General features: G+C 45.4%; 54 protein-coding genes, 4 tRNA genes and 1 rRNA gene (2 of these 59 only partly in view). 35 read left to right on the top strand and 24 right to left on the bottom strand.

The window, feature by feature from the left end; translation table 11 throughout:
- The 3 genes from ACRRSW_RS19460 to ACRRSW_RS19450 all read left to right on the top strand — a co-directional run.
- Positions 1-36 carry the 3' portion of a FecCD family ABC transporter permease gene (locus ACRRSW_RS19460; protein WP_432460206.1) on the top strand. 930 nt of this gene lie to the left of the window's left edge, so 36 of the gene's 966 nt are visible here — the last part of the coding sequence; its start codon lies off the left edge, out of view; the stop codon is at positions 34-36.
- A complete protein-coding gene (locus ACRRSW_RS19455; RefSeq protein ID WP_432460205.1) occupies positions 33-1097 on the top strand; it encodes a FecCD family ABC transporter permease in 1065 nt (354 codons plus the stop codon). Before ACRRSW_RS19460 ends, ACRRSW_RS19455 begins: the two co-directional genes overlap by 4 nt.
- A gap of 111 nt (positions 1098-1208) precedes the next feature.
- A complete protein-coding gene (locus tag ACRRSW_RS19450) occupies positions 1209-2009 on the top strand; it encodes an ABC transporter ATP-binding protein (RefSeq protein ID WP_432460204.1) in 801 nt (266 codons plus the stop codon).
- Positions 2010-2085: 76 nt separating this feature from the next.
- On the opposite strand, the gene ACRRSW_RS19445 is transcribed toward ACRRSW_RS19450, so the two are convergent.
- Positions 2086-2373 (bottom strand): hypothetical protein, encoded by a 288-nt coding sequence (locus tag ACRRSW_RS19445; RefSeq protein ID WP_432460203.1) that lies wholly within the window; start codon positions 2371-2373, stop codon positions 2086-2088.
- Between the two features lie 379 nt (positions 2374-2752).
- On the opposite strand from ACRRSW_RS19445, the gene ACRRSW_RS19440 reads away from it, so the two are divergent.
- Both ACRRSW_RS19440 and ACRRSW_RS19435 read left to right on the top strand, forming a co-directional pair.
- Positions 2753-3244, top strand: coding sequence for a molybdopterin-binding oxidoreductase (locus tag ACRRSW_RS19440; protein ID WP_432455914.1), 492 nt, complete (start codon positions 2753-2755; stop codon positions 3242-3244).
- A gap of 11 nt (positions 3245-3255) precedes the next feature.
- Positions 3256-5160 (top strand): putative bifunctional diguanylate cyclase/phosphodiesterase, encoded by a 1905-nt coding sequence (locus tag ACRRSW_RS19435; RefSeq protein WP_432460202.1) that lies wholly within the window; start codon positions 3256-3258, stop codon positions 5158-5160.
- A gap of 219 nt (positions 5161-5379) precedes the next feature.
- On the opposite strand, the gene ACRRSW_RS19430 is transcribed toward ACRRSW_RS19435, so the two are convergent.
- Entirely contained in the window at positions 5380-5694 is a 315-nt protein-coding gene (locus ACRRSW_RS19430; RefSeq protein WP_432460201.1) for a hypothetical protein, read from the bottom strand.
- 86 nt (positions 5695-5780) lie between these two features.
- The gene (gene epmB, locus ACRRSW_RS19425; RefSeq protein WP_432460200.1) at positions 5781-6803 is read right to left on the bottom strand and encodes an EF-P beta-lysylation protein EpmB; all 1023 of its coding nucleotides are present in this window, start codon (positions 6801-6803) and stop codon (positions 5781-5783) included.
- Positions 6804-6837: 34 nt separating this feature from the next.
- On the opposite strand from epmB, the gene efp reads away from it, so the two are divergent.
- Both efp and ACRRSW_RS19415 read left to right on the top strand, forming a co-directional pair.
- A complete protein-coding gene (gene efp / locus ACRRSW_RS19420; protein WP_432455918.1) occupies positions 6838-7404 on the top strand; it encodes an elongation factor P in 567 nt (188 codons plus the stop codon).
- A 355-nt stretch (positions 7405-7759) separates the two neighbouring features.
- Complete coding sequence (locus tag ACRRSW_RS19415) at positions 7760-7978, top strand: hypothetical protein (protein WP_432455919.1); 219 nt, start codon at positions 7760-7762, stop codon at positions 7976-7978.
- 18 nt (positions 7979-7996) lie between these two features.
- Here the strand turns inward: ACRRSW_RS19415 and frdD are convergent, their stop codons facing one another.
- The 4 genes from frdD to frdA are packed head-to-tail and all read right to left on the bottom strand — an operon-like array spanning position 7997 to position 11281.
- Positions 7997-8350: a fumarate reductase subunit FrdD gene (gene frdD, locus ACRRSW_RS19410; RefSeq protein WP_432455920.1), complete on the bottom strand. Its 354-nt coding sequence runs from the start codon at positions 8348-8350 to the stop codon at positions 7997-7999.
- A gap of 9 nt (positions 8351-8359) precedes the next feature.
- Positions 8360-8749 carry a fumarate reductase subunit C gene (locus ACRRSW_RS19405; RefSeq protein ID WP_432455921.1) on the bottom strand — a complete coding sequence of 130 codons (390 nt, stop codon included), beginning with the start codon at positions 8747-8749 and terminating at the stop codon, positions 8360-8362.
- 2 nt (positions 8750-8751) lie between these two features.
- Positions 8752-9486, bottom strand: coding sequence for a succinate dehydrogenase/fumarate reductase iron-sulfur subunit (locus tag ACRRSW_RS19400; RefSeq protein ID WP_432455922.1), 735 nt, complete (start codon positions 9484-9486; stop codon positions 8752-8754).
- A 1-nt stretch (position 9487) separates the two neighbouring features.
- Positions 9488-11281 carry a fumarate reductase (quinol) flavoprotein subunit gene (gene frdA / locus ACRRSW_RS19395; RefSeq protein WP_432460199.1) on the bottom strand — a complete coding sequence of 598 codons (1794 nt, stop codon included), beginning with the start codon at positions 11279-11281 and terminating at the stop codon, positions 9488-9490.
- A gap of 196 nt (positions 11282-11477) precedes the next feature.
- Here frdA and epmA point away from each other — a divergent pair, with 196 nt between their 5' ends.
- Together epmA and ACRRSW_RS19385 are read left to right on the top strand one after the other, a co-directional pair.
- Positions 11478-12452, top strand: a complete 975-nt coding sequence (gene epmA, locus ACRRSW_RS19390) for an elongation factor P--(R)-beta-lysine ligase (protein ID WP_432460198.1) — start codon at positions 11478-11480, stop codon at positions 12450-12452.
- A 127-nt stretch (positions 12453-12579) separates the two neighbouring features.
- Positions 12580-12927: a hypothetical protein gene (locus tag ACRRSW_RS19385; protein WP_432460197.1), complete on the top strand. Its 348-nt coding sequence runs from the start codon at positions 12580-12582 to the stop codon at positions 12925-12927.
- 92 nt (positions 12928-13019) lie between these two features.
- On the opposite strand, the gene ACRRSW_RS19380 is transcribed toward ACRRSW_RS19385, so the two are convergent.
- The 4 genes from ACRRSW_RS19380 to rsgA form a co-directional block, all read right to left on the bottom strand.
- A complete protein-coding gene (locus tag ACRRSW_RS19380) occupies positions 13020-14423 on the bottom strand; it encodes an SLC13 family permease (RefSeq protein WP_432455926.1) in 1404 nt (467 codons plus the stop codon).
- 346 nt (positions 14424-14769) lie between these two features.
- Entirely contained in the window at positions 14770-18057 is a 3288-nt protein-coding gene (gene mscM, locus ACRRSW_RS19375) for a miniconductance mechanosensitive channel MscM (RefSeq protein ID WP_432460196.1), read from the bottom strand.
- Between the two features lie 115 nt (positions 18058-18172).
- On the bottom strand, positions 18173-19024 hold the full coding sequence (asd, locus tag ACRRSW_RS19370; protein ID WP_432460195.1) for an archaetidylserine decarboxylase: 852 nt from the start codon (positions 19022-19024) through the stop codon (positions 18173-18175).
- A gap of 12 nt (positions 19025-19036) precedes the next feature.
- The gene (rsgA, locus tag ACRRSW_RS19365; RefSeq protein WP_432460194.1) at positions 19037-20086 is read right to left on the bottom strand and encodes a small ribosomal subunit biogenesis GTPase RsgA; all 1050 of its coding nucleotides are present in this window, start codon (positions 20084-20086) and stop codon (positions 19037-19039) included.
- A 90-nt stretch (positions 20087-20176) separates the two neighbouring features.
- Here rsgA and orn point away from each other — a divergent pair, with 90 nt between their 5' ends.
- The 4 genes from orn (at position 20177) to ACRRSW_RS19345 (ending at position 22085) form a co-directional block, all read left to right on the top strand.
- Positions 20177-20731, top strand: a complete 555-nt coding sequence (gene orn, locus ACRRSW_RS19360) for an oligoribonuclease (RefSeq protein ID WP_432455930.1) — start codon at positions 20177-20179, stop codon at positions 20729-20731.
- A gap of 445 nt (positions 20732-21176) precedes the next feature.
- Positions 21177-21252 (top strand) — tRNA-Gly (locus ACRRSW_RS19355).
- A gap of 216 nt (positions 21253-21468) precedes the next feature.
- A tRNA-Gly gene (locus tag ACRRSW_RS19350) sits at positions 21469-21544 on the top strand.
- A gap of 465 nt (positions 21545-22009) precedes the next feature.
- Positions 22010-22085 (top strand) — tRNA-Gly (locus ACRRSW_RS19345).
- A 93-nt stretch (positions 22086-22178) separates the two neighbouring features.
- Here ACRRSW_RS19345 and ppgK read toward each other — a convergent pair.
- Positions 22179-22916, bottom strand: coding sequence for a polyphosphate--glucose phosphotransferase (gene ppgK, locus ACRRSW_RS19340; protein WP_432460193.1), 738 nt, complete (start codon positions 22914-22916; stop codon positions 22179-22181).
- Positions 22917-22974: 58 nt separating this feature from the next.
- Positions 22975-24108 carry a tRNA epoxyqueuosine(34) reductase QueG gene (queG, locus tag ACRRSW_RS19335; RefSeq protein ID WP_432460192.1) on the bottom strand — a complete coding sequence of 378 codons (1134 nt, stop codon included), beginning with the start codon at positions 24106-24108 and terminating at the stop codon, positions 22975-22977.
- Between queG and ACRRSW_RS19330 the strand changes: the two genes are divergently transcribed.
- From ACRRSW_RS19330 to ACRRSW_RS19280, 11 genes are all read left to right on the top strand, one after another.
- Positions 24107-25645, top strand: a complete 1539-nt coding sequence (locus tag ACRRSW_RS19330; protein ID WP_432460191.1) for an NAD(P)H-hydrate dehydratase — start codon at positions 24107-24109, stop codon at positions 25643-25645. The genes queG and ACRRSW_RS19330 overlap by 2 nt on opposite strands.
- The gene (gene tsaE, locus ACRRSW_RS19325) at positions 25626-26096 is read left to right on the top strand and encodes a tRNA (adenosine(37)-N6)-threonylcarbamoyltransferase complex ATPase subunit type 1 TsaE (RefSeq protein ID WP_432455934.1); all 471 of its coding nucleotides are present in this window, start codon (positions 25626-25628) and stop codon (positions 26094-26096) included. Before ACRRSW_RS19330 ends, tsaE begins: the two co-directional genes overlap by 20 nt.
- Positions 26086-27435: an N-acetylmuramoyl-L-alanine amidase gene (locus ACRRSW_RS19320; protein WP_432460190.1), complete on the top strand. Its 1350-nt coding sequence runs from the start codon at positions 26086-26088 to the stop codon at positions 27433-27435. Before tsaE ends, ACRRSW_RS19320 begins: the two co-directional genes overlap by 11 nt.
- 4 nt (positions 27436-27439) lie before the next feature.
- Positions 27440-29287: a DNA mismatch repair endonuclease MutL gene (mutL, locus tag ACRRSW_RS19315; RefSeq protein ID WP_432460189.1), complete on the top strand. Its 1848-nt coding sequence runs from the start codon at positions 27440-27442 to the stop codon at positions 29285-29287.
- The gene (gene miaA / locus ACRRSW_RS19310; protein ID WP_432460188.1) at positions 29280-30206 is read left to right on the top strand and encodes a tRNA (adenosine(37)-N6)-dimethylallyltransferase MiaA; all 927 of its coding nucleotides are present in this window, start codon (positions 29280-29282) and stop codon (positions 30204-30206) included. The genes mutL and miaA overlap by 8 nt, the downstream gene beginning before the upstream one ends.
- An 86-nt stretch (positions 30207-30292) precedes the next feature.
- Positions 30293-30541, top strand: coding sequence for an RNA chaperone Hfq (hfq, locus tag ACRRSW_RS19305; RefSeq protein ID WP_432455938.1), 249 nt, complete (start codon positions 30293-30295; stop codon positions 30539-30541).
- Positions 30542-30591: 50 nt separating this feature from the next.
- Positions 30592-31884: a ribosome rescue GTPase HflX gene (hflX, locus tag ACRRSW_RS19300; protein WP_432460187.1), complete on the top strand. Its 1293-nt coding sequence runs from the start codon at positions 30592-30594 to the stop codon at positions 31882-31884.
- A 28-nt stretch (positions 31885-31912) separates the two neighbouring features.
- A complete protein-coding gene (gene hflK / locus ACRRSW_RS19295; protein ID WP_432460186.1) occupies positions 31913-33100 on the top strand; it encodes an FtsH protease activity modulator HflK in 1188 nt (395 codons plus the stop codon).
- A 3-nt stretch (positions 33101-33103) separates the two neighbouring features.
- Entirely contained in the window at positions 33104-33976 is an 873-nt protein-coding gene (hflC, locus tag ACRRSW_RS19290) for a protease modulator HflC (RefSeq protein ID WP_432460185.1), read from the top strand.
- Between the two features lie 38 nt (positions 33977-34014).
- Entirely contained in the window at positions 34015-34203 is a 189-nt protein-coding gene (locus ACRRSW_RS19285; protein ID WP_432460183.1) for a DUF2065 domain-containing protein, read from the top strand.
- 87 nt (positions 34204-34290) lie between these two features.
- A complete protein-coding gene (locus ACRRSW_RS19280) occupies positions 34291-35586 on the top strand; it encodes an adenylosuccinate synthase (protein WP_432460182.1) in 1296 nt (431 codons plus the stop codon).
- Between the two features lie 67 nt (positions 35587-35653).
- Here ACRRSW_RS19280 and ispB read toward each other — a convergent pair whose 3' ends face one another.
- Entirely contained in the window at positions 35654-36625 is a 972-nt protein-coding gene (ispB, locus tag ACRRSW_RS19275) for an octaprenyl diphosphate synthase (protein WP_432460181.1), read from the bottom strand.
- A 243-nt stretch (positions 36626-36868) separates the two neighbouring features.
- On the opposite strand from ispB, the gene rplU reads away from it, so the two are divergent.
- From rplU to folA, 6 genes are all read left to right on the top strand, one after another.
- On the top strand, positions 36869-37180 hold the full coding sequence (rplU, locus tag ACRRSW_RS19270; RefSeq protein ID WP_248715663.1) for a 50S ribosomal protein L21: 312 nt from the start codon (positions 36869-36871) through the stop codon (positions 37178-37180).
- A gap of 18 nt (positions 37181-37198) precedes the next feature.
- Positions 37199-37456 carry a 50S ribosomal protein L27 gene (rpmA, locus tag ACRRSW_RS19265; protein ID WP_248712985.1) on the top strand — a complete coding sequence of 86 codons (258 nt, stop codon included), beginning with the start codon at positions 37199-37201 and terminating at the stop codon, positions 37454-37456.
- A gap of 122 nt (positions 37457-37578) precedes the next feature.
- Positions 37579-38745, top strand: a complete 1167-nt coding sequence (cgtA, locus tag ACRRSW_RS19260; protein WP_432455945.1) for an Obg family GTPase CgtA — start codon at positions 37579-37581, stop codon at positions 38743-38745.
- A gap of 37 nt (positions 38746-38782) precedes the next feature.
- Entirely contained in the window at positions 38783-39607 is an 825-nt protein-coding gene (locus ACRRSW_RS19255; protein ID WP_432455946.1) for a threonine/serine ThrE exporter family protein, read from the top strand.
- 1 nt (position 39608) lies between these two features.
- Positions 39609-40076 (top strand): threonine/serine exporter family protein, encoded by a 468-nt coding sequence (locus ACRRSW_RS19250; RefSeq protein ID WP_432455947.1) that lies wholly within the window; start codon positions 39609-39611, stop codon positions 40074-40076.
- A 31-nt stretch (positions 40077-40107) separates the two neighbouring features.
- Positions 40108-40596 (top strand): type 3 dihydrofolate reductase, encoded by a 489-nt coding sequence (folA, locus tag ACRRSW_RS19245; RefSeq protein ID WP_432460180.1) that lies wholly within the window; start codon positions 40108-40110, stop codon positions 40594-40596.
- On the opposite strand, the gene ACRRSW_RS19240 is transcribed toward folA, so the two are convergent.
- From ACRRSW_RS19240 to lptD, 6 genes are all read right to left on the bottom strand, one after another.
- Positions 40593-41423, bottom strand: a complete 831-nt coding sequence (locus tag ACRRSW_RS19240) for a symmetrical bis(5'-nucleosyl)-tetraphosphatase (RefSeq protein ID WP_432460178.1) — start codon at positions 41421-41423, stop codon at positions 40593-40595. The two genes, folA and ACRRSW_RS19240, sit on opposite strands and share 4 nt — an antisense overlap.
- Before the next feature lie 15 nt (positions 41424-41438).
- Entirely contained in the window at positions 41439-41822 is a 384-nt protein-coding gene (apaG, locus tag ACRRSW_RS19235) for a Co2+/Mg2+ efflux protein ApaG (protein ID WP_432455950.1), read from the bottom strand.
- A complete protein-coding gene (gene rsmA / locus ACRRSW_RS19230) occupies positions 41815-42645 on the bottom strand; it encodes a 16S rRNA (adenine(1518)-N(6)/adenine(1519)-N(6))-dimethyltransferase RsmA (protein ID WP_432455951.1) in 831 nt (276 codons plus the stop codon). Before rsmA ends, apaG begins: the two co-directional genes overlap by 8 nt.
- Positions 42638-43636: a 4-hydroxythreonine-4-phosphate dehydrogenase PdxA gene (gene pdxA, locus ACRRSW_RS19225; protein WP_432455952.1), complete on the bottom strand. Its 999-nt coding sequence runs from the start codon at positions 43634-43636 to the stop codon at positions 42638-42640. Before pdxA ends, rsmA begins: the two co-directional genes overlap by 8 nt.
- The gene (gene surA / locus ACRRSW_RS19220; RefSeq protein ID WP_432455953.1) at positions 43633-44910 is read right to left on the bottom strand and encodes a peptidylprolyl isomerase SurA; all 1278 of its coding nucleotides are present in this window, start codon (positions 44908-44910) and stop codon (positions 43633-43635) included. Before surA ends, pdxA begins: the two co-directional genes overlap by 4 nt.
- Positions 44911-44971: 61 nt before the next feature.
- Positions 44972-47245 (bottom strand): LPS assembly protein LptD, encoded by a 2274-nt coding sequence (lptD, locus tag ACRRSW_RS19215; protein WP_432460177.1) that lies wholly within the window; start codon positions 47243-47245, stop codon positions 44972-44974.
- Between the two features lie 148 nt (positions 47246-47393).
- Between lptD and ACRRSW_RS19210 the strand changes: the two genes are divergently transcribed.
- From ACRRSW_RS19210 to djlA, 3 genes are read left to right on the top strand one after another with little or no spacing between them, the layout of a single operon-like run.
- Positions 47394-48383 carry an aminoglycoside phosphotransferase family protein gene (locus tag ACRRSW_RS19210; RefSeq protein ID WP_432455955.1) on the top strand — a complete coding sequence of 330 codons (990 nt, stop codon included), beginning with the start codon at positions 47394-47396 and terminating at the stop codon, positions 48381-48383.
- Entirely contained in the window at positions 48380-49054 is a 675-nt protein-coding gene (murU, locus tag ACRRSW_RS19205; RefSeq protein WP_432460176.1) for an N-acetylmuramate alpha-1-phosphate uridylyltransferase MurU, read from the top strand. The genes ACRRSW_RS19210 and murU overlap by 4 nt, the downstream gene beginning before the upstream one ends.
- 9 nt (positions 49055-49063) lie before the next feature.
- A complete protein-coding gene (gene djlA / locus ACRRSW_RS19200; protein ID WP_432460174.1) occupies positions 49064-49870 on the top strand; it encodes a co-chaperone DjlA in 807 nt (268 codons plus the stop codon).
- 6 nt (positions 49871-49876) lie between these two features.
- Here the strand turns inward: djlA and ACRRSW_RS19195 are convergent, their stop codons facing one another.
- The 4 genes from ACRRSW_RS19195 to rapA form a co-directional block, all read right to left on the bottom strand.
- On the bottom strand, positions 49877-50824 hold the full coding sequence (locus tag ACRRSW_RS19195) for a D-2-hydroxyacid dehydrogenase (RefSeq protein ID WP_432455958.1): 948 nt from the start codon (positions 50822-50824) through the stop codon (positions 49877-49879).
- Positions 50825-50889: 65 nt separating this feature from the next.
- Positions 50890-51657: a DUF3530 family protein gene (locus tag ACRRSW_RS19190; RefSeq protein WP_432460173.1), complete on the bottom strand. Its 768-nt coding sequence runs from the start codon at positions 51655-51657 to the stop codon at positions 50890-50892.
- 64 nt (positions 51658-51721) lie between these two features.
- Positions 51722-52372 (bottom strand): pseudouridine synthase, encoded by a 651-nt coding sequence (locus tag ACRRSW_RS19185; RefSeq protein WP_432455960.1) that lies wholly within the window; start codon positions 52370-52372, stop codon positions 51722-51724.
- 71 nt (positions 52373-52443) lie between these two features.
- Entirely contained in the window at positions 52444-55362 is a 2919-nt protein-coding gene (rapA, locus tag ACRRSW_RS19180) for an RNA polymerase-associated protein RapA (RefSeq protein ID WP_432460171.1), read from the bottom strand.
- A 598-nt stretch (positions 55363-55960) separates the two neighbouring features.
- Between rapA and ACRRSW_RS19175 the strand changes: the two genes are divergently transcribed.
- Together ACRRSW_RS19175 and ACRRSW_RS19170 are read left to right on the top strand one after the other, a co-directional pair.
- Positions 55961-57503: ribosomal RNA gene (locus ACRRSW_RS19175) — 16S ribosomal RNA — on the top strand.
- 105 nt (positions 57504-57608) lie between these two features.
- A tRNA-Glu gene (locus ACRRSW_RS19170) sits at positions 57609-57671 on the top strand; it runs 13 nt beyond the window's last position.

Below are 57671 nucleotides of genomic sequence, written 5' to 3'. Positions count from 1 at the left end.
GGTGGGCCGTTTTTTCTGCTATTGGTGAGAAGATGAAAACCATCACCGTGAACAAAGTTTGTTTTTCAAACCACTTGGTTGTTGCACGTTATCGCCGCTACGCTATCACCCTTAATTTACAAGCCTGCTTGCTCGCCGCTGTGATGGTCATGCTGTTAGTATTATTGAGTGGTTATGCCCTCACTGTGGGCAAATTACCGATAAGCTTGAGTGAGGCGCTTGAGATATTGTGGTCTATTCAGCAGCAAGAGGCAGGCTTTAAGCAACATATCTTACTGGATATTCGCTTGCCGCGTATATTGACCGCACTGTTGTCGGGGGCCGCGTTGGGGATCTCTGGCGCTATCTTCCAAAGCATATCGCGTAACCCGCTTGGTTCTCCTGATATTATCGGTTTCACTTCGGGAGCAGCCAGCGGAGCCTTAATGCAGATCATCTTATTGGGTGGCGGCGCGCTGCAAATCTCAATCAGTGCTATTGTTGGCGGGATCGTGACGGCGCTACTGGTACTGCTTTTATCCTACAAAGCTGGGCGAATTGAACGCAATAAACTGATCTTAAATGGTATTGGTTTAGGAGCGATATTCACCGCATTGAATGGCTTATTATTAGTGATTGGCAACCTTGATAATGCCGTCACAGCTAATTTTTGGTTGGCCGGATCGCTGCATGCCAGAACTTGGAATCATGTATTGCCACTCGCTGTGGGTCTGGTGATTTCACTGAGCGTGATTCAGCTCGTATTCAAACCGCTGCTGTATTCGGACTTGGGGGATGAGCGAGCTAAGTCGCTGGGGATAGAGGTTGAGAAGGTTCGGCTGGTGATGACTTTGTTGGCGGTGGTCTTAGCGGCCTTGGCCACCGGCGCAACCGGACCAATCGCGTTTATTGCGCTGGCGGCCCCACAATTGGTGAATCGGCTGAAAAATAACGCGCAATTATCGCTGTTCAACTCCGGCTTAATGGGCGCATTGCTCCTATTGTTCGCTGATCTGCTGACCCAAGTGATTCCCGTCTCCTTGAACTTACCAATCGGCCGAGTCACCGGCATCGTGGGGGGGATGTATCTATTATGCTTACTCAGCAGAATGCGCTAAGGCTCGCTTTCAAGCTTTGCCCTTATTGGGATGAGAGGCTAGGGCTGAGTTCCCGATGTTTGATAAAGGTGTTTTATGTGGTGTGAAAAACAGGGTCACAAGGACTCGACTATGGCCTTGCAGCTTGAAGATCTATATCTCGCTTATGAGCAAAACAGGGTGTTGAATGGACTCAATTTAAGCATTCCACGTGAAAAGTTTAGCGTTATTATTGGCCCTAATGGTTGTGGTAAATCAACCCTGTTGAAAAGTTTGTGTCGTTTGCTTAAACCTAAGTCTGGCAAGGTATTGCTAAATGGCCAGTCGATCCAGCATTTAGCCACCCGCCAAGTGGCTAAGCAGCTTAGCTTGCTGCCACAAAGCGCCATTTCACCTGAAGGCATAAAGGTCGCAGAACTGGTGGCGCGTGGCCGTTACCCACATCAAGGGGCTTTTCGTCAATGGACGCAAGCTGATGAAAATGCAGTGAAAAATGCGCTTCAGATGACCGAAACCACTGAGCTGTCACAACAAATGGTAGATTCATTATCCGGTGGCCAGCGACAACGGGTGTGGATTGCCATGTTGTTGGCTCAACAAGCTCCTATTTTACTGTTAGACGAACCGACAACCTACCTCGATATTGCCCATCAATTGGAGCTGCTTGAATTATTCAAACGCTTAAATGTGGATGGTAAACATACGATTGTAGCGGTTTTACATGATTTAAATCAGGCTTGCCGCTACGCCGATAACTTAATTGTGATGAAAGCGGGTAAGCTTGTCGCCGAGGGGCCGCCTAGCGAACTTATTACAAGCCAACTGATACAAGAGGTGTTTGAACTCGATTCGGTGATCATCGCCGACCCGGTGACCAACACACCGTTAATTGTACCGAAGCCCCCAGCTACTGGCTCGCGGCAGCAAAACTAAGCGAACCGTGTCAGTGTATTTAAGTACTTCTATCGATGAGCAAGCGCATATTAATGGATCGCCAGAAAGCCTGAATTTAGTCAGCAGGGGATTGATTATTACCAGAAAAGGATAGTTGATGAATGGTCTGAATAAGCAAGACTTGGTGTTCGCTCTCTAGCAGGGCTCTTTCAAATAAGGGCCCCCCTTTGCTATTGTGAATTGTCCTCGCCCCATCACTAGCGAGTCGGTATCGAAAACGTTTACTGGTATATTGTGAGTCTGTATCACGATGAAACTCCAAGTCAATCGTCATGCGTTTATCAATATGCCCAGCAACGACACGGCGGGAATACAAATCGATGACCAGAGCGAGGACATCCAAGTTTCATCTGCGCTTAAATAGCTTGCCTCTCCTGTGCTGTCCAAACTTGCTTAGCTGTAACAAGATTTAAGTTCTGGTTTAATAAGTTATCAAACTTACCTATCAGCTTTGAGTGCTATACTCACTCATCTTAAAGGCCTCTTTACATAAGTGTTTACCTAACTCGCGCTAACCTTAGTTAATTTTACTTTGTGTCGTGGTGCATTGCTCCCGCTTGCTGGAAAACAATGAATAATCTTCAGTAGGGGCTGGCTTGCCTTTTTTATTGAGTATTGTTCATCCATACTCAATGGTACGATGACTGCGGCCTGTGTGGATTGTCAGGCTAAAACAGTTCATATTGTAAGCGCATTACCAAGCACGTTAAGGAGGACGAGTTATGCGATATCTGATGGCATTAAGTATGTTGTTGTACTCAGTGATGGTGTCTGCTGATTTAGCCAAACCGAATGGCCCACCGGTATTGACTCTGGCTGGTGCCATTACACAAGGTAACAATCAAGGCGCTGCTGATTTTGACTTAAAGATGTTACAGGACTTACCGCAATACTCTATCGTGACGCGTAATCCTTGGGTTGAAAGTCGTCACCATTATCGAGGCCCTCGAGTGGCGGACATACTTGAGCTTGTTGGCGCGGAGTCGACTCGTTTGATCATGGTTGCTTTAAATGACTATGAGGTGGAAATTGATTTCTCCGATATCAGTCAGTTTGATCCAATCTTAGCTTGGTCTGATAACGAACATCTTATGCGAGTGCGCGAGAAAGGCCCGCTATGGTTAATGTTACCGATTGATCAGCATCCAGAGCTGTTACAAATGCCATATAATGATTTTATGATTTGGCAATTACGCAAAATTATTGTTAAGTGAGTTGCTGACTTGTGAATTGGTTACTTCGATTACCCAAACAGTATAAGAGCTTTTTACTATCATTGGTGATTATGCTGTTTATCGTGAGCGCATTGGTTTGTGTTTACCAGCTACGCCATATTATTCGTTTATTAGAGTCCCCTAAATCAACCACCTCGTGGTCAGTGGTGCAGTTGCAAAGCGAACACCGGCGCTTTATTAGCGCATTGCGGCTTTATCGTTTGGGAGGGATAGAGAAAGATGAGCTGATGTTGCGTTATGACATCCTATGGAGTCGGATCCCTGTGCTTTTGGAAGGTGAGGAAACTGCCGGATTTCAAAGCGATAAAAATGCCACTCAGTTGGTCAGAGAGCTATTTAAAGAGATCCAGCGAATTGAGCCTTTATTGCAAGCCTTTACTCCCGATAATACCAAACTTGGACGCTTGGTGGAGCGCCTGAAGTCTTATTCAACACCTCTCAACTCTCTTGTGAATAAAGAATTTCAACGTAATAGCGAATTTGATTATAAAACGGATATTCGCTTACTGCAGTTGCAATTAATTCTGTCTTTTTCGATTGGTGCTTTACTGATCTGTGGCTCGATCTTGATTATTTGGATTGTTCGAGAGAATCATTTGAATCGCTATTTATCGAATCATGACATCTTAACGGGTTTGCCTAATCGGGCTGGTTTACGCGAATTTATTACTAGCTTGGAAAACAATCGTCGTGATTACGCCATTATGGTGATGGATTTGAATGGCTTCAAAGGCATTAACGATAGCTATGGCCATCAATACGGCGATCAGATTTTAAATTTGGTCGGGCAGCGTTTACAGGGACAAATGCGCCAGTGTGATTTTGCGGTCCGCTTGGGAGGCGATGAGTTTGCGATTGTGCAAACGCGAGTGCGTTTGCAAGAGGATAGCGCTGGTTTTGCCCAGCGCTTAATTGAAGTAATTGAAAAACCGATGTCTTTAAAAGGGCGAGAATGTTTTGTGGGAACCAGTATCGGCATTAGTTTAGCGCTAGAGAATGACTATGATTGGTTAACGATACTGGGTCAGGCCGATACCGCGATGTATTTGGCAAAGCAGCAGTCGCGTGGGAGTTCTTGGCAGTTTTTTGCAGGGGAGATGCAATTAGCTCAAGAGCGAGAACAATTGTTGCTGAGTCAGCTACGAGAGGCATTGGAGCAGCATCAGCTTTGTTTGTTTTATCAAGCGATCGTTGACTTGTCTAAATTGCAGGTTGTTGGTGCTGAAGTTCAGGTGCGTTGGCAGCACCCTGTCTATGGGATGGTCAAACAAACTGAATTGCTCGAGCTTGCACAAGCCTGTGGTTGTGTGGTGGCTTTAGAGTCATGGGTGCTTCGAGAAGCGACCCAACAGTTGAAACTTTGGCAACATGAGTATAGTGCTAACTTGCAGCTAGCGGTTTCTATTTCATCCAGTACGCTCCATAACGATTTTTTAGTATTGGTGAATAAAGTCTTGGTTGAGAGTCGGATCTTACCCCATCGCTTGATCATCAATATTATCGATAGTAATCAACATATGTTATTGGATAGTGTGGAAGCGATCCGTGAATTACGTCGTATAGGGGTGAGTTTGTCGTTAGACAACTTTGGCAGTGCAGAGTGTCCTCTTGAATTACTGAATCATCTTCCGGTGCAATATTTACGGGGAGCGGAGTCTCTGATGTCTGAGCTTTTAAGCGCTGCCGATGAACAACCATTACTGACCGCGACAGTGTTGTTTGCGAATCGTTTAGGGGTGAGGTTGATCGTATCGGCAGTTGATAATGAACAACATTTAGCCCACCTAAAAGCGATAACTAAAGATGTCTTTGTATTAGGTGCGGCTTTCGCGGATTGGGCGCCAGCAGAACGGTTTCAAGCTAACTTAGGTGATGATTTTACGGCAGACCGTTGAGCCTCGGTCATTGGTTTTACTGTTATGGCTAGTTTATAGAGCTAAAGCCATGCAGATCACATGTAAATTATGGGGCCACTTGTTATAAGTGCGATTTTAAGTGGCCCTAGAACTTCTTGCCTAGGTAAAACTAGCAGTACTGACTTAGCTGATTTCGAGGGGCTGCACATGTAACTTGTTCTGTCTCTAACCATGATGCCCAGAAAAGTGCGAACGGCTCTAATGAGTAAGTAATTTAAATTTTGCAAGTAAGCTATGTAGTTGTTCGAGTTTGGCGACGATGAGTTTAAGCTGAGTCACAAAATGTTCGTCGTCTTCGCATTCTTGTAATAACACTAAGTCACTGGCAAGCTCTTCAACATAAGGTAGAAAATGCCGATGCTGCAGTTTAAATAAACTTTCTTTAAAGAGGGCGCTAAACTTTGCTTTTCCTTGTTCTTGTTGTTGCTTAAGCAGTTCATCTGCATCAATGGCTTTGTGGTAAATATCTTTTAAATTTTGCTGGATCTGTTTAATGAGCTTGGTTTTATCCATGAGTTTTATCACTATCTTGGTGTTTAATATAGCTTAGCTTGAAGCACTAAAATGTGCCTATTCAACAAAGCGAGCACTGTTTTTGTTTAATCTAAGCCGATGTCTATCGGTGTTTTACTGGCTTTTCCGGCTTGTTCGCGAGCGAGTCGTGGAACCAAAAATCCAGGCAGTCTTTGATAAAGTTGCTGCATAATAGCAATCGCCTGCGCTTGGTCAACGTCGAAGTGGGCCGCACCCGAGACTTTATCCAATAAAAATAAATAGTAGGGCATGATATGTGCGGCAAATAAGGCTTCGCTTAGCTCACTTAAGACTTGCGCATCGTTGTTCACCCCGTTCAACAATACCGCTTGGTTGAGTAAGCAAATCCCAGCATCGTGCAATTTTAAAAATGCCTGGCTGAGTTCTTGGTTTAGCTCGTTGGGGTGATTAATGTGGCTTACCACGATGCACCTTAAGCGAGATCTTGCAAGTAATGTTACCAATTCATCGGTAATGCGGGAAGGGATCACAACCGGCAAACGACTATGGATCCGTAAACGTTTAAGGTGTGGAATTTGTTCTAGTTGTTTAATTAACCAAGCCAGTTGATGGTCGTTGGCCATTAGCGGATCGCCCCCACTAAAAATGACTTCATTAATTGCGCTATCTTGGCGAATGTATTCAAGCGCCTGTTGCCAACCTGCTTTGTTAGGACTGTTATCTTGATAAGGGAAATGACGGCGAAAGCAATAGCGGCAGTTTATCGCGCAACCACCGCGAACAATAAATAGCACTCGGCTTGTGTATTTATGTAATAGGCCGGGAAGCGCGGCTTGATGTTCTCCGAGAGGATCGATGCTAAATCCTGGACTGTCGAGAAACTCATCGCTACAGGGCATGACCTGACGCAGCAGTGGATCCTCCGGATTACCTTTTTGCATCCGTTTCACAAAGTTCAAGGGGACTCGCACCGGGAATAACTTACGTGCAGCGAAGTGTTGCTGGTAATTTTCAGGGTCCAGATCTAAGCATTGCAACAGCTGTTTGGGATCTGTTACTGCATTTGCAAGTTCTTTTTGCCAATTAACCTGCACAGTTGAGTCGTTTCGCGTTATTATTCGCAGCATTGAATTTGAAATAACCTTGTATGTAGAGGACTAAATGGCGTCATATAGTACCAGTGAATTCCGCGGCGGGCTAAAATTAATGCTCGACGGCGAGCCTTATGCAATTTTGGAAAACGAGTTTGTCAAACCCGGTAAAGGGCAGGCGTTTAACCGAGTTAAACTGCGTCGTCTGTTAACCGGAAAAGTATTGGAGAAAACCTTTAAATCAGGTGAATCGGTGGAAGCAGCCGATGTCATGGATCACGAGCTTGCATTTTTGTACAGCGATGGTGAGTTTTGGCATTTCATGAATAATGATACTTTTGAGCAAGTTGCGGCTGACGAGAAAGCGGTTGGGGATACAGCCAAATGGTTGGTTGAACAAGATCTTTGCGTGATTACGACTTGGAACGAAAACCCTATCGCAGTGACTCCGCCTAATTTTGTGGAGCTTGAAGTCACTGAAACAGACCCTGGCCTTAAAGGCGATACGGCTGGTACTGGCGGCAAACCCGCAACCCTGAGTACAGGTGCCGTGGTGCGAGTTCCTTTGTTTATTCAAATTGGTGAAGTGGTTAAAGTCGACACGCGTAGTGCTGAGTATGTTGGACGAGTGAAATAAGTACCTTCTTAAGGTTGGATTTAAAGGAGCTTGATGCTCCTTTTTTTTATATTTGTTGTTTCTCTTTAAATATAATGTATTCAATGCTTTAGAAAAAATTTTGGACGGTATGGTGTTTGCTGCTGATAGCTTATGAACCGCGCACAATTTACCTTGCCTTAAGCGCTGTTAGATGCCCTTCAAAGATAAATACATCTAGTGAAATAAACTGGCTTCTTAGTAGAAAATTATCTTTGCCAGCTGAAAAAAATTGCGAATCAAATATTTTTGATTTAGATCAGTTTTGTACTTTGCGTAATTCAGGATTGTCTGCAATGATTAACTCACGGCATGTTAGTGATAAAAAGGTTACCTAATGAAAGTTGTGTCTGATTCGTCCATTGGCCATGTGAATAGAAGGTACTCAAATAAAATCAGTTTTGCTAATTACTCGGGTGATTATCCGACCGGAGTATTTGAACAGTTAGCTTGTAAGGAAGCTGAGTTGGATATGCTCAAGCAGCGAGAACGAAAGTTAGCTTTGGAAATTGCCTCTCTTAAAATCAATTGTCAGCGAGATATAAAGGCGGGCTAAATTATTAGCCCGCTTTTTCTACAACAAACCGAGTAGTAATAAGGTTGCACAGACTACCGAGCCAGCAAAAGCCACTCCGTAAAATATCGCCTTAACCAAGTTCCCTGCATGAATACCAAAGTCGTGTAAGGTATGGTAGAGGCGGTGCATACATAGCCATAGTGGTAAACTAATCACAAGCCAAATAACGGCTGCTCCAATCCAGTTTTGTGAAAAGCCGAGTAGTCTTTCATAGGAAAACTGCTCGACTGGGATGATTCCCATTGGAACCAGTATTCCGGTAATTAAAATAGCGATGGGAGTGAACAGAGCTGCAACCATGCCGCCGGCTCCAAACATGCCCCAAAACACTGGTTCGTTTGAACGTTTCATTGTTGTCTCCTATATCAAAACTAAGATTAAACCAATTAAGCTGACGACGGCTAATCCAGCATACAAGCTGGAGATGATCCAGCTGTCGGGTACTCGTTTCTGTCCCAGCCAAAGGTTTGCAGCTTTAGGTGCTAAACTAAACCAAGTCACACTATGGTAGAGCGTCCATACCAGCGTGAGCAGATGAAATGCTAGCCATAAGGGGTGGCTCATGGTGTCCAACCAACCATTGAAGGCTTCGCTGCCTTGGCTTAAGCGAAATAGGCCAAATAACAAGACAAAGCTATAGATAGCGATGACTAAACTGGAGCCTTCACGAATGATGTATTTAGTGTGAAAGGTATTTTTTAGCCACCAGGTCGCGCCCATCTTACGTTCATAAGGTTTACGTTTTGTCATGACTATTCTCCTGGCTTGAACATGGCAATGACATAGTCTTTCGCACTGTCGACTTTACCGAGTTGAATGGCTGCTGCGGGATCGACATCTTTAGGACAAACTTGGGAGCAATAACCCACAAAAGTACATCCCCAAGCGCCTTCTTCAGCGTTTACAATTTTCATCCGTTCAGCTTTACCTGCATCACGACTGTCTTGGTTATAGCGGTGCAATAACGCTAGAGCGGCAGGTCCTGTGAAGGATTTATTCAAACCATATTGAGGGCAGGCGGCATAACATAAACCACAGTTGATACACATCGAGAATTGACGATATTGCGCCACTTGTTTGGGTGACTGATTGTGGCAGCCATCTTCAATAGCGCGAGTTTGGTCATTAATAATATAGGGTTTAATGGCTTCAAGTTTCGCGATGAAGTCACTCATATCAACGATTAGGTCGCGCTCGATTGGGAAGTTCGCTAAAGCTTCCAGTTTCATTCCTTTGGGGTAGTCTCGCAAAAAAGTTTTGCAGCCTAACTTTGGAATGCCATTGACCATCATGCCGCAACTACCACAAATAGCCATTCGGCAAGACCAGCGATAGCTAAGGCTTGGATCCAATTCATCTTTAATATATGCCAAGGCTTCTAGTACCGACATTTCCTGAGTATAGGGAACATCATAGCTTTGCCACACGGGTTCGTTATCGGTTTCGGGGCGATACCGAAGAATGTTAATTTTCATCACTTCAGCCATATTAGTTTGCCTCCGCTTTTTTGTTCGCTGCATCTTGGGCATCGGCCGCCGCACCATAAACGCGTTCCGCGGGAGCTGACTTGGTAATTTTCACATCGCTATAGCTAATTTCGGGTGCCATATCGGCACGATATTTCGCGAGGGTATGTTTGAGGTAGTTTTGATCGTCGCGTTGCTCGTATCCGTCAATTCGTTGGTGAGAGCCACGACTTTCTTTCCGATTAATTGCAGATATCGCCATTGTTTCAGCTACGTCTAGTAAGTAACCCAGTTCAATGGCATACAGCCATTCGGTATTAAATACTTCACTATCATCCACTAATTGAATATTTTTGTAGCGCTGTTTTAATTCTGCAATTTTATCGATAGTTTGTTGCATGGTTTCTTCGGTGCGGTAAATACCTACTCCCGCTTCCATGGTTCTGCCTAGTTCATTGCGAATATCAGTCGGTTTTTCACTTCCTTGAGTTTGTTTTAGCGCTTGATACTTGGCGAGCGTTTGCTCCGCTTGCACCAGTAAACTGCTGCTGTTGCTATGTTCACTGCTTATTGCATGCTTGGCTGCTTCTTCACCAGCCACCTGGCCAAATACGGTGATTTCGGTCAGAGAGTTTGAGCCCAGACGATTGGCACCGTGTAAACCAACCGAAGAACATTCTCCAGCGGCATAAAGGCCTTTCATGGAGGTTGCACAACGACCGTTGGTTTCAATCCCACCCATGGTGTAATGCACCGTTGGGCGAACCGGGATCGGTTCTTTTACGGGATCAACACCCATATAGGCTTTGGCTAGTTCACAGATAAAGGGGAGGCGCTCGTGCAGGTAAGTTTCGCCTAAGTGAGTGAGATCGAGGTTCACATAGTCGCCATTCGGTCCTTCGATAGTGCGGCCTTTTTGTGCTTCTTGCCAAAAACATTGGCTGAGTCGGTCTCGAGGGCCTAATTCCATATACTTGTTTTTAGGTTCGCCGACAGGTGTTTCTGGCCCTAAACCGTAGTCTTGTAGATAACGATAACCATCTTTATTAGTAAGGATCCCACCTTCGCCGCGACAACCTTCGGTCATTAAGATGCCTGAACCGGGTAAACCAGTTGGGTGATACTGGACAAATTCCATGTCGCGTAGCGGCACGCCATGGCGATAGGCTAAGGCCATACCGTCGCCAGTTACAATCCCGCCATTGGTATTGAAACGATAAACTCTGCCAGCACCACCAGTGGCAATGATCACCGATTTTGCCTGGATGAGTTTAGCGACACCTTCAGCGATATCCAATGCAATGACACCTTTCACTTGCCCGTCTTCAACAATTAAGTCGAGCACGAAATGTTCATCGAAACGTTTAATGCTGGGATATTTGGTTGAAGTTTGAAATAAGGTGTGCAGGATATGGAAACCACTTTTATCGGCGGCAAACCAGGTGCGTTCTATTTTCATGCCACCGAAACGTCGTACATTGACGCTCCCATCCGGGCGACGAGACCAAGGACAACCCCAATGTTCCAGTTGGGTGAGCTCTTTAGGGGCTCGTTCAACAAAAAAATCGACGACGTCTTGCTCACATAACCAATCGCCACCAGAGACGGTGTCGTTAAAGTGATTATCGAAACTATCGTGATCCTGAGCAACACCTGCAGCCCCTCCTTCGGCGGCAACTGTATGACTGCGCATTGGATATACTTTAGAAATTAAAGCTACTTGTAATTCGGGGTGTTGCTCGGCAACTTCTATCGCAGCTCTTAAGCCTGCTCCCCCAGCGCCAACAATGGCGACATCGGTTTTGATTACTTCCACGCTTTTCTCCATACGAAATAAGCCTACAGTTGATTGTGAAGCTATTGAGTTTTTGCCGTTTGACTAAAATCAAAAAGTAGCGCTACTTTGGGTGCTCAGTGGAGATAATTTGGCTTTTGCGATATAACTCCCGATTTAGATGCGAAAATGTCAGAAAATGGCGCTCAAAAAATAACTTATCTTAGGAATAAATTGCATGTCTGAAGTTCTTTGGCAACCCTCTGCAAGTGTAGAATTATTAAAACAACGTTCTGAAATTATTAGTAAAATAAGACATTTTTTTTATCAGCGTCAGGTGATGGAAGTGGATACTCCAGCATTGAGTCAAGCCTGTGTGAGTGATATCCATTTACATAGTTTTAGCACCACTTTAAGTGGCCCTGCCGCGCCAAAAACTATGCCTTTATATTTACAAACTTCGCCTGAATTTCATATGAAGCGTCTGCTGGCTGCGGGGAGTGGTTGTATTTATCAAATTGCCAAGGCATTTCGAAATGAAGAAGCTGGGCGCTACCATAACCCTGAATTTACGATGCTGGAGTGGTATCGCGTTGGTTATAACCATTTCGCGTTAATGGATGAAATGGAACAGTTGTTGGAGTTGGTATTAGGCTGTGGTTCTTGTGAGCGCTTAAGCTATCGGCAGGCTTTTGAGCGACACTTAGGTTTTAATCCTCTGGAGGCTGAGCACGCTCAATTTATGGTGGCGGCGAAAGAATTAGGCGTGGCTGACTTGGTGGCTAAAGAACCTGAACGCGATACGATTTTACAGTTGTTGTTTAGTCTCGGCGTAGAGCCTCATATTGCGCAGCAGCGTCCCTGTTTTGTATACCATTTTCCAGCCTCACAAGCTGCCTTAGCTAAAATATCTAGTACAGATCCGCAAGTGGCTGAGCGTTTTGAGCTGTATTACAAGGGGATAGAATTAGCCAATGGTTTTCATGAGTTGACCGACGCCCAAGAACAAGCAGAACGCTTCGCGAACGATCAGGCTTATCGAAAAGTAAATGGCTTAGCTGAGGCTGAGCTTGACCAGCGATTTTTAGCGGGCCTAGCAGCTGGTTTGCCAGCTTGTGCTGGTGTCGCTCTGGGCATCGACCGTTTGTTGATGTTAGCGTTTGGGCAAACCCATATCCAGCAGGTGCAAAGCTTTAGTATTGAGCGTGCCTAGTTAAATATACTCATCCACTTAAATTCCCGCTTATCGGTTTAATATTTATTCTGGTAGGTACTTATCTACTTGTTTAAGCGTTTTAGAAGCGTGTAAGTATGCTGTTACATTTTTAAAATGAGCGAGCATGGAACGAGCAGAAATAATCGATTCAGGGTTTTCCACCGCTGATTCTGAATTCCCAGACATTAATATAGTTGAGGGGGATTTAGTCCTGAGATTCAAAGATTGGCAAGAAGTCCAACGTGAAGTTTTCTTTTCTGATGTTGTTGCCTTTAAATGGCAAACGATCGAAACCTTCATCGAAGGCGAAGAATACGATAGAAGCCATTTGATTAAAGATTCATCTTGGCTGGCTGAGCATATAAAGCAAGGTGAAGTCGGAGAGCAAGAAGAGTGCAAACACTTTAAGTTCAATTTTAACGGTAACGGGCAACTAGAGGTAATTTGCAATGGTTTTACGGTCAAAATGTAACAAATCAAAGCGCGCGGACTTGGTAAAGCGGTCACCTTTTTTGTTCCAAAAAAGCCGCCAACTTTACCAATCCGTTGTTTGAGGCGTTAATATTACAGGAACAGCATCATTGCGATGTAGAGCAGGCTAAGTCCGGTTGCTCCAATAATCCCGCCAACTTTAATTAGGTCTTTGGTTTCGATAAAGCCAGTTGAGTAGGCTAAAGCATTTGGTGGTGTACTAACCGGAAGCATCATGCCGAGTGAGGCTGATAAGGCGACAATGATTAGCAGTGTTGTAATACCAGCGTCGCCGTCTAATCCGTTTAAGCTGGTGGCTACTGCTGCAGCAATGGGCATGATTAAGTTTGCTGTCGCGGTATTTGACATGAAGTTGGCCATGACCACACAAATGAGTGATAGCACCACAATCACCGCTAAGGTTGGCAAACTCGTGAAGTCGATAGAGGTGGCGATTTTGGATGCTAAACCACTTTTTTCCAAGGCCATTCCCATGGCGATACCGCCTGCAACCAGCCATAAGACATCCCAGTTGAACAGTTTCAAATCTTCTTTACCGATCACACCGGTGAGGGTAAATATTGCGAGTGGGATAATCGCGACCACATAACTATTCATGCCATGCCAAGCGGTGCTTAACCATAATAAAATGGTCAGAGCAAAGGTACTATAAACAATATAAGCGCGAGCACTGCGTTGAAAACAACCGCTTAGCTTGAGTTCTAATATCCCTGTTTTAGAAGGATAAAGTTTACATAAGATGACCCAGGCAATTGCCAGCTGGATCACCACAAAAGGAATGCCAAAGGCCATCCAAGACGCAAATGTGATTTGCCCTTCAGGAATATATTGTAGGGCGATGGCATTGGGTGGTGTGCCAATGGGGGTGCCTATTCCCCCCGTATTAGCGGCAACCGGAATGGCTAAAACCAAGCCTTTCATCCCTAAGTCGGTACGTGGCGCTGTGGCAATGATAGGTCCCACAATCGCAAGCATCATTACCGTAGTGGCAGTATTGCTCATGAACATACTGAAGACTGCAGTGATTAACATAATCCCAAGCATTATCATAGGGATCCGTTTACCAAAGGGTTTCAGTAGTACTCGAGCGAGGTTGTTATCTAGCTCAAACTTTGAGGCGGCGATAGCGAGCGAAAATCCGCCCATAAATAACATGATTATGGGCGAAGAAAAAGCGCCAAAAATGCTCGTGTAGGGCAATAAATCACCCATGGGGCTTGGGCCTGTATCGGTAATGAAGGCACTGATCCCCTGATTGGAGATCAACACTAATTCTAGTGTAATAATTAGAAGTGAAGTGGCAAATACTGGCACCGGTTCAAAAATCCATAATAAGGCTGCTAACACGAATATGGCGATGATACGGTGTTGAACCACGGTGAGTTCAGGTAGTGGGATCAGGCTCGTGGGGAGCGCTAAAATAATGAGTGGGATGATGAAACAAACAACAAGCTTTATATTTTTAGATGAGGTCATACTTTATATATCTCTCGGGGCCGTTGATCTTTTAGGTCAATTTTTGTTCGAGATAAAAGCGTCTTATTTGAAATGACAGGTATATTTACTTAGCGAGCTAAGTGAACACCTCTCAATCTTCCTTATTTAAGTGAAGATCTCAAACGCTTTTGGCCGAACCCTTCGGGTAGCGCTTATTGCTCATATATACTGCGTTCTTCTGCGATTCATTCTGGTACTTATTGGCATCGGTCGGTCTTGTTAAAATGAGTAAGCTACGGCTGAAAAAACAACCAGTAAAGGTTAATCGACCCGAGAATAATCGAGTGTCAGAAGCCATGAACAGCATCTACATTACCCAAACAACTTATGGCTTATTGAGAGATACATCTAATTGTGGGTAGGCGATATCGATGTTATTTGTCGTAAACTTGTCGTTGATCAAAGTGTAAAACTCGTGAGCCATTGGTAAACGATAACGCATCTCACTTACGTAGACTCGCATCTCATATTTCATTCCATGATCTGTATACTCGGTAAAGTGAACTTCGGGAGCTGGGTTAGCCAGTACCAGACTATTATGATTGACTGCGTCTTGTAATAGCTGAGTAACTAATTGATTATCGCTACCTTGTTTGACTTGCACCGTTAATACCACGCGGGTGATGGGATCGGTGAGTGACCAGTTAACAAATTGCTCGGTAATGAATGCCTTATTTGGAACGATAATTTCCTTTCTGTCCCAATCAACAATGGTTGTTGCGCGAGTTTCAATATTTGAAATATTCCCTGTGAGTTCACGAATGGTGACGGTATCCCCGATGCGGATTGGTTTTTCAAATAAGATGATTAAACCAGATATAAAATTGGCAAAGATTTCTTGTAAACCAAAACCTAAGCCAACGGTTAGTGCGGCCACTAACCATTGTAGTTTCGCCCATTCGATGCCTAATAATCCAAATCCAGTGAAAATACTGAATAGAATGACTAAGTAATTGATCACGGTGGTAATGGCGAAGCCCGTTCCTGGGCTGAGCGATAAATGCTGTAATACCATGAGCTCTAGTAGGCCAGGCAAGTTGCGAATTAATAGAGTTGCAAATAAAAATACTAATAAGGCGGAGCCTAACGAACGTAGCGTGATCGGGTCAACCATCGCTATGCCCGCACGACTGGTATTGCTTTCCCATAGGGTGATGTTATCTAAAAACGAAAAGGCACTGGTCATTTCAGACCAACTCCACAGCAACACTAAAATCAAGGCGAGTAATAGTACCGCCCGTAATAGGCCTAAGGATTGTGCGCTAATTGTATCTAAGTCGATTTCTGGCTCTTCAATGGCATCGAATGCGCCTTCATTCGATAGCTGCAGGTTTTCGTCTTCACCCTGGTCCGCGAGGCGTTGTGCGATCATCTCTACGCGGCGAGCTTTGGCACGTTCGAAGGCAATTCTGCGACGCTGTAATAACATCCAGCGATGACTCAGGAAATAGGCTAGAAGGAACACACTGGCGATAATGGTACTCACAAGGACTTGCCAATAGACGGTATATGCAGTGGCAAAAAAACCAGTCGCTGCAGCGAATGCGGCGAGTAAGGGAATACTTATGACGGCTCCCCAAATTAGCCTCTGAGCTAATTGTGGCGCCTTAAAAATATCTAAACGGTAGTTGACGGGTAACTTGATGCGATAGAGTCGATGAAAGCCATAAGCAAGCCAAATGAGTAGACTGATGAAAGCTAGGCGAGCTAAGGCGCTATAAGCGGGTTGGCTGGTTTGCACGATACACAGTTTTAGCACAAATATGAGCGGTAAACTGATATAGGTCACATGACGGATCAGGTTTATCGCTTGGCTGATGTTGACCAGTGGCCACTTAAAGTGAGTATTAAGTAAGCCATTCTTTTGGCAAAATTGTTGCGCCAGATGGAATAACCAAAGCGTCGTAGCAACGCTCATTAAGCCTTTACCAAAATCACGAGCAAAGGCATATTGCCAGTCATAGCTTAAAGCAAAGCCGACACTCCCAATCAATAGAGCGAGAGGTGTGGCAACGGCGGCGCTTAACAGCATATTACTGAGGGTGTAGGCAAATTTATCCCGAGTAATATTGCCGGTTTTTGAGTCGATGCGTTGCAGGTAACCTTTTAGCCAATGCTTTTTCAAATAGGCCACATAGACTGCGCTGGCAGCTATTGTGCTTAACCAAATTAGCCATAGCCAAGACAATTGTTGTATTGCCTGAACCACTTGCATGCGTTGCTGGGGATGAAGTAACCATAAAACCGCATCTCGCAGCTCGGTAAAAAAACTAAGATCGATAGCTTTGACATCCGCGGTCCAAAACAGTTCTTGGTTAGCTTCTTGGTGAATGGTACTCAGTTCATCATTGAGGCGGGAATAATCGAGTTTTAAACGAGCGAGTTCAAATAGGCGAGTGTCTAATTCTAAGAGATACTTGTCGGATAGCTGTTGATTTAGACTAAGCTGTTGATTAATCAAGTCTTGTAGGGAAGGGCTCAACTGCGCTAATACCTTTTTTCGTTCGCTTACCTCTGCTTGATTTCGTTGGCTATACAAGACATTTTGTTGGCGGTGTTTGTTGATCCGCACGTCTACGATTTGTTGCTCTATGGGCGCGAGTGTCTTTGGCTTGGGTAAGCGGGCGATTTGCTCGCGTAAATATTCTCCGTAGGAACGGGTAACTTTTAACCACGAGACTTGTTCTTTGAAGTTGGCGAAGGTGAGCTTGATATGTTCTAACTCATCATTCACGGCTTGTTGTTGCTGAGCAATTTGTTCGCCTTGCTCGAATAGTGCGGCCAGTTGGGCTTGAAGGTTTTGGTTTTGTGCGACTAAGTCTTTTACATAAACCTGTTTGAGCAGTTCAGGTGCTTCAAAAGCTAATTGGGCGGAGAGACGCTTGGTTTCTGCACGATGCCCGATAGCCATTTGGTTCTTGAGCTGTTCTACTAAGCGTTTTTCGGCTACCTGTTTACGTTGTGCTAGAGTAATTTCAAGTTGCAACAATTCATTGCGGTGATTGGCACTTTGCGCTGCTAATTCAAGCATTGCCAGTTGGGCAGTTAAACTGGCCTCGGTAACTTGCGCTTTGACTCGTTGTGCTTCTTCAATGTCACTGAGTACACCAAATTGAAGTTTTTCTAACTTGTTGCGTACGTTCGTAAGCTGTTGTTTCAGAGGTCCACTACGCTGGTGATTCTCACTGACGTCTAAATCTATTCGATACTGATTTTGTTTTAGTTCGTCTATCCGAGTATTTGTTTGGTTGAGTTTATTCTGCCATTGACTTAATTGTTGGTTAATCTGGTTATTATCTAATATCGTTAAGTCGAGCTCGGGCGCTTGATAGTGATTGAGTTGATTTTGCAGCGCTGACCGTAGGCTTGAAAAATTGTTGATCACATCGCGATATCGCTTGGCCTGTTCGCGATAGCTGTCTCCCTCATGCAATAGGGCTAAGGATTCTTCGTATATGAGTTGTTGCTGTTGCTTATTGAGGTTATTTGGCTGAACGTCTATCGAGTTAATCAGTCCTTGCAGTTGAGTATCACCACCAATATTTGCACTCACGTTAACGCTGAATAATAGTATCGATAGGATGAGCCTGCGAGTGACAACAATTAGATTCATTTTTGGTCGCCAAGATTAAAGCAAGTGAACTTGCATTAAGTTTTTAATCAGAATAAATAATGGGATAAAGCCAAAATATGCTGGATGACTGGTCAAACATATTTTGGCTTCAATTTTAGGCTTTGGAGGCGAAATGGCGCCCCATGACCGTTGGTATACTTTCTGCCAGTGATGATTCAAATTCGATGGCGTCTTTAGCGAACAACATGACGACCGTCGAACCCAGCTTAAATCGTCCCATTTCGTCGCCTTTAGCGAAGTGAAGGTCTTGGTCTCGGTAATCCCAACTAAAAACTTGCTTGCCGCGAGGTGGGGTGACGGTTCCCGACCAAACGGTTTCTATGCTGGCAACAATGGTTGCTCCAACTAAGACCATCGCCATCGGGCCAAATTCGGTGTCAAAAATTGCGACCACTCGCTCGTTACGGGCGAATAAATTGGGCACATTGGCGGCAGTTAGCGGGTTGACTGAGAATAACTGACCAGGGACGTAGATCATACTTCTCAGTTTGCCATCGCAGGGCATGTGAATACGATGATAATCTTTTGGTGCGAGGTAAATGGTTGCAAAATCACCATCAGAAAATTCTTCCGCTAAGGTTTTATTTCCGCCAAGTAGTTCGCAGGCACTATAGTCATGACCCTTCGCTTGAATAATTCGGCCATGCTGAATTGGCCCGAGTTGACTCACTGCACCATCGACTGGATGTGCAAGGTTTTGCGCTCCATCTACAATGGGACGAGCGTCAGGTTTTAGCGGGCGAGTAAAAAAGGCATTAAAACTTGGATAGCTAGCGGGATCGGGGTTTAAGGCGTCTTGCATATCAACCTGATAGCGACTAATAAATTTTTTAATCAGCCAATGACTAAATTTGCCAGCTTCAGCTTGAGCCAACTTGCCGACTAGACGTGACAATCCATGTTGTGGGAAGCAGTATTGGGCGGCAACTTTAATTTTATCTAACACTCTGAGTTCTCGTTATTGATTGAATTTGTTTCCGGGAATGGTTCGAGGCGGCTTATTATTTTCCATTGTTTCTAATAAACGTAGGTAACTGTCAAAGCGCTGTTGTTTGATCTTGCCTGATTCTATGGCTTCTTGTATAGCGCAACCGGGATCTCCTTGGTGCTTACAGTCTCGAAAACGACATTGATTTAACCATTGACGAAATTCGATGAATCCCCATGCCACTCGTTCTTTTTCTAAATGCCACAGTTGAAATTCGCGAACTCCCGGAGAATCGATGAGTCTTCCTCCGCAGTTTAAGTGATACAAACGCGCGGTCGTGGTGGTGTGTTGACCCAAGCCAGACTGTTCGGATACTTCTTTGGTATCAATGCTTTGTTCTGGTAGTAAACTATTTACTAAAGAACTTTTTCCTACGCCAGACTGGCCCACAAAAATACTAGTTTTGTTGACCAAATGTTGGGCTAGCTCTTGTAAGCCTTGTTCTTGCTTGGTACTGGCATAAATTATTTTGTAACCTAAGTGCCGATAGTTCTCGAGTTGCGTATGGATGATTTTTTGTTGCTCGGGATCTAATAAATCTATCTTGTTCAGTAAAATAACGGGTTCTAAACCGACATCTTCTACCGCGACAAGGTAACGGTCGACGATATTCGTCGAAAATTCAGGTAGTACCGCGGAGACGATGACGACTTGATCGATATTGGACGCAATGGCTTTGATACCGTCGTAAAAATCAGGTCGGGTGAGTACCGTTCGTCGTTCGTGGCGGGCTTCAATGACCCCTCGAATACCAGACTGTTCTTCGTTTCCGGCGCGCCATACGACTTCATCACCAGTTACCAGAGAATCAATTGAGCGGCGCATATTACAACGAAAGATTTCTCCGTCGTTGGCCTCCACATCGGCATGTTGACCGAAGCGGCTGATGATCGTTCCTTCTTGTTGAGAGCCTAATTGCTCATCTAACCATTGGTGATTATCTTCTTTTTTTAAGCGCTTTTGTTGGTTACTTCGTACTCGTCGAAGTTGTCCTTGGCTCAGTTTCTTTCTCTTGGTCACGAAAACTGCTATTCAAGTAAGGGTAATAAATCGCTATGATACCGCTTAACAAAGCTTTGCGGAAAATATTTCCAAATATAATGGGGCAACATGACTGTTAGTGAACAGAATTTAATTTGGGTGGACATGGAGATGACTGGTCTCGAGCCCATGAATGATCGTGTCTTGGAGATTGCGAGTATTGTGACTGATGCTCAATTAAATATCCTTGCCGAAGGGCCAGTGATAGCTGTTTACCAATCTGACGCGGTACTGGCGGGGATGGACGAATGGTGCACTAATACTCACAATGGCTCCGGTTTGGTTAAACGAGTTCGAGCTAGCACGATTGATGAACAGCAAGCTGCCTTGCAAACCATCGATTTTATTAAACAATGGGTGCCTCAGGGGGTATCCCCGATGTGCGGTAATAGTATCGGTCAGGATCGCCGTTTTATGCATCACTATTTGCCTGAACTCGAAAAGTTTTTTCATTATCGCAACATTGATGTGAGTACGGTCAAAGAATTAGCTCGTCGTTGGCGACCTGAGATTTTAGATGGTTTTAGCAAAAGTGGCACCCACTTAGCCTTAGATGATATTCGCGAATCGATTGCTGAAATGCGTCATTATCAAAAAACTTTCTTCAAGCTGGGCGAAAACTAAGCAAACAGTTGCTTCGGGCTGTTTTTTTACCGAGGAACTATTGCAAAGGTGAATTTTCCTCGTATAATTCGCAGCCCTGAAAGACATGAACTGTTTCGGTTCACGTTTTAATGTAGGCAGCACTAGCTCAGTGTGGGATAAAGAGTAGCGCAACCTTGGTTGAATACTCACTCATATTAAATAGTGGTAAAAATTTAAGCGGCACTAGCTCAGTGTGGGATAAAGAGTAGCGCAACCTTAGTTGAATACTCACTCATATTAAATAGTGATAAAGATTTAAGCAGCACTAGCTCAGTGTGGGATAAAGAGTAGCGCAACCTTGGTTGAATACTCACTCATATTAAATAGTGGTAAAGATTTAAGCGGCACTAGCTCAGTGTGGGAATAAAGAGTAGCGCAACCTTGGTTGAATACTCACTCATATTAAATAGTGATAAAGATTTAAGCGGCACTAGCTCAGTTGGTAGAGCGCAACCTTGCCAAGGTTGAGGTCATCGGTTCGAACCCGATGTGCCGCTCCAATTTAAAGTTTTAGTTATTTACAGATAATTGAAGCAGTAAGAAAGATTAAAGCAGCACTAGCTCAGTGTGGGATAAAGAGTAGCGCAACCTTGGTTGAATACTCACTCATATTAAATAGTGATAAAGATTTAAGCGGCACTCGCTCAGTGTGGGAATAAAGAGTAGCGCAACCTTGGTTGAATACTCACTCATATTAAATAGTGATAAAGATTTAAGCGGCACTAGCTCAGTTGGTAGAGCGCAACCTTGCCAAGGTTGAGGTCATCGGTTCGAACCCGATGTGCCGCTCCAATTTAAAGTTTTAGTTATTTATAGATAATTGAAGCGGTAAGAAAGATTTAAGCAGCACTAGCTCAGCGTGGGAATAAAGAGTAGCGCAACCTTGGTTGAACACTCACTCATATTAAATAGTGATAAAGATTTAAGCAGCACTCGCTCAGTGTGGGAATCAAGAGTAGCGCAACCTTGGTTGAATACTCACTCATATTAAATAGTGGTAAAGATTTAAGCGGCACTCGCTCAGTGTGGGAATAAAGAGTAGCGCAACCTTGGTTGAATACTCACTCATATTAAATAGTGGTAAAGATTTAAGCGGCACTCGCTCAGTGTGGGAATAAAGAGTAGCGCAACCTTGGTTGAATACTCACTCATATTAAATAGTGGTAAAGATTTAAGCGGCACTCGCTCAGTGTGGAATAAAGAGTAGCGCAACCTTGGTTGAATACTCACTCATATTAAATAGTGGTAAAGATTTAAGCGGCACTAGCTCAGTTGGTAGAGCGCAACCTTGCCAAGGTTGAGGTCATCGGTTCGAACCCGATGTGCCGCTCCAAATGAAAGCCCTGCATCGATGATGTGGGGCTTTTTTATGTCCTGAGTAAAACGGCTTCTGTTGTTCAGCTAACGTCGGTTTCAGTCTTGTTTGCTACTGTTGATGCAGAGCATACATTGCAGCGCCTACAATCCCCGCCTGATTGAGTCCTTGGGCCGGTAATACTTCCGCTTTTACCGTGAGTTGAGACGAATATTTTTCAAATTTCTTACTGGCCCCTCCACCAATAATGAAGCAATCGGGAGACATTAAAAATGCTAAGCGTTGTAAATATAGGTCGAAGCGCTTTCCCCATTTTTTCCAGCTCAAATCTTCGGTCTCACGCACTCGTGCACTGATGTAATGTTCAGCGACTTGCTGATTTAGAATGAGGTGACCCAATTCAGTATTTGGGAGTAACTGACCATTGACAAAGACCGCACTACCAATGCCGGTGCCTACCGTTACGACTAGTACGACACCGTGGTGTTGAATCCCAGCACCAAAGGCCATTTCTGCCATACCTGCTGCATCCGCGTCGTTGAGTACATAGCAGGGGCAATCGGTATATTCAGTAAATAGCGACTCAACATTGGTGCCAATCCAGCTCTGGTCGATGTTTGATGCCGTTTGGGCGACGCCGTGATGCACGGTGGCGGGAAAGCCACAACCAATGGGTCCTTGCCAATTAAAAAAAGCTACCATTTGTTTCATGCAAGCAGCAACGGCTTGAGGTGTGGCTGGTTGCGGTGTGGTGATTCGCTGTCGTTGGCTAATTAACTGTCCAGTTTTTGAATCTACGATGGCGGCTTTAATGCCTGTGCCACCAATATCTACGCCAAGTATATGCATGAGTTGCTTCCATTCTATGGGTTACAAAAAGTGTAACAGAAGTTGCATAAGCGAAACATCAGGCATCACGAGATAATCCTTTCTCTACAATGCGGATCAATCTGGCCGTTTTGCGGGAGGCTTGGGCAGCCCTGTTTTGTTGTTGTTTGATGGCCCAGTCGATATGTTGTTGTACTTGCTCGGTGACGTCTTGTTTATTTTGTAGTTGTTGCAATATTTGCTCGGAGTAAGGCGCGTTACCTAATGCAATTGCAATGTTACGTAGCCATTGTTGATGGCCGATGCGTCGAATGGCAGAGCCTTCAGTTTTGCTTAAGAATTCCGCTTCAGTCCATGCGAATAGAGCTAAGAGGTCTGGTTGGTTGAGTTGTTCCCGCTTGGCAAAGTCTGGTTCTTGGCCTAGCTGAGCATAGCGATTCCAAGGACATGCCAGCTGGCAGTCGTCGCAGCCATAAATTCGATTGCCCATAAGAGGGCGCAAGTCTTCATCGATCACGCCGTCATATTCGATGGTGAGATAAGATATACAGCGCCGAGCATCAACTTGATAGGGCGCGACGATGGCCTGAGTTGGACAGATGGTTAAGCAAGCCACACAATCACCACACTGATGTTCAACCGCTTGGTCGCAAGGCAGGGGTAAGTTGATAAACAGTTCTCCCAAAAAAAACCAAGAACCAGCATCCTGATTAATGAGTAAGCTATGCTTGCCGGTCCAACCTAAACCCGCTTTGGTGGCGAGTTGACGTTCTAGAACCGGGGCTGAGTCGACAAAGGGACGCATGTTTAGCTCACTATCGCAATATTGGCTAATGGCCTTGCCCAGCTGATTGAGTCGTTTACGCATTAATTTATGATAATCTCGGCCTAAAGCATAACGGCTGATATAGGCTTGTTCGGTATGGTTTAAACTTTGGGCAAATTGGGCGTGTTCAGGCAAATAATCCATACGAACTGAAATGATGCGCATGGTGCCTTCATGCAATAGCTCAGGATGCTTGCGAAGCTCGACATTGCGCGCTAAATAATCCATCTCGCCGTGGTAGCCTTTTTCTAACCAGCGTTCCAGCTGTTGATGATGTTGACTAAGATCCACATCTGTAATGCCAATTTGCTGAAAACCTAGCGATTTAGCAGTGAGCTTGATATGTTGAACCAGCTGATTCAGGTCTATTTCGGATGGTAGGGGCATGGGGCAAAAGCACGGTTTATTTACCGCAAGTTTACCACAAAGTTTGTGGTCAGCCGAAGCGGTGAAAACGCAAGAAGCAGTATTGGCCATAAAACAAGGGCTTAGTTTGTTCACGCTGATGGAGCGTGCAGGGCAAGCAGCTTTTGCATTTCTGCAACATCGTTGGCCCAATGCACGGCGTTTATTGGTATTTGCTGGTGGCGGTAATAATGGTGGGGATGCCTATGTATTAGCGCGACTCGCGAAGCAAGCCCATTTACAAATTCAATTGATTGAACTTGGTTTGGCCGAACGCTTGCCTGAAGAGGCCCGATTGGCTCGACAGGCATGGTTAGCGGTCGGTGGAACGCTCGACTCTATGGCGGCCTTTGAGGGCCCATGTGATGTGATTGTTGATGGTATATTCGGGACTGGGCTCGCAGGTGAAATACGTGAACCTATTGCAGGCTTGCTGACGAAGATTAACCAATTATCTGCGCCAGTGTTAGCCTTAGATCTTCCTTCCGGTTTGTGTGCTAATACAGGGCGTATTTTTGGCGTTGCACTCAAAGCTAGCGCAACGATTAGTTTCGTTGCTTTAAAACAGGGCTTATTTACCGGCCAATCTGCTGATTATGTGGGAGATTTGGTGTTCGCTGGATTGGGGATTGGAGATGATTTTTCCCAAATGAATCGCAGTAGAGTAGAACGAAATCTACCCGCTCCATTGTGGACTTTATTAACGAAACGCAGTCGCGTGGCACACAAAGGCCAATGTGGTCGCTTAGCTCTGCTGGGGGGTAACCTTGGTATGCCGGGGGCAATCCGTTTGGCTGCAGAAGCAAGTTTGCGCACTGGTGCAGGTTTGGTCAATGTGCTCACTAAACCAGAACATCTTGCGTTGATGTTGGCGGGGCGACCCGAATTGATGGTGATGGGCGTTGAGCTTGAACAGAGGTTATTACTGAAAGATTTATTAGCCAAAGCAAATAGCTTGGTCGTTGGACCGGGCCTCGCGCAAGATCGTTGGGCTGGTTTTCTATGGACAGAAGCCTTGGCACGGAAATGCAATTTATTGGTTGATGCAGATGCTTTAAATTTGTTAGCACAGCAGCCTGAAAGGCGGGACAACTGGGTACTTACACCACATCCAGGCGAGGCGGCGCGTTTGCTGCAGTGTTCCGTGTTGGAGGTTGAACAAGATAGGATTGCCGCTGCACTGAAGATCCAGCAGCGCTTTGGCGGCGTTTGTGTTCTTAAAGGTGCTGGTACTATTATTGTGGGTGATGGTAAGAAGGTAAAAATATCGACCTTCGGTAATCCGGGAATGGCATCGGGGGGGATGGGAGACGTATTGTCTGGTATCATCGGCGGTCTGATTGCGCAATTGAATGGGCAGTATGGTTTATTTGATATTGCCTGCCTTGGCGTTAGTATTCATGGCATGGCGGCAGACTTCGCTGCGGAGCAAGGTGAAAGAGGCATGTTAGCCTCCGATTTGATGCCTTATATAAGAAAACTGGTGAATCCAAATAGTAATGAAAATCTGGCAAACTGAATTAAATGACGCACAAGCGACGGTTGCTTTAGGTGTCCGCCTCGCGAAAGCTTGTGAGCAAGCCTTGGTGATTTATCTGGCGGGTGATCTTGGCGCAGGTAAAACAACACTCACGCGAGGCTTTGTCCAAGGTAAAGGGCATCAAGGTAAGGTAAAAAGTCCAACTTACACCCTGGTTGAGCCTTATCAACTGGGTGAGTGGCGAGTCAACCATTTCGATTTATATCGCTTAGCCGATCCAGAGGAACTAGAATTTATAGGGATCCGCGATTATTTTGGTGAAGATTGTTTATGTATCGTTGAGTGGCCAGAGAAAGGGCTTGGTTTTTTACCCGAGCCAGATTTGCTAGTTGAGTTGGCATATCAGGGGGAGCAGCGTTGCGTCCAAGTGAAGGCCCTCAGTGTTCAAGGAGAGAGTATCGTGGAGCAGTTGAGTCAAGATGCGGTTTAATGTTTTGTCTGGTCGCTGGTTGTGGCTCAGTCTCTATTTAGTGAGTTGCTTGGCCTACGCAGGTAGCTCCGTCTCGGGGGTTAGGGTATGGAGTGGTCCAGATAATACTCGGATCGTGCTCGACCTTTCAGCCGCACCTGAGTTTAGCTACTTTAATTTAAAAAAGCCGGATCGTTTGGTGCTTGATTTAAAGAATAGCCAAATGAAGGTTGAACTGAGCAAAGTCGATATCTCTGGTCGATTGGTTAAAAAAGTTCGAGCGAGTACCCCTAAAGAAAAGGACGCTTATCGGCTGGTTATTGAGCTGAATCAGCCAGTTACGCCGGTGGTATTTGCGCTTAAACCAACGGGTAATTATGGCCATCGCTTAGTGATTGATTTACCTGACAAGGTAGGTTCCGCCGCCACAGAAAAGAAACAACAGCAGATCTCGAAAACTAAAACCCAGCAGCAGTTGGAAGGGAATCGAGACATTATCATTGCGATTGATGCAGGCCATGGTGGCGAAGATCCTGGGGCGATTGGTCGCCGTAAAACTTATGAAAAAAGTGTCACTTTAGCCATTGCTAAGCGAGTACAGCGTTTAATTGATAAAGAGTCGGGATTGAAGGGCGTGTTAATTCGCCAAGGGGACTACTTCGTTAATTTAAATAAACGTTCGCAAATCGCACGTAAGAGTAAAGCTGATTTTCTGGTCTCTATTCATGCCGACGGCTTTACTTCTTCGCAGCCTAAGGGGGCTTCGGTATGGGTCGTATCTACTCGCCGTGCAAAGAGTGAGGTAGGCAGACATCTAGAAGATCACGAAGCAGAATCAGACTTATTGGGAGGGGTTGGTGAGTTAATGAGTAATACTGACAATGATGCGCATCTCAACTTTGCCCTGATTGACATGCAAATGGATTATTCGATGAATACCGCTTATCAAGTGGCAACACAGGTCTTAAGTCAACTCGGTAAGGTCACTACTTTACATAAGAAAAAGCCAGAACATGCGAGTTTGGCGGTGTTAAAATCGCCCGACATTCCATCGATTTTGGTTGAAGCTGGTTTTATTACGAATCACAAAGAAGAGAATTTATTGCGCTCTGGTAACCATCAACAAAAACTTGCCAAGGCCATTGTATCTGGGATTAAAAAGTATTATCAGAGGAAACCTTTACCTGGAACTTTGTACGCGAAAACCTATGGTGTAAAAAAGCACACGGTTAAAAAAGGTGAATCTTTGTCGGTATTAGCCGCTCGTTATAAGACCAGCGTCGCCGGTTTAAAAAAAGCCAATAAGTTATCTTCAAATACGCTCAAAATTGGTCAGGTTTTGACCATTCCTAATAGTTGATTAGATGCCGATTCAAATATTACCAGCACAATTAGCCAACCAAATTGCGGCTGGAGAAGTGGTGGAACGCCCTGCTTCAGTCGTGAAAGAGTTGATCGAGAACTGCCTAGATGCAGGGGCTACTCGTATCGAGATCGAAATCGATAAAGGGGGGGCGAAACGGATTTTGATCCGTGATAATGGCTCAGGCATTGAGCAACAACAGTTATGTTTAGCGCTAAGCCGTCATGCGACTAGTAAAATTGATAGTTTGGATGATTTAAGTTGCATTGCCACCTTAGGCTTTCGTGGCGAGGCTCTGGCTAGTATTAGCTCGGTATCACGTTTAAGTTTGAGCTCTCGAACTGCTGAACAAGCTCAGGCTTGGCAGGCTCAGGCGGCAGGCCGTGATATGGAGGTTAGTTTGCAACCTTGCGCTCATCCGGTGGGCTGTTCGGTTGAAGTTTTAGATTTGTTTTTTAACACTCCTGCGCGTCGGAAGTTTTTGCGTACCGAGAAAACTGAATTTTCGCACATAGATGAGTTACTAAAACGCTTAGCTTTGAGCCGTTTTGATGTTGCTTTAAGCCTGAAGCACAACGGTAAATTGACCCGACAATATCGTATCGCTGATAATTTAGATAAACAATTAAAACGCGTGGCGTCGGTGATAGGCCCTGCTTTTAGTCATCACTGTTTGCATATTGACAATCAACATGATCAGCTACGCTTACATGGCTGGCTGGGTTTACCTGAGGCTGCGAGAGCCCAAAATGATCAGCAGTATTTTTATGTAAATGGTCGAATGATGCGCGATAAGTTATTGCAACACGCCATTCGCCAGGCTTTCGCAAGTTATCTGGATGAACAGCAATATGCTTGCTATGTGTTGTATCTTGAATTGCCGCTTGACCAGGTTGATGTGAATGTGCACCCGGCTAAACATGAGGTGCGTTTTCATCAGGCTCGCTTAGTTCATGATTATATCGTACAGGTATTGGGTTCAGCTTTAAGCCATGTTCCGAATCCCCCAATTTCGCCTGTATCACCGCAAGATATTAATGTTGTGAGCGCGACTGAGCACCGATCATTAGGAACCCCTGTTGCTAGCGAAAATAAGCGCTCTGCAGATCCTGTGCAAGTGCGTGAATCCAATTCGAGTCGGGTCGCTGAAGATCGCCATCACTACCAGTCTCATTTACAACGAGCCGATAAACCGAGTGTGAGTCAAGTCGCTGCAAATCAGAATTGGCTCAGTCGTAGCGCTGAGTTAAGTGCCGAATACAGCGCTGTTGCGACAAACACAAAGCCACAGAATGAGTTAAGCCTTCATCCATTACATATGATTGAAGAGGGCTATTTATTAGCGCGGCAAGCCAGCCAGTTAGGCTTAATTGATTTATGGGCGAGTTTACAGCACCTCAGTTTTAATCAGGCTTTGAGCCAATGGCAACAAGGTTTAGATAGCGTACCTTTATTGCTCCCCTTAAAGTTAACGATGAGCGATGATTTATGTGCTCTTGCGGTGCAGCAGCAGAGCGTATTGGGTCGTTTAGGCTTTACCTTAAATCAGCAAAATCGTACTCAGCTTATCGTAACGCAAGTTCCCAAGTTATTTAGAAAAGCTGATTTTGCTCAGTTGCTTCCGCGTTTGTTGGCAGCGATGCAGCAATTACCGCAAGACGAGTGGCAACAGCCAGAAGCCTTACTGAGTGGCTTGATTAAGCTACAGCTTAAACCCCAGCAATTTACTTGGGCACAAGCCTTGGACTGTTGCCAGCAGTTATGCGGTGAGTACCCTCAAGGGCTACCGAAGCGATTTTGGCAATCTGTTGATTTAAGCAAAACTATCGCAGGATTTATTCATGATTAAGCGTTTACCGATTGTGACTCTTATGGGGCCAACGGCTTCCGGTAAAACCGCCTTAGCCATTGAGCTTCATCAACAGTTTGGAATGGAGCTTATCAGTGTTGATTCGGCACTTATCTATCGCGGCATGGATATTGGTACGGCGAAGCCTACGGCGGCCGAGCAAGCCTTGGCACCTCATGCTTTGATTGATATTTGTGATCCTACCGAAGTCTATTCTGCAGCTGACTTTCGCCAAGATGCTCTGACTCAGATCGCTGCGATTCATCAACGCGGTAATATTCCGCTATTGGTGGGGGGCTCGATGTTGTATTTCAAAGCATTGGTTGAAGGTATTGCGCCCTTACCTGAAGCAGATCTGCAGCTTAGAGAACAAATTAAACAAGAGGCTGCGGTGAGCTCGTGGCAAGCCTTGCATGCACAGTTGCAAAATTATGATCCGCTGAGTGCGGCAAGAATTAGTGTGAATGACCATCAGCGCTTGATGCGAGCGGTTGAGGTTTATCGCTTAACGGGTCAGTCGCTCACCGAAATTAATCGTATGCCTTTACCACCTTTGCCATTTCAGGTGCATCAGTTTGCCATTGCACCGAGCGAAAAAAGTCAATTGCACGAACTCATTGAGCGGCGTTTTCGCTTAATGTTGGAACTTGGCTTCGAAGCTGAGGTCGAAGGGCTGATGCAACGAAGCGATTTAGATTTGAGTCTACCATCGATGCGTAGTGTGGGTTATCGCCAGATGTGGCAATACCTTAGCGGAGAAATAGATTATGATGAAATGGTGTTTCGCGGTATTGTGGCAACACGCCAGCTTGCTAAGAAACAAATGAACTGGCTAAAAAGCTGGCCTTCTCTAACTTGGCTACGAAGTGCAGCATCGGAAAATAGCCAAATAATGGCGAATTCACTCGGTGACACTTGAAAATGTCTCTATAAGGCTCCAAGTTAGTGGTATATAATCGAATTTGATCTGTGCCAATTAATTTATAAGAAAAAAGGAACAATAACATGGCGAAGGGGCAATCATTACAAGACCCATTTTTGAATGCGTTACGACGTGAGCGTATTCCCGTTTCAATTTATTTAGTAAACGGTATTAAGTTACAAGGCCAAGTTGAATCATTTGATCAGTTTGTTATCTTGTTGAAAAACACTGTCAGCCAAATGGTATATAAACATGCTATCTCCACCGTGGTTCCTGCACGCGCAGTGCCACACCATAGTCCTGTACCTAGTGAAGCAAAGAACGAAGAATAGCAATTTGCTGAGGCTTATTAGCCTTGGTAAGTGCCAAGGAGTAAATTAGCTTGTTTGACCGTTATGAAGCTGGTGAGCAGGCCATCTTAGTTCATGTTAATTTTAATGACGAAGATGAGCGTGAGGACCTAGAAGAACTGAAGATGCTAGTCAGTTCGGCTGGGGTCAATGCGGTTGCTACTATCACCGGTAGTCGGGTTTCTCCCCATCCCAAATATTTTGTGGGGACGGGGAAAGCCGAAGAAATCGCAGAAATTGTAAAAAGTGCTCAAGCCGACGTGATTATTTTTAATCACGCCTTGTCGCCCGCACAAGAACGTAATTTAGAGCATCTTTGCGAGGCTCGGGTACTTGATCGTACCACCCTCATTTTAGATATTTTTGCTCAGCGAGCACGTACCCATGAAGGTAAGTTGCAGGTTGAGTTGGCCCAATTGCGTCATATGTCGACACGTCTGATTCGCGGATGGACTCACTTAGAACGTCAAAAAGGTGGGATTGGTTTGCGTGGTCCAGGTGAAACGCAACTTGAAACTGATCGACGCTTACTACGGGCGCGTATTAAACAAATTACTCAGCGTTTAGATAAAGTGGGTAAGCAGCGTGAGCAAGGTCGGCGAGCTCGCCAACGGGCGGAACTACCAACCGTATCATTGGCGGGTTATACCAATGCTGGTAAATCGACCTTGTTTAATCGAATTACCGAATCTAAGGTATATGCAGCAGATCAGTTGTTTGCGACGCTTGACCCAACATTGCGTAAAATTGAGATAGAAGATGTTGGTAAGGTAATTTTAGCGGATACAGTTGGCTTCATTCGTCATCTTCCTCACGATTTGGTTGCGGCTTTTAAAGCGACATTAACTGAAACGCGAGAAGCCCAATTATTGTTGCACGTGATCGATTGCAGTGATGAACGAGTGGCTGAGAATATCGAACAAGTGGAGCTGGTATTAGACGAAATTGGTGCTGGTGAGATCCCATTCTTACAGGTATACAATAAAGTTGATCAACTTGCTGATGTGAGTCCGCGTATTGAACGCGACGAAAAAGGCTTACCTCAGAAAGTGTGGGTATCGGCGTTGACGGGGGAGGGTTTGCCTTTATTGCATAAGGCGATCAGTGAACGTTTAGTTGGTGACATGGTTAACCACACTTTACGTTTACCACCCAGTGAAGGCCGCTTGCGTAGTCGCTTATATCAGTTAGACTGCGTAGCAGGTGAGCGTTTAGACGATACTGGAAATATCGTTGTTGATATCCGATTAGATGCCATTTCATGGCAGCGCTTGGATAAACAATTTGACCATAGTTTAGATAGTTTTATTACTCAATGTGAGTAGGCATTTACTTTAACTTCTGGAGACACAGATGGCCTGGAATGAGCCTGGCAACAAAGGTAGCGGTGATCGCGACCCTTGGGGTAATAACAATAAGAAAGGTAATCAGGGTCCCCCTGATTTAGATGAAGTGATCACTAAACTTACACGTAAGTTTGGCGGTATTTTTGGCGGTGGAAATAAAAAACCATCAATTGGAAGTGGTGGTGTGAGCGGTTTTGGGATCGCTGTAGTTCTGGTGATACTTGGTATTATTTGGGTTGCCAGCGGCTTTTATACCATTGCTGAAGCCGAGCGTGGTGTAAAGCTTACTTTCGGTAAGTATGACAATGAAGCCGGCCCAGTACAGCCAGGTTTGAATTGGAAAGCAACTTTTGTTCAAGAAGTGCTGCCAGTGGATGTGGAAACGATTCGTTCATTGCCTGCTTCTGGGTTTATGTTGACTGAAGATGAGAATGTTGTACGGGTCGAAATGGACGTGCAATATCGAGTCGTAGAGCCAAAGAACTACCTATTTAGCGTGACTTCGCCAGATGATAGCTTAGCGCAAGCCACCGATAGCGCGCTGCGATATGTCATTGGGCATACGACCATGGATGATATTTTGACGACTGGTCGTGAAGTGGTGAGAAGTGAGACTTGGACTTTACTTGATAAAATCATCGAACCTTATAAGTTGGGTATACAAGTGGTTGATGTTAACTTTTTGCCAGCTCGTCCGCCGGAGGAAGTAAAAGATGCTTTCGATGATGCGATTTCAGCCCAGGAAGATGAGCAGCGCTTTATTCGTGAGGCGGAAGCTTATCAACGGGAAATTGAACCCCGTGCACGTGGCCGAGTTCAACGTATTGAACAAGAAGCGCAAGGTTACCAAGAGCAGATCGTGTTAAGAGCGCAAGGTGAGGTTGCTCGTTTTGAACAGTTACTCCCAGAGTATGAAGCGGCGCCAGATGTGACGCGTCATCGCCTGTACCTTGAAACGATGGAGCAAGTCTACGCGAAGTCTAACAAGGTATTAATTGATGGTTCAAATAATAACAACATGTTGTATTTGCCGATCGATAAACTAATGGAGCAGAATCAAAAGCCGGCGACCAATACTGGCACTAGTGGTAATACGAGTAAATCATCAACGATGAACTCAGAATCTGGTAGCTCTATTCCATCTCGCCCTACTTCAATTCGAAGCAGCGACCGTAGTAATTCGGGGAGAAATTAAGCCATGAAACAGTTTACTATTTTTGGCGTGATTTTGGCCTTGTTGGTAGCGTACTCATCTATTTTTGTTGTGAAAGAAGGTGAGCGAGGCATTGTGATTCAGTTCGGGAAAGTTAAACGTACTGACGATGGTGCAACCAAAGTGTATGAGCCTGGCTTGCAGTTCAAAGTTCCGTTTATTGATTCGGTGAGAGTATTGGATTCACGGATCCAAACTTTGGATGGTAATGCTGACCGTTTTGTCACCTCGGAGAAAAAAGATTTAATCATTGATTCCTATGTTAAATGGCGAATTGAAGACTTTTCTAAATTTTATCTCTCTACTGGTGGTTCGGTGATACAAGCTGAGTCTTTGCTAAAGCGTAAAATTAATAACGGTTTACGTAGTGAAATTGGTGCTCGGACGATTCGCGATATTGTGTCTGGCGAACGTGGGCAAGTAATGGAAGATGCTTTGAAACAAATGGCGCGTTCTTCAGAGATTGGTATTGAAGTGAGGGACGTACGCATTAAGCAAATCAATTTACCTGACGAAGTAAGTAACAGTATTTACCAACGGATGCGAGCAGAGCGTTTAGCTGTGGCAAAAGAACATCGTTCTCAAGGTCAAGAGCAGTCCGAGATTATTCGGGCTAACGTGGATCGCAGAGTGAACGTGTTACTGGCTGATGCAGATAAGCGGGGTCGAGAAATGCGTGGTGAAGGTGATGCAAAAGCTGCCAAGATTTATGCTCATGCTTATCAGAAAAACCCAGAGTTTTATAAATTCTGGCGGAGCATGGCTGCCTACCGTAATAGCTTCGATAATGGAGGAGACTTGATGGTATTAGATCCAAATAGTGAATTCTTCCAGTACATGAAAGAACCTAGTCAGTAGACTATGAATGGGGGCCCAGTTTATTGCTGGGCTTTTTTATGCAAGATTCCACTTTATTAGCACTCGCTCTGGTTTGTTTAATTGAAGGGCTTGGTCCATTACTGTTTCCTAAGCGATGGAAAAATCTATTAAAAATGATTTCTGAATCGCCAGCGAGCAGTATCCGGACAATTGGATTGTATTTAGTTGGGACCGCAATCGTACTGATATATGTGATTAATCTTTGACCTAATAAGCTAATATCGGTATATTTTGCACCCCTTGAGTGTCCGATTTCTGCTAGAATCGCTTTTTAACTGAGACGACAAAAGACAATGGGAAAGAATGTAGTTATCCTTGGCTCCCAGTGGGGAGACGAAGGAAAAGGTAAGATCGTTGATCTACTTACTGACAAAGCAAATTACGTGGTTCGCTATCAAGGCGGTCACAATGCGGGTCATACCTTGGTTATTGACGGCGAAAAAACCGTCCTCCACCTGATACCTTCTGGTGTGCTGCGCGACAACGTTACCTGTGTAATTGGCAACGGTGTGGTATTAGCTCCAGATGCTCTGTTTAAAGAAATGGCGATGCTTGAAGAGCGTGGCGTTCCGGTAAAAGAACGACTCGTGATTAGTGAGGCATGTCCATTAATCCTGCCTTACCATGTTGCATTAGATATCGCACGAGAAAAAGCTCGCGGTAAAAACGCTATCGGAACCACCGGCCGAGGTATTGGTCCCGCTTACGAAGACAAAGTGGCGCGTCGTGGTTTGCGAGTTGGTGATTTGTTCAACATGGAGCAATTTGCTAGCAAGCTTAAAGAAGTGATGGAATACCATAACTTCCAATTAAATCATTACTATGACGCCCCTAGCGTGAGTTATGAAGAAGTGCTTGAGCAAATGACTCAGATGGCTCCAGTGCTGATTGCTATGGTTGCCGATGTTGCAGATCTCTTAGATCAGGCGCGTCGTCGTGGTGATTCGGTAATGTTCGAAGGTGCTCAAGGGACTTTACTCGATGTGGATCATGGCACCTACCCATATGTGACATCTTCTAATACCACAGCGGGTGGTGTAGCCACGGGCAGCGGTTTTGGTCCTCGTCATTTAGATTATGTATTAGGTATCACTAAAGCTTACACCACTCGAGTTGGGGCAGGGCCATTCCCTACCGAGCTTGATGATGATGTGGGTGAGCACCTTGGTGTGAAAGGTCATGAGTTTGGTGCTACCACTGGCCGTAAACGTCGCTGCGGTTGGTTAGATGCCGTCGCGATGCGTCGTGCAGTGCAAATTAATAGCCTCTCAGGTTTATGTCTGACTAAGCTTGATGTGCTTGACGGCTTAGCTGAATTGAAAATTTGTACTGGTTATCAGATGCCAAACGGTGATGTGCTTAAAGTACCACCAATGGCAGCCGAAGGTTATGAGGTGGCTGTTCCTGTTTATGAAACGATGCCTGGTTGGTCAGAAAATACTTTCGGTTTAACTGCGCGTGAACAACTTCCTGAAGCGGCTTTAGCTTATATAGCTCGGATTGAAGAATTACTGGAAGTTCCGGTTGATATTATCTCTACTGGTCCTGATCGTTTGGAAACGATGGTTCTACGTCACCCGTTTGCTTAGTTGAGGCAAATCGTGAATAAAAAAGCTGCCATTGGCAGCTTTTTTTGTTTGTGGGTCGCCCTTTTTATTATGCGACGCGATCAGCTGCAATGTTGGCGAGGCTAATTAAGGCTTGCTTATATTCGCCGTCATTTATATGCACTAAGGCGTCGATAGCTTTCTGAGCTTCTTCAGCAGCGCGAGAGTGACAATATTCTAAGGCTTTGGTCTTATCTAGGATCCGCAAAATCGGTTCCAGTTGATCGCGTGAACCTCCATGTTTAATCGCATTCGCGATTAACTCTCTATCCGCTGGATTGGCGTGTTCCATTGCATAAATGAGTGGCAGTGTAGGCTTACCTTCTGCTAAGTCGTCGCCAACATTTTTGCCCATCTCTGCTTTGTCAGCGGTGTAGTCCAAGACATCATCCATAATTTGGAAAGCGGTACCAAGATATTTTCCGTAGTCTTGCATCGCTCGTTCTATGGTTGAATCTTGGTTACCGATAACCGCGGCAAGCCGAGTTGCAGCTTCAAATAGCTTGGCTGTTTTACAATAGATCACTTCAAAATAACGCGCCTCATCAGTGTCGGGATCATTGCAATTGATTAGCTGTAAGACTTCTCCTTCGGCAATCACATTGGTCGCGTCGGCAAGAATGTCCATCACTTGTAAGTTTTGCAATTGAGTCATTAGCTGGAATGAGCGCGAGTAAAGGAAGTCGCCAACTAAAACGCTGGCGGCATTACCAAATCGAGCATTTGCAGTATCTTTACCGCGCCGCAATTCTGACTCGTCCACAACATCATCGTGAAGCAGTGTAGAAGTATGTATAAACTCGATGATAGCCGCCAACTTTATATGTTGCTGTTGCTGGTCTCCGAGTGCTCTAGCCGCTAATACGGTGAGTAAAGGACGGATCCGTTTGCCGCCACTATTTACGATATAGAATGAAATTTGGTTAATCAGCGCTACATCTGATTCTAGCTCTTTAAAAATAAGTGCGTTTACCGCAGCCATGTCTTGTTCAGACAGCTTTTTTATCGCATCCAATTGCATAATGTCTTATTAGATTGTCATGCCGATGATTCAGCAATTTATGATGATAATATAATGTTGCAATAGTATCGCAATTCCTGCCTATTCACAGCTTTAGCTGGGTAAAATTCTTGGCCTTGCGTGATTTTTAAACTTTTTTGATTTTCCGCTTGCGAGAACAGATCTTTTTCCGTAGAATCCGCCGTCATTGTTAAGAATTATATACACCTTGAAATACTAGGTGTACAGCGGAGTTTGAAAAAAATGTACGCGGTTATCCAAAGTGGTGGTAAACAACACCGTGTGGCCGAAGGTCAAACACTTCGCCTTGAGAAACTAGACGTTGAGACTGGTGAAACAGTTGAATTTGATAACGTATTACTAGTTGCTAATGGCGATGATGTTCAAGTTGGCGCACCTTATGTAGATGGTACCAAAGTTACAGCTGAAGTTGTATCTCATGGTCGTGGCGATAAAGTTAAAATCGTTAAGTTCCGTCGTCGTAAGCATTCACGTAAGCAACAGGGCCACCGTCAGTGGTTCACTGAAGTTCGCATTACAGGCATTAACGGTTAATTTTAGAGGAATATACTCATGGCACATAAAAAGGCTGGTGGTAGTACTCGTAACGGTCGTGATTCAGAAAGTAAACGCCTAGGTGTTAAACGTTTCGGTGGCGAGTCTGTTTTAGCGGGTAGTATTATTGTTCGTCAACGTGGTACTAAGTTCCACGCGGGCTCAAATGTTGGTATTGGTAAAGACCATACACTTTTCGCAACTGCTGAAGGCAAAGTGAAATTTGAGGTTAAAGGCGCTAAAAGCCGCAAGTTTGTTAGCATCGTAGCTGAATAAACAACCAACTCAATATTTTTAAAGCCCCGCTATAAGCGGGGCTTTTTTTTTCTAAGGCTTAAGTATTGCTGTCGCGAATTAAATGCGGTGCATTATAGTTAGCGATAATACTGGAGTAGATTATGAAATTTGTAGATGAAGCAGTAATCAAGGTTGACGCCGGAGACGGTGGCAATGGCGTCATTAGTTTTCGCCGTGAAAAATATGTGCCACGAGGTGGCCCAGACGGTGGTGATGGTGGTGACGGTGGCAGTGTTTATCTGGTCGCTGACGAAAATTTGAATACTTTGATCGATTATCGCTTTGAGCGTTTTCATAAAGCGGAACGCGGTGAGAATGGTCAAGGCTCTAATTGTACAGGTAAACGCGGTGAAGATTTAGAATTACCAGTGCCGGTTGGTTCTCGTGCTCGCGATCAAGATACTGGCGAATTATTAGGTGATTTAACGCAACACAAGCAACGCTTAATGGTGGCAAAAGGTGGTTTTCATGGTTTGGGAAACACCCGCTTCAAGAGCAGTACCAATCGAGCGCCTCGTCGCAAATCCAACGGTACGCCTGGTGAAGTTCGCAACCTCAAATTAGAGTTATTGCTGTTGGCGGATGTGGGGATGTTAGGCTTACCAAATGCTGGTAAATCGACTTTTATTCGTAGTGTCTCTGCGGCAAGACCTAAAGTTGCTGATTATCCATTTACCACACTGATCCCGAACCTTGGAGTGGTACGCCAATCGGAAAATCGCGGATTTGTGATTGCCGATATTCCCGGGCTGATCGAAGGTGCTGCCGAAGGTGCTGGTTTAGGGGTTCGCTTCCTGAAGCACTTGGAACGTTGTCGGGTATTGTTACATATGGTTGATGTATTGCCGGCCGATGGTAGTGATCCTGCTGAGAATGCCATAACCATAATTAATGAGCTCTCGCAATACAGTGAAAAGTTATTCGAAAAACCACGCTGGTTGATCTTCAACAAAGTAGATTTAGTGTTGGAAGACGAAGCCGAAGAAATTCGTCAGTCGGTGATTAAAGCACTTGATTGGCAGGGTGAGGTGTTTTCTTTGTCTGCGCTTGAAGGCAAAGGCACTAAAGAGCTTTGTAAAGCTATCGGTCAATTCATCGAAACATTGCCGATGATTGAAGAAGAGATGGCCGAGCGCGAAGAAGTGAAGTTCCAATGGGATGATTATCACCAAGAACAAATTGACCAGGCTAATCAAGAAGACTGGGATGATGATGATTGGGATGATGATGACGACGATCATGGTGTAGAGGTTATTTACCAGCCATAGTAAACTCATTTTGTAATTGGTTTACTGGGATTGTTAGATGTTACGCTCTTTTATTATAAAACCTCCGGCGCCTGTTCAGGCTCCGGAACGGGTTATTACTCACGAGCAACAGACAAGGATCTGTCGTGTTGCGGTGCAGGCTGGCCGGATCATGCAACAGCATGGTGCCGAAAGTAAGTTGATCGAAGAAACCATCGTTCGTTTAGGTAAGGCGCTGGGCTTAGACAGCGTTGAGTTGGCCATTACCGCTAATGCCCTGATTTTAACTGGTTTGGCTCAAAGCCGCTGCATCACGACCACGCGTCGAGTTTACGATCGGGGCATTAACATGCATATGGTGTGTGAGGTGCAACGCATTACCATCATGGCAGAGAAACAACTGCTGGATGTAGATGATGTGGTGAAACGTTTAGAACGCTTGGTTCCGTTTAAACATAATCGCTGGTTAGTTGTATTGATGATTGGCCTTTCTTGCGCTTGTTTTGCTCATTTATTTGGTGGCGATTGGTCTGTATTTGGTATGACATTTATTGCTTCTGCGGCGGCGATGACTTTTCGTCAAGAGATGGCGCACCGCCATCATAATCCAATTCTTAACTTTGGTATGACTGCATTTGTTGCTACCACAATTGCGGGCTTAGCGGTGCGTTATGATATTGGTAATCAACCGCAAACAGTGATGGCTGCATCAGTGTTGTTGTTGGTTCCTGGGTTTCCTTTGATTAATGCGGTCTCAGATATGGTGAAAGGTCACATTAGCATGGGCATATCCCGTTGGTTTTTTGCGTCCTTGTTAACGCTTGGGGTTGCAATGGGGATCGCCTTATCGATGTGGGCAACCGGCGTGAGTGGGTGGTTATAAGATGCTCGATTTAATACTCTTACTGCTTGAAGATGCGGCCTTCGCTTCGGTGCCTGCAGTTGGTTTTGCCATGGTCTTTAATGTGCCCACACGAATGCTTGGCTTTTGCGCGATTGGTGGTGCTTTTGCGCATAGCTTACGTACTTTGTGTATTCATTGGGGGGTGCCTTTAGAATGGGCGACATTAGTTGCATCAACCAGTGTTGGCTTACTCGGCGTTTACTGGTCACGACGCTATATCATTCCTCGACCAGTGTTTACCGTGGCTTCAATTATTCCGATGATCCCTGGGAGTTATGCGTTTACCACCATGGTTGGCATTATTAGTTTATATAGTAATGGTTATAGTGACCCGTTATTAGCAACCATTCTTGAAAATGGTTTACGAACCATGTTTATTTTAATGGCTTTGAGTTTTGGTCTCGCGATCCCATCGGTGGTGATTTATCGAGGGCGGCCTATTGTTTAATGATTTTATAAGATTTGGAGAAAGTTAAGTCGTGAAAGTTGCAATGATAGCTGCGATGGCAAAGGGTCGAGTGATAGGCTTAGATAATCAAATGCCATGGCACTTGCCGGCCGATTTAAAGCACTTTAAGACCGTCACAATGGGCAAGCCTGTCGTGATGGGGCGTTTAACTTATGAGTCGATTGGGCGCCCTTTACCAGGACGTTTGAATATAGTGGTGAGTCGTAATCCACACTTAAGCATCGAGGGCGTGACAGTTGTCAATCAACTTGAAGACGCGCTTCAATTGGTAGCCGATCAAGCGGAAGTAATGATTATTGGTGGCGCGAATATTTATCAACAATGCCTAGCATTGGCCGATGAGTTATATCTAACTTTGATTGATAAAGACTTGGAAGGCGATGCTTATTTCCCTGATTACACCCAATATCAATGGCAAGAAATGGCTCGCGAACAGCACCCGGCAGATGATAAAAATCCACACCCCTATGAATTTATACATTTACATCGTTTGCGTTAATCTTTGCTTATCTCGTTTAAGCAGTCTTGGGTGAAAAAGCGCTGGTCTTCCCAGCGCAGCATCGTTAAATGATTCCCCCAAACACAACCAGTATCTAGCCCGTCAACCAAGGGGTGAGCGCTTTCTCCCATCAACGCCGCCCAGTGACCAAAGATAATGTGGGTGTGCTTAAGATGCTTTCCTGGAAGATTAAACCAAGGGACTAAGTTGGGATTAGTATTTTTATTTGGTGGAATTTTCAGGGCGAAATCGAGACTGCCATCTGGAAAACAGTAACGCATGCGGGTGAAGACATTAATGATGTAGCGCAGTCGATCATAACCGACTAGCTCGTCGCTCCAGTGAGCTGGTTCGTTACTATACATATTTTGTAGTAACTCAAGGTAGTGATCACCAGAAAGTTTCTTTTGTACCTCTTTGCCGAGCTTTAAGGCCTTAGCAACTTTCCACTTTGGATAAATGCCTGCATGTACCATGACTAAGTCAAATTCAGGGTGTTTCACTATCAGCGGTTGTTTTCTTAACCAATCGAGTAACTCGTCTTTGTCTGGGGCTTCTAGCAAGTCTTGTAGTTTGTCTCGTCGCTTGGCGCGGTGAATACCGTTTGCCACGGCGAGTAAGTGTAGGTCATGGTTGCCCAGTACTATTTGTGCTGCATCGCCGAGCTGTTTCACAAAACGCAGCGTGGCTAGGGATTGAGGGCCGCGGGCCACTAAGTCGCCTGCTAACCATAGCTGATCACGTTTTTTAGAAAATTTGACTTGTTCAAGTAGCGCCTTGAGTTCATCAAGGCAGCCTTGAATATCACCAACAAAATAGGTAGCCATAACAACTTACCTTGGTTAATGTAATTTATTCGGTAAGGACAGGCGAAAAGCTGGGATCTCAGCTTCAAACTCATTACCTTCTGGATCCACCAAGGTATAGTAGCCCTGCATCACCCCCACCTCGGTTGCGAGTAGTGCACTGCTGGTATAAGTAAATGACTTTTCTGGTTGTAGGTGTGGTTGTTTACCGACCACACCGTCTCCCGTTACTTCATTCTCATCGCCATTGCCATCGGTGATCAGCCAGTAACGACGCATTAACTGAAGTGCTTGGCTACCACAATTACGAATGGTAACGGTGTAATAGAAGGCAAATTTATGTTCCTCAGGAGCAGAGTGCTCAGGCAAGAATCCAGATTCAACTTCAATATCTAATTGGTATTCAGGTGTGTTACTCATTAACGTCGTTAGCCTGCAATAATTGTTCTTTATCTATGTAGTTAGCAATATCACAAAACTGCTGAATAGTTAAATTTTCTGGCCGCAAGCTTGGTTGTAAACCTAAAGCCTCAAGTTGCTCAAGGCTTAACAGGTTGCCGAGTGCATTTCGGATTGTTTTGCGTCGCTGATTAAAGGCCTCTTTACAGACTGTGTCGAGGGTTTTTAATGAGTTCAGAGGGTAAAGTGTGCTGGCATAAGGCTCTAGGCGAACGACCGCCGAGTCGACTTTAGGAGGCGGCATGAAGGCTTCTGGAGGTACTTCCAAGGCTGGCATTACTTTACATTGTATTTGGGTCATGACACTGAGTCGACCATAGGCCTTCGAGTGAGGTCCTGCGGCCATCCGTTTTACCACTTCTTTTTGTAGCATAAAGTGCATGTCGGAAATGGCGCTAGTGAAGCTTAGCAAATGAAAAATTAATGGTGTAGAAATGTTATAGGGCAAGTTACCGAAGATACGCATCTTTTGCTCGGGTCGACTCAACTGCATGAAGTCGAATTTAAGCGCATCAATTTCATGGATGGTCAATTTCTCTGCTAGGGTTGGATGCTCGCGCAGGCGTTGAGCCAAATCGCGATCCAACTCTACCACTTGTAGCTGACCAGCAGCATTCGCTACAGGGGCGGTTAAGGCGCCTAGGCCAGGACCAATTTCGACCAGGTTTTCGCCGGGCTGAGGATAGATAGTGGCGACAATTTGGCTGATGACCGAGTCGTTATTCAGAAAGTTTTGGCCGAAGCGTTTACGGGCGCGGTGCCCTTGATGGACTTGTTTATTCATGTTCTCGCTCTACCATATCGATGGCTTGTTTGATTGCGGTTAGCATACTTCCATGATCGGCTTGCCCAGTGCCCGCCAGCTCAAGTGCTGTTCCATGATCGACTGAGGTTCGAATAAAGGGGAGTCCTAAGGTAATGTTGACCGATTTGCCAAACCCTTTATATTTTATTACTGGTAGGCCTTGGTCATGGTACATTGCCAAGACCGCGTCAGCCTCGTCCAAATACTTGGATTGGAACAAGGTATCGGCAGGGAGTGGCCCGATTAAATTCATGCCATGTTCGCTGCGCATTTCATCTAATAAAGGAATAATGATATCTAATTCTTCACGACCTAAATGACCATCTTCTCCGGCATGCGGATTAAGCCCACAAACAAAAATTTTCGGCTGCTTAATCGCAAATTTAGTTTGTAAATCGTGATGTAAAATCGTGATGATATTGTACAGCCGCTCGTGAGTTATCGCTTTTGCGACATAAGCCAGCGGGAGGTGAGTGGTCGCCAGAGCAACCCGCAAACCTTCGGTGGCCAACAGCATGACCACATCGGCGGTACTTGATTGTTGAGCAAAAAACTCAGTATGGCCGCTAAATGAAACGCCTGCTTTGTTAATGATGCCTTTGTTCACCGGGCCGGTAACAACCGCTGCAAATTGGCTATTCATATTGCCTTCACAAGCAAATTTAAGGGTATTTAATACATAGTGTCCATTGGCTTCGTTGAGTTCGCCGGCAATTGCAGGCACACTCATCGCGATGGGTGCCACGGTTAAAGTTCCAGCCGCCTGTGCTTGGGGGGCTTGCTCTGGTTGGTAGGACAATAAACTTACTTCGATGCCCAATTGTTTCGCCCGCTCTTTGAGCAAACGAGGATCGGCGATAACGACTAGCTCCATCGGCCAGCTACGCTGACTAATTGCGAGCACTAAATCAGGGCCAATGCCCGCAGGCTCACCAGGGGTAATCGCAATTCTTGCTATTGCGTCGCTCATGAATCACCATCCAAAATTTCAACGTAGGCTTCTTCACGAAGCTCATCTTGCCAAGCTTGCGTTTCTTCGTTGAATTTACGGTTGAAAATCATTTGATAAGCTCGGTTTTCGCTGGCTTTATTGGTGGTATCGGTGGTGCGTTTGTCGAGCACTTCTAATAAATGCCAACCAAAGGTTGAGCGAAAAGGTTGGCTAATCTCACCCACGGCTAAGTGGTTGACTGTATCGCGGAAGGCCGGCACAAACACATTTGGGTCCGACCAACCGAGTTCACCGCCACGGACTGCAGAGCCAGGGTCTTCTGAATACTGTTTGGCTAATTCGGCAAAACTAGCTTCTCCGCTTACTAGTTGTTGGCGTAATTTAGCCAGTAAACTTTGGGCTTTTTTATCACTTAGAATAATCGATGGCTTAATCAAAATGTGTCGTGCATTTACCTCTAAGGTTTCTACTTTTTGTAGACCTTCGGTATCTAATACCATCACAATGTGTAGTCCAGATTCGGTACGGATCGGGCCGAGCACGGTATCTTTAGGTTGTTTATTAACCACGCCTGCAAACAGAGTTGGCATCTCTTCTAGAGTCATCCATCCCCAATCACCGCCTTCTAAAGCTTTTGGACCTTGAGAATAAGTCATTGCTAGTTGGTTAAAATTTTCTCCAGCTTTTAATTGCTTGACTATGGTTTCCGCCAGCTGTTGGGTTTTGACTTCATCACTTCCAAGTCGCAATTGGATGTGTCCAACATGGTAGCGGATACTGCCTTTATCTTTCTCGGCAATTAGTTTCATTAAGGCATCTATTTCTTGTTGAGAGACGCTGATACGTCGTTGTACCTGGCTTCTGCCTACTTCACCAAGAATAATTTCTTTGCGTATATCTTCGCGAAATTGCTGGTAGCTGACACCGTCACTGCTGAGTTGTTGTAGAAACTCGTCGCGGGTCTTTTTCTCGCCTTGGATAATATTATCAATCGTGTTTTCTAATTGACTATCACTGATCTTGATACCAAGTCTGTCTGCGAGTTGCAGCTGTAAGCTTTCGGTAATTAAGCGGTCCATCACTTGTTGATGCAATTCTGCTTGTGGAGGCAGAGTTTGTCCGCTGGTTTTTGCATTGCGTAATACTTTGGCGCTTAGCTCATCCACTTGGGTTTGAGTAATCACGTCATTATTAACGATAGCAACAACCTTATCGAGCAGTTGTTCTTTCGCCTGAACTAAGCCAGCCACGAGCATCAACATGCAGGTGCTAAGCAAAATTAATTTTTTCATTCGGTTCCTATATTACTACGAGCAAAACGCCGTTTACTCTATCATATTTGGGCTAAAGGTTTTAATTGTTGAGGTAAAAGGGGCGCCCGTATTTAAAGTTGCCACCATCTAACATTTTTTCTTGACTGCTAGTATCATTGCCACCTAATCCTTTTATTTCAAAGTCTAAGCGGAAGGAGCTGTCAAATACGCCAACGCGATCAATTCCTGATGTATTGTCGACATAATTACTTTGTAAGCTGCGTTGGTAAGTAAGACGGATCCCCCAGCAGCAGGAATTAAACTGTAGTCCTAGATAACTCTCGATACTTCGATCGAGCTTCATGTCTCGATAATAGCTGGCAACAGCAGAAACATTGTCTCGCAGTGGCCACGCAATTTTACTACCCAGTTGGTTTATGTCACTGAGCATTGTCTCGTCGGCTTGAGAGTAGCGGTAGTTTAATTGAACTAATTTTTGCACTTCTGGGCGCCATTCGATAGCGGCATTGGCCTTATTAAGCTTACCCTCGAGCGTATTAATCTGTAAGCCGGTGTGACCATACCAGTCTTGTTGAATATTCGCGTCAATTTCAAATGCTAAGGCCGAACTGGAATTGGTGGATGACTTGCTATCCGGTAATAGCGTTGTGCGGCTTGGATCAAGATAGATGATTTGTCCAAGACTAAAGCGTAAGGTCTCCTTATTTTCAGCGGATAAGAACCGAGAATGAACCCCTAAGGTTAACTGGTTGGCATCGGCGATCCGGTCTAGCCCGCTATAGCGCTGATCTCGGAACAGGCCATAATAGTCTTGTTGTAGGTTGGCGGTGTCATATAGACCAATGTCGCTTTGATCTCGATAGGGGATATATAAGTACTTCACCACTGGCTCAAGAGTTTGAGTATAGTTCGCACCGTACCAACTGGTTTTGCGGTCAAAATTGAGGCCTGCTTTGACGCTTAATTTAGGTAGGGTACGACGAATGTCTTCACCCAAGTAGTTGTTGTCCGGATTACTACCTTTATCTTGTTGATAATAGGTATGCATTAAGGCGAGATCGGCTTGGAAAAAACCTTCGGGTACCACGTAAGGCAGGCGCAAATGAGGCTCTAGATGGAGTCGCTTGGCGGTGTACATGCTAGCATCACTATGCGAAAAATTACTTAGTTCACTATCAAAACCAAATTGCAATGTTTGCCAGTCGAGATCCCAATCGCCACTAAAACTCAGTTGAGGGAGCAAGGTGTGCGGCTGCTCGGTATCCCCTAAGACTTGAAAATCTTGTACCCGTAGTTTGCCGTACCAGTTTTGGGTGTGGTAGCCCACATCCCCAGTTTGTAGCAGTTGATTCTCATTATTCTTACCTAAAATATCGCCTAAGTCGTTAAAGTAGTTGTCATCACTAATCTGGGTATAGTCAGTGTTGAAACGCCAGTTGCGTCGCCATTGACCTTGATGATCCCAGTGCAACAAATAACGCGAGTCGTCAAACTCTCGGTCGTTGGCGATATACTCAGCGTTGACGATACCGGTTTGCTGGCCAAGTAAGTAACGAAACTCGGATTGTAACTGCAGGCCTCTGCGCGACATGACTCGCGGAGTTATGGTGGCATCAAAATTAGGTGCAATGTTCCAATAATAGGGCGTGGAAATATCCATACCATTGGTGGTGGAGGTTGATATGCTTGGAAATAAAAAGCCGCTATGACGCTGGCCACCAATTGGGTAGGAGAAGTAAGGTAAGTAAAGAACGGGGACGTTCATTAATCTTACTGTTGCATTTTTGGTTGTCGCCCATTGATTTTCGGTGTCGATATCTATTTTTTCGGCGTGGATCTCCCAGCTCACATCTCCGGGAGGACAGGCGGTGTAGCTGGCGTTTTCCAAGGATAAGTTTTGCTCATCGTTGATGATTAAATTATGCGCTTCACCATGACCTTGCTGCTCGAACAACTGATATTCAGCTGAATTTAGTTTCGCCTGATGATTTTTTAAATTTGCATCGAAGCTATCACTTTTGACGCTGACCAAGTTATCTTGAAACTCAATTTTACCATCGGCCTTCAGTGTTTGAGCTTGCTCATCGAGTACTGTGTTATCAGCTTTGAGTACTCTGGGACCTTGAGAAAATTCAACGTTACCGGTAAAACTTGCCTTATCACCTTGCTTTGCATGTAGTGAGTCGGCCGCTATCACGTATGGTGCAGTGGGGTCGACGGGACCTGACTGAGTACGTTCCGGTATGTAAGCTCGGCACTGAGCCAGCGCTAACGGGGTTTCTGCCTTGGCGTTAGGGCTTAGCAAGAAGATTGCCAATCCTAGTCGTGGCAGATTCCGTTTAATTAACAACATATGAATTTGGACCATTCCCTGACGTATTAAAATTCCAAGCGAGAGTATCAACGTTGTGCTTTATGAATTCTGTGGTTAAAGTTAGCGGCTTATAATACTGGATTTATCGGTGGGCGGCTATTTAAAGGCCGTCATTTAATATAGAAATATGAGTAATATAGTGCGCGAATCAGCTTTACAACAATGGTTGTCTAATAGTTTATCCATGGGACTTCCTCAGTTAACGATGATCAGTGGTGATGCAAGCTTTCGCCGCTATTTTCGTTTTGATTATGATCTAAGCACTACCGCCATTGCGGTTGATGCGCCTCCTCTTACCGAAAAAAACCAACAATTTGTTGATTTAGCGTCGGCACTAAGCCGTCACCAGCTCCCCGTTCCTAAGATCCTAGCCGCAGATCTTAAGCAAGGTTTTATGGCGATTGAAGATCTCGGCACCACCATGTTAGAAGATTGCTTAAGTCTTGATAGTGCCGACAAATACTATAGACAAGCCTTAGACCTGATCGTTCAATTACAAGCACTTAAACCTTCTGAGCTGCCTTCTTTGGAATATTTTGACCAGACTTTTATTCAGCGAGAGTTGGATATTTTTGCCGAGTGGTTTGTGGCGAAAGAATTACAGCTTAGTGGAACTGAATGGCAAGCGGCTGCGCAGTGGCAGAGTCTTTGTGAAGAGCTCAGCGTCGCCATCCAAGAACAGCCTTATGTTGCGATGCATCGTGATTTTCATTGTCGAAATTTGATGCTTCATCAGCAGCAAATGGTGATGATCGATTTTCAAGATATGGTTTTGGGGCCACTCAGTTATGACGTGGTGTCGTTGCTAAGAGATTGCTACATCGCTTGGCCTGAAGAGATGGTGCAACACTTGAGTCAGTCATTTTTCTCCCGTCTAAGCATTAATCAAGATATTAGCATGGCGCAATGGCAACGCTGGTTTGATTTGACGGGCTTACAACGTCATCTTAAGGCGCTTGGAATATTTTGTCGTTTAGCCCACCGTGATGGGAAACAAGGCTACCGTGAAGCGATTCCGCAAACTTTGGATTACATCCAGCGGGTGAGCGCTACTTATTCTGAATTTTCAGCATTTAATCAATGGTTGGCTCCCATCGCAAAGGGGTTTCATCGATGAGTGGTTTAGATACTGCAATGATTTTGGCGGCTGGGCGAGGTGAGCGGATGCGTCCACTTACCGACGCTTGTCCCAAGCCCTTGTTAAAGGTGGCGGGCAAAGCTTTAATTGAATGGCATATTGAAAAACTAGTGGCTGTGGGTTTTCAGCGGATCATTATCAATACCGCCTATTTAGGGGAGCAAATTGAGGCAACATTGGGTGATGGCCAACGCTGGAAGATTCAGTTGTTATATAGTCATGAGCCTCAAGCGCTTGAAACGGCAGGAGGGATCTTACAGGCTTTGCCCTTAATAAAAGCAGATCCTTTTCTGGTGATTAACGGTGATATTTGGAATGATTGGGATTACCAGCGGCTTGCGTCGTTGCAGATTGGTGATGCCGATGCACATTTGTTGTTAGTGGCGAATCCCGAGCATCATCCCAAGGGGGATTTTGCGATTGATGGTATACGTTTGGTGGACCGCCCCGAATTGACCTTTAGTGGGGTGGCGGTTTATCGTCAGCGTTTTTTTGAGGCACTGGTTCCGGGGAGGCATGCGCTTGCTCCTTTACTGAGGACGGCAATAGCAGCTAAGCGAGTGACAGGGCAGCAGCAGTTTGGTCAGTGGATTGATGTGGGGACGCCACAACGTTTGGCGCAGTTAGATCAGCAATTAACAAGTAAATAGAGAATAGTTATGCGGTTTTGGGGAAAACTCCTAGGAGTATTTTTTGGTCTGATGTTTGGCAGTTGGTTTGGCGCCTTACTCGGTTTGTGGTTGGGTCACCGTTTTGACAAGGCGATGGGTCAAGGCTTCGTTTTTTCTAGCGCGAATAGCCAAGTGGTACAACAAGAGTTTTTGTTTTCGACTTTTGCTGTGTTGGGGCATATCGCTAAGTCAAAAGGTGTGGTGACTCAGCAAGAAATTCAAGTCGCCAATTTTTTGATGGACCAAATGCGTCTACAAGGCGAGGCTCGCCGTCAGGCTCAAGATGCTTTTCGGCAAGGCAAAGATGCCAGTTTTCCGCTAGAAGAACAGGTAGCCCGCTTCGTAAAAGTGGTACAGGGGCGTCGCGATTTATTGCAAATGTTTATGGAAATTCAGTTGCAGGGGGTGTTCGCCGACGGTGTGGTGGATGACAGCGAACGGGCATTGTTGCAACGTGTTGCAAATGCCTTAGGTTTTTCTGCGCAAGAGTTAGACGCGATGATTTCTCGCTGGGAAGCCGAGCTCAACTTCCATCGTCGCGGTGGTCAACAGCAATCGACGCAATCAAGTGCAAAACAGTTGGACGAAGCCTACCAAATTCTTGGGGTCACGGACCAAGACAGCGAGCAACAAGTGAAGCGCGCTTATCGTAAACTGATGAGCCAGCATCACCCGGATAAGCTGGTAGCAAAAGGTCTGCCACCGGAGATGATGGAGCTGGCTAAGCAGCGAACTCAAGATATTCAACGTGCCTATGAAGTGATTAAGCTACAACGCAAAGCGAAAGTGGCTTAGATAACTCTATACTTGGTTGCGAGGCTGACCTGCGGAGAAGGCTTCTATGTTGTCAATCAGTTGGTCGGCCAGGCTTTGCATGCTTTGACTACTTGCCCAGCCTACATGTGGCGTGAGGATAAAGTTGCTTAACGCCTGGGCTTGTAATAAAGGGTTGTCGCTGGAAGGGGGCTCTTGACTGACAACGTCACAAGCGGCGCCGGCAATGCCTCCGGAGCGTAGAGCTTCGAGTAAGGCGGCCTCGTTCACGATACCGCCCCGAGCAGTGTTAATTAATAATGCGCTGGGTTTCATTAACGCTAATTCGGTGTGAGTGATGAGATCTGCCGTTTCGGAACTGAGAGGACAGTGGATACTTAGCACGTCTGCGCAGGCCAAGGCGTCCATAAAATCAACCCTTCCGGTTCGGGGAGCTTGATTTTTACGTTCGGCAAATATCACTTCCATACCGATACTTTTCGCAAGTTTAGCTGTGGCTTGACCTAAGTTGCCTGCGCCAATAATCACCAATTTTTGACCTGCCAAATTATCAATGGGATAGTCAAAAAAGCAGAACTGCTGTGACTGTTGCCAGCGTCCCTGTTGAACGGCCTGATGGTAGGCGGTTATATTGCGACGTAAATTAAACATCAAGCCAATACTATGCTCGGCGATGCTCTGGGCGGCATAATCTTGAATATTTGAAACGATGATCTGTTGTTGAGCTGCGGCAGCTAAATCTACATTGTTGGTGCCAGTTGCGGCCACCGCAATCAATTTTAAGCGGGGAAGCTGCTTAAGAATAGCAGCATCGAGTTTTACTTTGTTGACTATCAAAATATCAGCATGTTGCGCATGGGCTAATCGCTGCTCGGGATTGGTACTGGCATAGTCTTGCCAAGTATGGGGGAAGCGAGGACGCCTTAAATTTACATCGTCAGTTAGGGTCTGTCGGTCTAAAAATACAATATTCATCGATAAATCAACATATTGTGAATGGGGAAACTGTTGTTCAGTTTAACCAGCGTTTAAGCTCTTGGCTAGTACCAACCTAAGGCGTTCAACCAGCCATAAATGCTTTTCGTGAGTAAGGCATGGTTAGGTGCGGTTTCGGCAGAGACCGGTAGCTGTGTTTGTCGGTAGTTTAATTTCTGACTTTTATTGCTGGCAATCAAGCGTTGCTGGGCAGCTTCGAATTGCCATTGATTATAATTTGGATCATAGATGTCGAGTACCGGAATGCTCAGCCGCGCGAGCTGTTTGGCAAGCCTTTGATTTAGGGCTTGGTTGGGGTAGTAGGCGCTCATTAAGATAAGCCCATCGGGTGGGCTTAATTGCTGTTCGGCGAGCAACTCGACCAGCCAGGCGCCCATCACCCCTTGCGCGATCAACAGTTGAAATCCAAATGGCTGAGCTTGGGTTTGTCGAGCGGCTTCGATGACTTCGCTTAGTTGTTGTTGGTAAGTGTTTTGTTGATCTTGCGGTTCACTGTCTTGCATCAGACTGGCTTGGGGGGCTGGTGGAAGAATCGCGCCGGTTTGCCAGCCTAAGGAGGGAAGCGTTTGGCGTAAGCTATCGATCATATCCTCGCTACTGGGAGAGTTCCCCCAGTCGGGAAGCAAAATCGCCGTTCCTCGCTGTTGTGGGGTCTGTTGTTCTATCCATAGACTTACAAATTGGCGTTGTTCTACGGTGAGTGATTTTAGTTCACCCTTGACAGGCCATTGCGAAAAATCCAGAGATTGAGGCTGTGCCCACGCCATGGTGCTAAGTACAGTGATTAACCAAAACAGTTTGTAGATCCGCACTTGATTGCAGCCCAAGGTTGAACAGAGTTGATCCTATATCGGAAGCAAACCATTGAAGCTTTAGTTAAAAAGGCGGTTCACAGTCAAATTCTAGCCAATGTTCAGTGATGGGGTGAAAAAAGCCAAGCTTCGCTGCATGTAAATGTAAGCGCTCGCTAAGTGCAATAGCCTTAGCACTGGCATAAAAACCATCACCGACTATTGGACAGCCGATCTGTTGCATGTGTACCCGAAGTTGATGAGTTCGACCAGTAATAGGTTGTAACTCCACCAGAGAGGTGTGCTGGCGTTTTTCCAATAGAAACCATTTGGTAAGGGCTGCTTTGCCCAGCTCAAGATCAACCATTTGTCTGGGGCGATTGGGCCAGTCACAACGTAAAGGCAGATTGACTTCTCCCTGAGTTGTATGGGGGTGGCCAAATATTTCTGCGTAATAAGTCTTCGCTGTTTTACGTTGTTGAAATTGTCGACTTAAATGGCTTTGTGCTGGTTTACCGAGGGCCATTACAATTAGCCCCGAGGTGGCCATATCTAGGCGGTGAACTATCTTGAGTTCTGGCCATACACGCTGAGCTCGTTGCCATAAACTATCCTTTTCTATTCGACCTGGTACTGACAATAAGCCACTGGCTTTGTTAAATACTACGACCGAATCATCTTGATAGACGATGCTGATATAAGGAGACATTGGCGGACGATAAACAAAGTTTGGCATGACATGGGCTCTAAAAAATAAGGCCTCAGTGTACCTGAGGCCTTGTTTGGAATAAATCAGTGAAATGATGCTTAGTTATGTGACACTAAAATCACTCGTAAAGCATCTAATTTTACTTGCGCCTTTTGCAGGTAATTATCAGCCGTGTCGCGTAGCTCGCGTAGCGTATCCAGTTCATCTTGACGAATACTGGGATTTACGGCGCTTAATGCTTCGAGTCGTTCTAGTTCAGTATTTAAGCTTTGTTGCATGGTCTTGCTGGCATCCGCCACAATACGGTCTAGCTGTTGCTGAGCCAGTTCGTTGGCTTGGTGCAATAAGGGATGGATCTGAGCTTGTGATGCACTGACTAGTTTGGCCGCCAAATGACGATTTACCGCCGAAAGCTGACTATTAAACTGATCAAAACTCACATTTTCTGAAAGATTACCGCCATTTTTATCCAGCAAAATTCGCACTGGCGTGGCAGGCAAGTAACGTTCGATTTGATACTGCGCAGGTGCGCTGGTCTCAATAATGAAGATCCCTTCAACAAATAAGCTACCTACCGGTAGTGCTCGATTCTTTAATAAGGCGACTGATGTGGTACCTAGGTCGGCGCCCAAAATGGTATCGATACAGCTTTGCAATAAAGGATGCTCCCACGACATGAGTTGTATTTCATCGCGACTTAAGGCTGTGTCTCTATCATAAGTAATGGTACAACCGTCTTCAGGTAAACCTTGGATGGAGGGAACGATCATCTGTTCACTGGCATGCAAGACCAAAGCATTCTCGCCTTTATCGTCTTGGTTGATGCCAACGGTATCAAACAGCCGTAAGCTAAAGGTGACAAAGTGTGGATCTTGTTCAGCAGCCTGGATCTTCTCGACTAAATCGTTGGCTTTACTACCGCCGCCAGAGTGAATTTCCAATAGCCGATCTCGTCCTGCATCGAGCTTTTGTTTAATTGCTTGATAACGTTTGGCACAGTCACCAATCAGTTGCTCAAGAACGGCTTCATCCGGTTGGTTTTGTATCAGCAGGGCATTTAAGCTTTCGCCAAATTCGGCGTAGATGGCGGCGCCAGCCGGGCAGGTTTGCTCGAATGCATTTAAACCTTCGTGATACCAACGTAAAAGCGTTTGCTGAGGCGTTTTCGCCAAATAAGGGACATGGATCTGAATATCATTTTTTTGGCCAATTCGATCTAATCGACCGATCCGTTGTTCGAGTAAATCAGGGTTAATTGGTAAATCAAATAACACGATATGATGAGCAAACTGAAAGTTACGGCCTTCAGAACCAATTTCTGAACAAACCATTAGTTGGGCTCCCGCCTCCTCTTGCGCGAAGTAAGCGGCAGCTTTATCTCGTTCCAGTAAAGACATATCTTCATGGAAAACGGTCGCTCGGATCCCTTCTCGGGTGCGTACCGCATCTTCAATGGCTAGGGCGGTGGCCGCCTTGGCGCAAATCAGCAAGATTTTCTTTTGCTTGTGTGCCAGTAAAAATCCTAGTAACCAATCGATGCGCGGGTCAAATTTAGTCCAGCTGGCTTCACCCTCCGCTTCTCCTTCAAACTGTTGGTACAGTTCTTCTGGAAACATTAATTGCATGACATTATTGGATGCTTTGCTTTGCATCATTTGATGCACTTTCAGGGCTGTTTGATACTGGCTCGGTAGCGTTAAGGCGTAACTGCTCAATTGGCGTAGCGGAAAACCTTGCATGGCACTGCGGGTGTTTCTAAATAAAACTCGGCCGGTACCGTGTCGATCGAGTAGGTGTTGTAATAATTCTTCACGTGCTTGTTGCTGTTGTTCGTAACTCGATGTCGGGTCGTTAATTATTAGCAATAAGGGTTGAATATCATTTTCGCTGAGTAGTTCGGTTAAATGATTGGCTTGTTCGGCGAGTAGTGGCGACTGTTCGAGTAGCGACTGGGCAGCGGTGGCAACAGGCTGGTAATGCTGCTCTTCTTCGATGAATGCTTGATAATCGTAGAAGCGATCTGGGTCGAGTAGCCGTAGGCGAGCAAAATGACTTTGATGTCCGAGTTGGTCGGGGGTTGCTGTGAGTAATAATACGCCAGTAATTTGCTGAGATAAGGCTTCAATGATTTGATACTCACGGCTCGGTGATTGTTCGTCCCACTTTAAGTGATGGGCTTCATCGACGATCATTAAATCCCATTCGGTAGCTAATATCTGTTCAAAGCGTTTTTTACGACTACGTAAGAAATTTAAGCTACACAGTACCAATTGTTCGGTGTCGAAAGGGTTGTCGGCTTCGGCATAGGCTTCTACACAACGATCTTCGTCAAATAAACTAAAGTGCATATTAAAACGGCGTAGCATTTCAATTAGCCATTGGTACTGCAAAGCATCGGGCACGACAATCAATACGCGTTTAGCTAAACCTGCAATCAGTTGTTGGTGGATGATCAAACCAGCTTCAATGGTTTTACCTAAGCCGACTTCGTCTGAAAGCAGGACACGAGGAGAAATTCGTCGACCAACTTCGCTAGCAATATAAAGTTGATGGGGGATTAAACTGACTTTACCGCCCATTAATCCTTTCAACTCTGATTGTTGTTCAGTAAAACGCTTCAATTGAGTTTGGTAGCGGATCACAAAGCTATCGAAGCGATCGACCTGGCCTGCAAATAAACGATCTTGCGGCTTATTAAACTTTAAAAAATGGCTAAGAAACATCTCGCGGAGTTGTACTTGTTCTTCGGTATCATTGCGGACACCGTGATAAACAATCAACTCATCTGCTTCTTCAACTTGGGTAATGGTCATTGACCAATCATCGGTGCTGGTGATCTCATCACCCGTATTAAATATAACTCGAGTGATAGGCGCTTCGGCCATTGCATAGAATCGGTTTTCACCGGTTGCAGGAAAGAGCAAAGTGACCATTCTGCCCTCGATTGCAACAACGGTTCCTAAACCTAACTCAGATTCTGAATCACTGATCCAGCGTTGGCCGATAGAAAATGACATCAGCAAGAGACTCCAAAGGAAAAAGGGCGGCTATGGTATCCAATACATTCGTGAAGTAAACCCAAGAATGAAACTAATCTGCTGTTCCATATAAAAGAAAGCACAGATTAAAGGGGCAAATACTTAAAACTTAACTATAGTTATTATCCCTGAGGTGTGCGAGTTGCTTAAAAAGAGCACAATTTGTTGCTGCTTTGAGCAGTTAAACAAAAAACTGTGATTTTCTTCAAAAAAGGCTTGCACCGTAAGCGCGGATCCCTATAATGCGACTCCACTGACACGGCGGGCAGCACGCAATAGCGCAGCAGCAAGCGGTCAGGGTTGGTAAGGCCTGAGGCTTTATTAGCGACGGTTAAACGCTTCAAACTTTCCTTAGGAAACTTCTTCGGAAAAGATTGAAAAAAGCGGTTGACAGTCACCGAGGATGGCGTAGAATGCGCACCTCGCTTCGCAAGAAGCAACGCTCTTTAACAATTTATCAAGCAATCTGTGTGAGCACTCGCAGAGCACTAAGCGAAAAAAATTAGCTTAAGTGGACTGGAGTGACACACTGTTTTAACAGTAATAATTTCAGTATTTACTTTGAGCGAAAAAACTTTGATTGAAGAGTTTGATCATGGCTCAGATTGAACGCTGGCGGCAGGCTTAACACATGCAAGTCGAGCGGTAACATTTCTAGCTTGCTAGAAGATGACGAGCGGCGGACGGGTGAGTAATGCTTGGGAATATGCCTTTACGTGGGGGACAACAGTTGGAAACGACTGCTAATACCGCATAATGTCTTCGGACCAAAGGAGGGGACTCTTCGGAGCCTTTCGCGTAGAGATTAGCCCAAGTGGGATTAGCTAGTTGGTGGGGTAATGGCTCACCAAGGCGACGATCCCTAGCTGGTTTGAGAGGATGATCAGCCACACTGGGACTGAGACACGGCCCAGACTCCTACGGGAGGCAGCAGTGGGGAATATTGCACAATGGGCGAAAGCCTGATGCAGCCATGCCGCGTGTGTGAAGAAGGCCTTCGGGTTGTAAAGCACTTTCAGTTGTGAGGAAGGCAATATGCTTAATACGTATATTGTTTGACGTTAGCGACAGAAGAAGGACCGGCTAACTCCGTGCCAGCAGCCGCGGTAATACGGAGGGTCCGAGCGTTAATCGGAATTACTGGGCGTAAAGCGTACGCAGGCGGCTTTTTAAGCCAGATGTGAAATCCCCGGGCTCAACCTGGGAATGGCATTTGGAACTGGGAAGCTAGAGTTTTGTAGAGGGTGGTAGAATTTCAGGTGTAGCGGTGAAATGCGTAGAGATCTGAAGGAATACCAGTGGCGAAGGCGGCCACCTGGACAAAAACTGACGCTCATGTACGAAAGCGTGGGGAGCAAACAGGATTAGATACCCTGGTAGTCCACGCCGTAAACGATGTCTACTAGTTGTCTGTGGGTTTAACCCGTGGGTAACGCAGCTAACGCATTAAGTAGACCGCCTGGGGAGTACGGCCGCAAGGTTAAAACTCAAATGAATTGACGGGGGCCCGCACAAGCGGTGGAGCATGTGGTTTAATTCGATGCAACGCGAAGAACCTTACCTGCCCTTGACATACTAAGAACTTTCCAGAGATGGATTGGTGCCTTCGGGAACTTAGATACAGGTGCTGCATGGCTGTCGTCAGCTCGTGTCGTGAGATGTTGGGTTAAGTCCCGCAACGAGCGCAACCCTTATCCTTATTTGCCAGCACGTGATGGTGGGAACTCTAGGGAGACTGCCGGTGATAAACCGGAGGAAGGTGGGGACGACGTCAAGTCATCATGGCCCTTACGGGCAGGGCTACACACGTGCTACAATGGCATGTACAGAGGGATGCGAACTCGCGAGAGCAAGCGGACCCCAGAAAGCATGTCGTAGTCCGGATCGGAGTCTGCAACTCGACTCCGTGAAGTCGGAATCGCTAGTAATCGTGGATCAGAATGCCACGGTGAATACGTTCCCGGGCCTTGTACACACCGCCCGTCACACCATGGGAGTGGGCTGCAAAAGAAGTGGGTAGTTTAACCTTCGGGAGGACGCTCACCACTTTGTGGTTCATGACTGGGGTGAAGTCGTAACAAGGTAGCCCTAGGGGAACCTGGGGCTGGATCACCTCCTTATTATGAACGTTTATGTTTTGTGACGTGTTCACACAGATTGCTTGATAGAAGATAAAGAGAGAAGTTCTAGTGTGGTTTAGAACCAACGAGAACAGCTAACGCAGTGTCCCGTTCGTCTAGAGGCCTAGGACACCGCCCTTTCACGGCGGTAACACGAGTTCAAATCTC

It is taken from the genome of Agarivorans sp. QJM3NY_25, from assembly GCF_050870875.2.
Classification (GTDB): domain Bacteria; phylum Pseudomonadota; class Gammaproteobacteria; order Enterobacterales; family Celerinatantimonadaceae; genus Agarivorans.
The sequence above is the reverse complement of the archived record's forward strand: the minus strand, read 5'-3'. Positions and strand labels throughout refer to the sequence as shown.

Bases quoted from the DNA above. Each gene is read 5' to 3' on its own strand.
- ispB (WP_432460181.1), bottom strand. From the start codon at position 36,625: ATGCAATTGGATGCGATAAAAAAGCTGTCTGAACAAGACATGGCTGCG.
- hfq (WP_432455938.1), top strand. From the start codon at position 30,293: ATGGCGAAGGGGCAATCATTACAAGACCCATTTTTGAATGCGTTACGA.
- ACRRSW_RS19450 (WP_432460204.1), top strand. From the start codon at position 1,209: ATGGCCTTGCAGCTTGAAGATCTATATCTCGCTTATGAGCAAAACAGG.
- ACRRSW_RS19320 (WP_432460190.1), top strand. From the start codon at position 26,086: ATGCGGTTTAATGTTTTGTCTGGTCGCTGGTTGTGGCTCAGTCTCTAT.
- rpmA (WP_248712985.1), top strand. From the start codon at position 37,199: ATGGCACATAAAAAGGCTGGTGGTAGTACTCGTAACGGTCGTGATTCA.
- rapA (WP_432460171.1), bottom strand. From the start codon at position 55,362: ATGTCATTTTCTATCGGCCAACGCTGGATCAGTGATTCAGAATCTGAG.
- djlA (WP_432460174.1), top strand. From the start codon at position 49,064: ATGCGGTTTTGGGGAAAACTCCTAGGAGTATTTTTTGGTCTGATGTTT.
- ACRRSW_RS19430 (WP_432460201.1), bottom strand. From the start codon at position 5,694: ATGGATAAAACCAAGCTCATTAAACAGATCCAGCAAAATTTAAAAGAT.
- queG (WP_432460192.1), bottom strand. From the start codon at position 24,108: ATGCCCCTACCATCCGAAATAGACCTGAATCAGCTGGTTCAACATATC.
- ACRRSW_RS19405 (WP_432455921.1), bottom strand. From the start codon at position 8,749: ATGACAAAACGTAAACCTTATGAACGTAAGATGGGCGCGACCTGGTGG.
- ACRRSW_RS19195 (WP_432455958.1), bottom strand. From the start codon at position 50,824: ATGAATATTGTATTTTTAGACCGACAGACCCTAACTGACGATGTAAAT.
- ACRRSW_RS19380 (WP_432455926.1), bottom strand. From the start codon at position 14,423: ATGACCTCATCTAAAAATATAAAGCTTGTTGTTTGTTTCATCATCCCA.
- murU (WP_432460176.1), top strand. From the start codon at position 48,380: ATGAGTGGTTTAGATACTGCAATGATTTTGGCGGCTGGGCGAGGTGAG.
- ACRRSW_RS19330 (WP_432460191.1), top strand. From the start codon at position 24,107: ATGGGGCAAAAGCACGGTTTATTTACCGCAAGTTTACCACAAAGTTTG.
- rplU (WP_248715663.1), top strand. From the start codon at position 36,869: ATGTACGCGGTTATCCAAAGTGGTGGTAAACAACACCGTGTGGCCGAA.
- ACRRSW_RS19210 (WP_432455955.1), top strand. From the start codon at position 47,394: ATGAGTAATATAGTGCGCGAATCAGCTTTACAACAATGGTTGTCTAAT.
- hflK (WP_432460186.1), top strand. From the start codon at position 31,913: ATGGCCTGGAATGAGCCTGGCAACAAAGGTAGCGGTGATCGCGACCCT.
- epmA (WP_432460198.1), top strand. From the start codon at position 11,478: ATGTCTGAAGTTCTTTGGCAACCCTCTGCAAGTGTAGAATTATTAAAA.
- ACRRSW_RS19440 (WP_432455914.1), top strand. From the start codon at position 2,753: ATGCGATATCTGATGGCATTAAGTATGTTGTTGTACTCAGTGATGGTG.
- lptD (WP_432460177.1), bottom strand. From the start codon at position 47,245: ATGTTGTTAATTAAACGGAATCTGCCACGACTAGGATTGGCAATCTTC.
- mscM (WP_432460196.1), bottom strand. From the start codon at position 18,057: ATGAATCTAATTGTTGTCACTCGCAGGCTCATCCTATCGATACTATTA.
- ACRRSW_RS19255 (WP_432455946.1), top strand. From the start codon at position 38,783: ATGTTACGCTCTTTTATTATAAAACCTCCGGCGCCTGTTCAGGCTCCG.
- rsmA (WP_432455951.1), bottom strand. From the start codon at position 42,645: ATGAATAAACAAGTCCATCAAGGGCACCGCGCCCGTAAACGCTTCGGC.
- pdxA (WP_432455952.1), bottom strand. From the start codon at position 43,636: ATGAGCGACGCAATAGCAAGAATTGCGATTACCCCTGGTGAGCCTGCG.
- cgtA (WP_432455945.1), top strand. From the start codon at position 37,579: ATGAAATTTGTAGATGAAGCAGTAATCAAGGTTGACGCCGGAGACGGT.
- ACRRSW_RS19280 (WP_432460182.1), top strand. From the start codon at position 34,291: ATGGGAAAGAATGTAGTTATCCTTGGCTCCCAGTGGGGAGACGAAGGA.
- tsaE (WP_432455934.1), top strand. From the start codon at position 25,626: ATGAAAATCTGGCAAACTGAATTAAATGACGCACAAGCGACGGTTGCT.
- mutL (WP_432460189.1), top strand. From the start codon at position 27,440: ATGCCGATTCAAATATTACCAGCACAATTAGCCAACCAAATTGCGGCT.
- ACRRSW_RS19455 (WP_432460205.1), top strand. From the start codon at position 33: ATGAAAACCATCACCGTGAACAAAGTTTGTTTTTCAAACCACTTGGTT.
- ACRRSW_RS19400 (WP_432455922.1), bottom strand. From the start codon at position 9,486: ATGGCTGAAGTGATGAAAATTAACATTCTTCGGTATCGCCCCGAAACC.
- surA (WP_432455953.1), bottom strand. From the start codon at position 44,910: ATGAAAAAATTAATTTTGCTTAGCACCTGCATGTTGATGCTCGTGGCT.
- efp (WP_432455918.1), top strand. From the start codon at position 6,838: ATGGCGTCATATAGTACCAGTGAATTCCGCGGCGGGCTAAAATTAATG.
- ppgK (WP_432460193.1), bottom strand. From the start codon at position 22,916: ATGCATATACTTGGCGTAGATATTGGTGGCACAGGCATTAAAGCCGCC.
- epmB (WP_432460200.1), bottom strand. From the start codon at position 6,803: ATGCTGCGAATAATAACGCGAAACGACTCAACTGTGCAGGTTAATTGG.
- frdD (WP_432455920.1), bottom strand. From the start codon at position 8,350: ATGAAACGTTCAAACGAACCAGTGTTTTGGGGCATGTTTGGAGCCGGC.
- ACRRSW_RS19250 (WP_432455947.1), top strand. From the start codon at position 39,609: ATGCTCGATTTAATACTCTTACTGCTTGAAGATGCGGCCTTCGCTTCG.
- ACRRSW_RS19415 (WP_432455919.1), top strand. From the start codon at position 7,760: ATGAAAGTTGTGTCTGATTCGTCCATTGGCCATGTGAATAGAAGGTAC.
- ACRRSW_RS19285 (WP_432460183.1), top strand. From the start codon at position 34,015: ATGCAAGATTCCACTTTATTAGCACTCGCTCTGGTTTGTTTAATTGAA.
- ACRRSW_RS19185 (WP_432455960.1), bottom strand. From the start codon at position 52,372: ATGCCAAACTTTGTTTATCGTCCGCCAATGTCTCCTTATATCAGCATC.
- apaG (WP_432455950.1), bottom strand. From the start codon at position 41,822: ATGAGTAACACACCTGAATACCAATTAGATATTGAAGTTGAATCTGGA.
- ACRRSW_RS19240 (WP_432460178.1), bottom strand. From the start codon at position 41,423: ATGGCTACCTATTTTGTTGGTGATATTCAAGGCTGCCTTGATGAACTC.
- miaA (WP_432460188.1), top strand. From the start codon at position 29,280: ATGATTAAGCGTTTACCGATTGTGACTCTTATGGGGCCAACGGCTTCC.
- hflC (WP_432460185.1), top strand. From the start codon at position 33,104: ATGAAACAGTTTACTATTTTTGGCGTGATTTTGGCCTTGTTGGTAGCG.
- ACRRSW_RS19385 (WP_432460197.1), top strand. From the start codon at position 12,580: ATGGAACGAGCAGAAATAATCGATTCAGGGTTTTCCACCGCTGATTCT.
- orn (WP_432455930.1), top strand. From the start codon at position 20,177: ATGACTGTTAGTGAACAGAATTTAATTTGGGTGGACATGGAGATGACT.